Source organism: Pseudomonas sp. NyZ201 (assembly GCF_049860765.1).
GTDB classification, from domain to species: domain Bacteria; phylum Pseudomonadota; class Gammaproteobacteria; order Pseudomonadales; family Pseudomonadaceae; genus Aquipseudomonas; species Aquipseudomonas bharatica.
Genome location: NZ_CP187557.1, coordinates 1,736,609 through 1,794,279 on the forward strand (window position 1 = coordinate 1,736,609; position 57,671 = coordinate 1,794,279).

Here is a 57,671-nt window from a genome sequence, read left to right on the forward strand (position 1 = left end):
ACTGGGTACCGATGTACCGAGCAGTTGGCAGGGCATTCTGGCTGGCCGCAGTGGCATCGGTCTGATCGAGCATACTGACCTTTCTGCCTATTCCACCCGCTTCGGTGGCTCGGTGAAGGGCTTCGATGTCGAGCAGTACCTGTCGCTCAAGGAAGCTCGCAAACTCGACCTGTTCATCCAGTACGGCCTGGCGGCCGGTTTTCAGGCGGTGCGCAATGCCGGCCTGGAAGTCACCGATGCCAACCGTGAGCGCATTGGCGTGGCCATGGGCTCGGGTATCGGCGGCCTGACCAATATCGAAGACACCAGTCGTACCCTGCACGAGCAAGGTCCGCGGCGCATTTCGCCATTCTTCGTGCCTGGCTCGATCATCAACATGATTTCCGGTTTCCTGTCCATCCATCTGGGTGTGCAGGGGCCAAACTATGCCATCGCCACCGCCTGCACCACCGGTACGCACTGTATCGGCATGGCCGCGCGCAACATCGCTTTCGGTGAAGCCGACGTGATGATCGCCGGCGGTGCCGAGATGGCCGCTTGCGGCCTCGGCATGGGCGGCTTCGGCGCCTCCCGTGCGCTGTCCACGCGCAACGACGACCCGACCCGCGCCAGCCGTCCCTGGGACAAGGGCCGCGACGGTTTCGTCCTGTCCGACGGTTCCGGTGCCCTGGTGCTCGAAGAGCTGGAGCACGCCAAGGCCCGTGGTGCGACCATCCATGCCGAACTGGTCGGTTTCGGCATGAGCGGCGATGCCTACCACATGACCTCGCCACCCGAGGATGGTGCCGGTGCCGCCCGCTGCATGGCCAATGCGCTGCGTGACGCACAGGTCGATCCGACACAGGTCAACTACATCAATGCCCACGGTACCTCGACGCCTGCCGGCGACCTGGCGGAAGTGGCAGCGATCAAGTCGGTATTCGGCGAGCACGCCTACAACCTGGCGGTCAGTTCCACCAAGTCCATGACCGGGCACCTGCTGGGCGCGGCCGGAGCGGTAGAGGCGATCTTCAGCGTCCTGGCGATCAACAGCCAGGTGGCGCCGCCAACCATCAACCTCGACGAACCGGATGTCGGCTGCGACCTCGACTTCGTGCCTCATGAAGCGCGCAACATGCCAATCGACGTGGTGCTGTCCAACTCGTTCGGTTTTGGCGGTACCAACGGCTCGCTGGTGTTCCGTCGGTTCGTCGGCTGATGCAGGCCTGGGTCGATGGGCAGGGCGCCGATACCCTGGCGCTGCAAAGCCGCGGCCTGGCCTATGGCGATGGTTTGTTCGAGACCATCGCCGTCAAGGCGGGGAAAGCCTCGCTGCTCGATTATCACCTCGATCGCCTGGCCTTGGGTTGCCAGCGCCTGGCCATCGAGGCCGATCTCCAACTGATTCGTGACGAGTGCTGCCGCTACGCCGTGCTGCTCGGCGACGGCGTGCTCAAGCTGATCCTGACCCGGGGCGATAGCCAGCGCGGTTACGCCGCTGTCGCCGGGGCCATGCCGCGGCGGATTCTCCAGGGCAATCCCGTACCGGTTTATCCCTCTGAACATGCTGACCAGGGCGTAAGCCTCTTCCCTTGTCGCACCCGCCTTGCCGAGCAGCCGCTATTGGCTGGTCTCAAACACCTCAATCGCCTGGAACAGGTACTGGCGCGCGCCGAATGGCAGGGTGCCGAGTACGCTGAAGGATTGATGCTGGATATGTCCGGTCGTGTCATCGAAGGGGTATACAGCAACCTGTTCCTGGTGCATGGCGGGCAGTTGCTTACCGCTGACCTGAGTCGCTGTGGCGTGGCAGGCGTCATGCGCGCGGCGCTGCTCGACGCCGCCGGCCGCGAAGGTATCGGCGTGCAGATCCGCGACCTGGCGCTGGACGACCTCGAGCAGGCGGATGAATTGTTTCTCTGCAACAGTGTCTACGGTGTCTGGCCGGTGCGCTCGTTCGCATCGCTGAACTGGTCGCCGGGGCCTCTCACCCGTAAACTGCAGGCCATCGCCCGCACGCTGCTGGATGCCTGATTTTGAGACGTAAATTGTTGTTGCTGCTGGAGATCATCCTGATCCTGGGCGGCCTGGTGCTCGGCTATTCCGCCTGGAAGGTCAGTTCGTCGGTGGACCAGCCGTTGCACCTTGGTGGCGAGGAACTGCTGGATGTTCCCACCGGCACCAACCCCAATCGCATGTTCTATCGCATGGAAGGCCAGGGCCTGATCAAGGACGCCTTCTGGCTGCGTCTTTACTGGCGTTTCAATATGGCCGGTACCGCGCTGCATACCGGTGAGTACCGCATGACGCCGGGCATGACCGTCCGCGATCTGCTCGACGCCTGGCGCCGTGGCGACGTGGTCCAGTACAACCTGACCCTGGTCGAGGGCTGGACCTTCCGCCAGGTGCGCGCAGCCCTGGCCAGGCATGAAAAGATCAAGCACACCCTGGACGGCATGAGCGATGCCGAGGTGATGGACCAACTGGGGCATCCGACGGTTTTCCCCGAGGGCCGCTTCTTCCCCGATACCTATAAGTTCGTGCGCGGCACCTCCGATGTCGAGTTGCTGCAACAGGCCTATGCCCGCCTGGAAGAGGTGCTGGCCAGGGAGTGGGCCGATCGTCCCGCCGAACTGCCTTACCGTGATCCTTACCAGGCGCTGATCATGGCCTCGCTGGTCGAAAAGGAAACCGGAGTACCCCATGAGCGTGGCCTGATCGCCGGGGTGTTCGTCCGGCGCATGCAGATCGGCATGCAGTTGCAGACCGACCCTACCGTCATCTACGGCATGGGCGAGCGCTACAACGGCAAGATCACCCGCGCCGACCTGCGTGAGCCCACGCCCTATAACACCTACGTGATCAGCGGCCTGCCGCCGACGCCCATCGCCATGGTCGGTCGCGAGGCGATCCATGCCGCACTCAATCCTGCGCCCGGCACCAGCCTGTATTTCGTCGCCCGCGGTGATGGCAGCCATGTCTTCTCCGACGATCTCGACGCCCACAACTCGGCGGTACGCGAATATCAGTTGAAGCGTCGCGCCGACTATCGTTCCAGCCCGGCGCCGCTCAACGGTGATGACAAGGCCCGGAAGGACGAGCCCGTACCGCAGGAGGCACCCGCGGTGCCGCCCGCCGTTGGTCCGGTCGAGACGCCGGCCGCCGGGGACGCTATCCAGCAATGACCATTTTCGAGGACGCCGAGTGAGCGGTTTGTTTATTACCCTGGAAGGCCCGGAAGGCGCCGGCAAGAGCACCAACCGCGACTATCTGGCCCGGCATCTGCGTGACTGCGGCCTGGATGTGCTGCTGACCCGCGAACCGGGCGGCACTCCCCTGGCCGAGCGGATCCGCGAGCTGTTGCTCGCGCCCAGTGATGAAAAGATGCATGCCGATACCGAGCTGTTGCTGGTCTTCGCCGCCCGGGCCCAGCATCTGGCCGAAGTGATCCGCCCGGCCCTGGCTCGTGGTGCCGTGGTGCTTTGTGACCGTTTCACCGATGCCACCTATGCCTACCAGGGAGGCGGTCGTGGCCTGGACGTGGAGCGTATCGCCACGCTCGAACGGTTCGTCCAGGAAGGGTTGCAGCCTGACCTGACGCTGCTGTTCGACCTTCCGGTTGAAGTCGGCCTTTCCCGGGCCGCCGCCCGGGGTCGCCTGGACCGGTTCGAGCAGGAAGGCCAGGGCTTCTTCGAAGCCGTGCGCCAGGCCTACCTCGACCGGGCCAAGGCCGACCCGCAACGTTACTGCCTGATCGATGCGGCGCAGCCGCTGCCAGCGGTGCAGCAGGCGCTGGATGGCCTGGTCGGGCAGATCGTGGACCGTTGCCGTGGCTGAAGCGTATCCGTGGCAGCTGGCGCTCTGGCAGCAATTGGCCGGCCGCGCCCGGCATGCCCATGCCTATCTGCTGCATGGTCCCCAGGGAATCGGCAAGCGTGCCCTGGCCGAGAACCTGATGGCGCTGCTGTTGTGCCAGCGTCCTGCGGAACTCCGGGCCTGTGGACAATGCAAGTCCTGCATGCTGCTGGCGGCGGGCAGCCACCCTGACAACTATGTGCTGGAGCCGGAAGAGGCGGACAAACCGATCAAGGTGGACCAGGTTCGTGACCTGGTCGGCTTCGTCACCCAGACCGCCCAGTTGGGAGGGCGCAAGGTGGTATTGATCGAGCCGGTGGAGGCGATGAACGTAAATGCCGCCAACGCCTTGCTCAAAAGCCTTGAAGAGCCTTCCGGCGATACCGTTCTGTTGTTGGTCAGCCACCAGCCAAGCCGCTTGCTGCCGACGATCAAGAGTCGCTGCCAGCAGATTGCCTGCCCGCAACCGAAGGAGGCCGAAAGCCTGGCCTGGCTGGCCTCGGCCCTGCCTGGGTGCGAGGAGCAGGAACGCATCGAGTTGTTGAGCCTGGCCGCGGGGTCGCCGCTGATGGCAGTCGATCTGCAAGGCCAGGGTGTGCGGGAGCACCGTGCCCAGGTGGTCGACGGGGTGAAGAAACTGCTCAAGCAGCAGCAATCGCCCAGCCAGCTTGCCGAATCCTGGAAGGATGTCTCCCTGTTGCACCTGTTCGACTGGTTCTGCGACTGGTCGAACCTGATCCTGCGCTACCAGCTGACCCAGGATGAGGAGGGCCTTGGCCTGGCCGATATGCGCAAGGTCGTGCAGTACCTCGCGCAGAAAAGCCCGCAGGGCAGGGTACTGGAGATCCAGGACTGGATTCTCGAACAGCGCCAGAAAGTCCTCGGCAAGGCCAATCTCAACCGCGTGCTGTTGCTGGAGGCCCTGCTGGCTTCCTGGGCAATGTTGCCGGGGCAGCGCTGAATTTCCTCAATTTCCTTTTCCAATCGTGACTTCGCCATGCTCGTAGACTCCCATTGCCACCTAGACCGTCTTGATCTCGCTGCCCATGATGGCTCCCTGGATGCTGCGCTCGACGCGGCGCGTGCCCGTGGAGTCGGGCATTTCCTGTGCATCGGGGTCAGCGCCGACAATGCCGCCCAGGTCAAGGCCCTGGCCGAGCGTTACGCCGATGTGGACTGTTCGGTGGGCGTCCATCCGCTGGACCTGGCGCCGGGGGCCGAGCCGGCGCTGGACTGGCTGCTGCAGGAGCTGAACCATCCGAACGTGGTGGCCATCGGTGAGACCGGCCTTGACTATCACTACGAGCCGGAAGCGGCGCAGCTGCAACAAGCGTCGTTCCGCCTGCACCTGGAGGCTGCCGGCGTCACCGGCAAGCCGGTGGTCATCCACACCCGTGCCGCACGGGCCGACACCCTGGCCCTGTTGCGCGAGGCCGACCTGTCCCAGGCCGGTGTGCTGCATTGTTTCACCGAGGATTGGGACATGGCCCGGGCGGCGCTGGATCTTGGTTACTACATTTCCCTGTCCGGCATCGTCACCTTCCGCAATGCCGACGCGCTGCGGGATGTCGCGCGCCAGGTGCCGGCCGACCGCCTGCTGGTGGAAACCGACTCGCCCTACCTCGCGCCCATTCCCCATCGTGGCAAGCCGAACCTGCCGGAATACGTACGTGACGTTGCCGAGTTCATTGCCCTGGTGCGGGGCGAGCGCTACGAGCAACTGGCGGAGCAGACCACCGCCAACTTCCGCCGGCTGTTCCCGCTGGCGCGCGTGTCCGCGGCCTGAGCCCGGCGAACGGGCAAAAAAAACCCGGGTTCTGGGGGGGGGAATCCGGGTCAAGACCATTAGGAGTAAAACAAAGGCGAACACTCCCTGATCACCTTTATCGGCGAGACACTTGGGGGATATGCCCCGCCAACAATTCAAGTATTAATCAGGATTGATGGGCTTCCAGCCCAGGCTGCTCGTTTTTTAAACAGATTTGGAATACGCCCGCCGCTGCTGAGAGCGCATCGCTCCTGGCAAAGGTTCTCGAAGCCATGAACATGCTTGGATGATCCGTGCATTTTCCCGCAAGTTAGGCATAATACTTGGCTTCGATTTTGATCCAGTCCTCCTTATGCAGAAAGAACCTCGCAAGGTCCGTGAATTTCGTCGCCGTGAGCAAGAGATTCTCGATACCGCACTCAAGCTGTTTCTCGAACAGGGTGAAGATAGCGTCACCGTCGAGATGATCGCTGATGCTGTGGGTATCGGCAAAGGCACGATCTACAAGCACTTCAAGTCCAAGGCGGAGATCTACCTGCGCCTGATGCTCGACTACGAGCGGGATTTGAACCAACTGCTGCACTCCGCCGATGTCGACCGCGACAAGGAAGCCCTGTCGCGCGCCTACTTCGAATTCCGCATGCGCGATCCTCAGCGCTACCGCCTGTTCGACCGCCTTGAGGAAAAGGTGGTCAAGGGGCACCAGGTGCCGGAAATGGTCGAGGAACTGCACAAGATCCGCGCCTCGAACTTCGACCGCCTGACCCTGCTGATCAAGGGCCGGATCAGTGAGGGCAAGCTCGAGGATGTACCGCCGTATTTCCACTACTGCGCCGCCTGGGCGTTGGTACACGGCGCCGTGGCGCTGTACCACTCGCCGTTCTGGAGCAACGTGCTGGAAGACCAGGAGGGCTTCTTCCAGTTCCTGATGGATATCGGCGTGCGCATGGGCAACAAGCGCAAGCGCGACCCGGAACCAGCGGCGAACTGATACCTGCCTGCGACACCGTCGCTGTCGGTGATGACGGGGCAGGAATATACTTTGGAGGCGACGCTTGCAAAAACCTGATTTTTGAGTCAGGTTTTGCAGGCCCGAATCATTCCATCCCGGAGTTCTCCATGATCGTCGACCGTCAAGGCAGGCGTTTTCGCAATTTGCGTGTCAGCCTTACCGCCGCTTGCAACTACGCGTGCACCTACTGCGTGCCCGATGGCAAGCGTCTGGTCGCCGCCCAGGACGAACTTTCCGCCGAAGCCCTGGCTCGCGGCGTGGCCTGGCTGATCGAAGCAGCCGGCATCGAGCGCCTGCGGGTAACCGGTGGCGAACCGCTGGTCAGTCCCAAGCTGGAAACTTTCCTCAGGACCGTGGCCGGCTTCGGCCTGGACGACATCAGCCTGACCACCAACGGCCAGTTATTGGCGCGCAAGCTGCCGCTGCTGAGCGAGGTGGGGATCCGTCGGCTCAACGTGTCCCTCGACACGCTCGACGCCAAGGCATTTCGTAGCATCTCCCGCGGGGGCGACCTGCCCAGCGTGCTCGATGGCATGGCGCAAGCGGCGGCAGCGGGGATGAAGATCAAGGTCAACATGGTGCCGCTGCGCGGGCAGAACCTCGACCAGGTGCTGCCGCTCCTGGAGTATTGCCTGGAGCACGGCTATGAACTGCGTTTCATCGAGTTGATGCGCATGGGCCACCTGGCACGTGACAACAATGCCTTCCTGCAGCAGTTCGTCGGCCTGGAGACCCTGCTTCAAGTGATTGGCGAGCGCTACGAGTACGCCCAGGCCGAAGCGCCGATCGATGCCACTGCCTTGCGCTATCGGATTCCGGGGCAGGGCTGTTTCGGTGTGATCGCCAACGAGAGCGTGCCGTTCTGCCGTACCTGTTCGCGCCTTCGCCTTTCTTCCACCGGCTGGTTGCACGGTTGCCTGTCGTCAAGCAACCGCCACTACATCGGCGACCTGCTCGACCGGCCTCGCCACCAGGCTTTGCCGGCGTTGCAGGGCCTGCTGGTCAAGGCGCTTGGCGACAAACAGAGCGTGGCCTTTTCCGGTGGGGCCACTGTGATGAAGATCATCGGCGGTTGAACCCCTCCAGGGACGGCAAGCTGGAACAGAACCTGCATCCACGGGCTGTCCGCCGGTTTTCCGTCGCCGGCCTCTGGAGGAAAGATGCGTAGCCTGGTTCTGCTGCTGGCGTTCGTCGCGCTGGGTGGCTGCATGAATGTCAGCGACATGGGTGAAGCCACCCGCTATCACATGAGCGATGCCGGTCTGCTGGACCACAGCAATACCCAGCGTTCGATGTCGCTGCGCCTGCAACCCGACTCGTTCATTTTCATCGCCCAGGGCGTTTTCGTGCCGCCGGGCCGGGCCTATCCGCGTCCCAACGTGGTGGCGGAAGAGGCGTTCAAGGGCTTCGTCGAATACTTCCCGTTGGTGCGCCGCGCACAAGGGCCGATCGGCCTGGAAGATGCGCTGGGCGAAGCGCGCTCCGTCGGCGCCCATTACTTGCTCTATACCCGTTTCGCCAAGGCGGACAACCGTATCGGCAACGGTGATGAATGGTATGACGAGCAAGCCGTGGACCGCCTGGGTATCGACACCGGCACCATCCAGTTGATGCTGATCGAAACCAGCACCCGCTACCTCATCGACACGGCGCGCATCCACACCCGCGGCGGATTGCTGACATTCCATGACAACAAGCCGGAAGATTTGCTTGCCCAGCCTCTGGAGGACTACGCTCGTGCTCTTCTGGGACTGAGTAACTGAGGGGCTTGGGCATGGCGGATACGGGCAAGGCGGGCAACCTGCTGGCGCAGATTCCAAAGGCGGAAAAAGGCTTGCCGCCCGTGCACCTGTGGAACCCGGACTTCTGCGGCGATATCGACATGCGTATCGCCCGTGATGGCACCTGGTTCTACCAGGGCACGCCGATCGGCCGCAAACCCATGGTGCGGCTGTTCTCCACCATCATCCGTCGTGACGGTGACGATTACTTCCTGGTCACGCCGGTGGAGAAGGTCGGGATCAAGGTCGATGATGCGCCGTTCGTGGCGGTCGGCGTGGACGTGCAGGGCAGCGGTGAAACGCAGGTGCTGCGCTTTACCAGCAATGTGGAGGACCAGGTCGAGGCCGGTCCGGATCATCCGCTGCGTTTCGTCATCGATCCGGTGACCCAGGAACCTTCGCCCTACGTGCATATACGGGCCAACCTTGAAGCCTTGATTCACCGCAATGTGTTCTATGAACTGGTGGAGCTGGCGGAGTCCCGCGAGATCGACGGTGAGGCCTGGCTCGGGGTATGGAGCGGCGGCGAGTTCTATCCGATCGGGCGGCAGTGACCGGTCGTTGCGGATTTTTCTGCCACAAATGAAAAACCTCCAGTGCTTGCGCATCTGGAGGTTTTCAGTATTTGGCTCCGCGACCTGGACTCGAACCAGGGACCCAATGATTAACAGTCATTTGCTCTACCGACTGAGCTATCGCGGAATCTGGGGCGTATCTTACTGATTCCCAAGGGGAAGTCAAGCTTCCCCCGGGAAATTGTCGATTACAGCACCTCGACGATGGCTTTGGTCACCACGTGGATGTTGCTCTGGTTCAGGGTGGCCACGCAGATGCGGCCGGTGTCCAGGGCGTAGATGCCGTAGTCGTTCTTCAGACGGGCCACTTGCTCAACGCTCAGGCCCGAGTAGGAGAACATACCGCGCTGGCGACCGACGAAGCTGAAATCGCGCTTGGCACCGTATTCGGCCAGCAGCTCGACCATCTGCTTGCGCATGCCGTGGATGCGGCCGCGCATTTCGCCCAGCTCGGTTTCCCACATCTGACGCAGCTCGGCGCTGTTCAGTACGGCAGCGACGATGCTGGCGCCGTGGGTTGGCGGGTTGGAGTAGGTGGTGCGGATCACGCGCTTGACCTGCGACAGCACGCGCGCACTTTCTTCCTTGGCGCTGGTGACGATCGACAGGGCGCCGACACGCTCGCCGTACAGCGAGAACGACTTGGAGAACGAGCTGGAGACGAAGAACTCCAGGCCCGACTCGGCGAACAGGCGGACCGCGAAGGCGTCTTCGGCGATGCCATCGCCGAAGCCTTGGTAGGCCATGTCCAGGAATGGCACGTGACCCTTGGCCTTGATCACTTCCAGGACGTTGTTCCAGTCCTGCAGGCTCAGGTCGACGCCGGTCGGGTTATGGCAGCAGGCGTGCAGGACGATGATCGAACCCGCTGGCAGGTTGTTCAGGTCCTCCAGCATGCCGGCGCGGTTGACGTCGTTGCTCGGGGCGTCGTAGTAGCGGTAGTTCTGCACCGGGAAACCGGCGGTTTCGAACAGGGCGCGGTGATTTTCCCAGCTCGGGTCGCTGATGGCGACGACGGCGTTCGGCGACAGTTGCTTGAGGAAGTCGGCCCCGATCTTCAGGGCGCCGGTACCACCGACGGCCTGGACGGTGACTACGCGGCCTTCGGCCAGCAGCGGCGACTCGGCACCGAACAGCAGTTTCTGCACGGCCTGGTCGTAGGCGGCGATACCGTCGATCGGCAGGTAGCCGCGGGAAGCGTGCTGGGCGGCACGTTGGGTTTCGGCTTCGATGACCGCACGCAGCAGTGGGATGCGTCCTTCTTCGTTGCAGTAAACGCCTACGCCGAGGTTGACTTTCTCGGTGCGGGTGTCGGCGTTGAATGCTTCGTTGAGGCCCAGAATGGGATCGCGTGGTGCCAGCTCGACAGCGGAAAACAGGCTCATTATTACCTTGGCTCTGAATGGAGGGTGAGTAGGGTCTGCACGCTCCAGCCGAATGCACTAGAGCGGTGCACAAACGGGGAGTCAGTATAGTGATACCGCTCGGTCACTGCGACAGTCGGGCGCAGCTTTTCCCGCTGTTTGGAGGAATATTTTTCGACCGTTAGTCGAATCCCCCGGTCAACCGTGGACGGCCAGGGTTGAAACTGGCACACAGCGGCATTAATTGGGTATAACTACTGGCTAAAAATACAGTTGCCTGTATCCGCATTCGCGCAGAGGTCCGTCATGTCCGAGTTTCAACTGGTCACCCGTTTCCAGCCGGCCGGCGATCAGCCGGAAGCCATCCGCCTGATGGTCGAGGGCATCGAGGCCGGGTTGGCGCACCAGACCCTGCTCGGTGTGACCGGCTCGGGCAAGACCTTCAGCATCGCCAACGTCATCGCCCAGGTGCAGCGGCCGACCCTGGTCCTGGCACCGAACAAGACCCTGGCCGCGCAGTTGTACGGCGAGTTCAAGGCGTTCTTTCCCAACAACGCCGTCGAGTACTTCGTTTCCTATTACGACTACTACCAGCCGGAAGCCTACGTGCCGTCGTCGGATACCTTCATCGAGAAGGATGCCTCGATCAACGACCATATCGAACAGATGCGCCTGTCGGCGACCAAGGCGCTGCTTGAACGGCGCGATGCCATCATCGTCACCACGGTTTCCTGCATCTACGGCCTCGGCAGCCCCGAGACCTACCTGAAAATGGTCCTGCATATCGACCGCGGCGACAAGCTCGACCAGCGCGCCTTGCTGCGCCGCCTTGCCGACCTGCAGTACACCCGCAACGAGATGGACTTCGCCCGTGCCACCTTCCGCGTGCGTGGCGACGTGATCGACGTGTTTCCCGCCGAATCGGACCTGGAAGCCATCCGCATCGAGCTGTTCGACGACGAAGTGGAGAACCTCTCGGCCTTCGACCCGTTGACCGGCGAGGTGATCCGCAAGCTGCCGCGCTTCACCTTCTACCCCAAGAGTCACTACGTCACGCCGCGGGAGACGCTGCTGGACGCGGTGGATGGCATCAAGGAGGAGCTCAAGGACCGTCTGGAGTACCTGCACAAGGCCAACAAGCTGGTGGAAGCCCAGCGTCTTGAGCAGCGCACCCGTTTCGACCTGGAGATGATCCTCGAGCTGGGTTACTGCAATGGTATCGAAAACTACTCGCGCTACCTGTCCGGCCGGCCGGCCGGGGCACCGCCGCCCACCTTGTACGACTACCTGCCGCCGGATGCGCTGCTGGTGATTGACGAGTCCCACGTCAGCGTTCCGCAGGTCGGGGCGATGTACAAGGGTGACCGTTCGCGCAAGGAAACCCTGGTGGAATACGGCTTCCGCCTGCCGTCGGCGTTGGACAACCGGCCGATGCGCTTCGACGAGTGGGAAAGCGTCAGCCCGCAGACCATTTTCGTTTCCGCGACCCCGGGGCCTTATGAGGCCGAGCATGCCGGCCGTGTGGTCGAGCAGGTGGTGCGACCGACCGGCCTGGTCGACCCGCAGGTGGAGATCCGCCCGGCGCTGACCCAGGTCGACGACCTGCTTTCGGAAATCCGCAAGCGCGTAGCGGTGGAGGAGCGCGTGCTGGTTACCACCCTGACCAAGCGCATGGCCGAGGACCTGACAGACTACCTCGCCGATCACGACGTGCGGGTGCGCTACCTGCACTCGGATATCGACACGGTCGAGCGGGTCGAGATCATCCGCGACCTGCGCCTGGGCACGTTCGATGTACTGGTGGGGATCAACCTGTTGCGCGAGGGCCTGGACATGCCCGAGGTCTCGCTGGTGGCGATCCTCGATGCGGACAAGGAGGGCTTCCTGCGTTCGGAGCGTTCGCTGATCCAGACCATCGGCCGCGCCGCGCGCAACCTCAATGGCCGGGCGATTCTCTATGCCGACCAGATCACCGGGTCGATGCAGCGGGCAATCGACGAAACCGAGCGGCGCCGGGAGAAACAGATCGCCTTCAACCAGGCGCACGGCATCGTGCCCAAGGGCGTGGTCAAGGACATCACCGACATCCTCGAAGGCGCCAACGTGCCGGGCTCGCGCAGCAAGAAGCGCAAAGGGATGGCCAAGGCGGCAGAGGAGAGCGCCAAGTACGAAGCCGAGCTGCGTTCGCCGGCGGAGATCACCAAGCGCATCAAGCAACTGGAAGAGAAGATGTTCCAGCTGGCGCGGGATCTGGAGTTCGAAGCGGCGGCGCAGATGCGCGACGATATCGCCAAATTGCGTGAGAAGCTGATTACTGCCTGATGTTTCTTGGTTGCTCTCTCGGGCCTCATCGCCGGCAACGCCGGCTCCCACAAGGTCCGGCGGTGTTCGCAAATCCTGTGGGAGCCGGCGTTGCCGGCGATGAGGCCCGAGAGGTCAATGAGCCTCTCCAGCCTTGATCCCTTGCGGCAACGTCCGGGTCATCAACACCGCAACCATGCTGATCGCCAACCCGATCCCGACAAAATGGAAGGCATCGTTGTACGCCATGATCAGCGCCTGCTGATGGGTTATCTCGCTCAACCGCCCCAGTGCAGCGCCATCGCTCCCCAGTTTCTCCGCCAGTTGCCCTAACCGTTCCGCCACCTGGGGATTGGTTGGTACTATCGATTCGCGCAGGTAATCGAAGTACACCTTGGTCCGTGCATCCAGCAGCGTCGCCAGCAAGGCGATGCCGATCGCGCCGCCCAGGTTGCGCAGGATGTTGAACAGGCTCGATGCCGACCCGGCATCCTGCGGCTGGATGTAGGCGGTGGCGATCAACGAGATGGTGACCATGATCATCGGCTGGCCGAGGGCGCGGATGATCTGGATGTGGTTGAACTGGGCACCGGCGAAATCCGGGTTGAGCACCCCGGAACTGAAGCTGGCCAGCCCGAACAGACCGAAACCCAATGCGCACAGGACCCTGGGCGGAATCACCTTCATCAACCGGGGCACCAGCGGAATCAGGAACAGCTGCGGAATGCCCATCCACATGATCACCTCGCCGATCTGCAAGGCGTTGTAGTTCTGGACCTGCGCCAGGTAGAGCGGCAGCAGGTAGATCGAACCATACAGCCCCACGCCCATGCCCAGGCTGGCGATGCTCGACAAGCCGAAGTTGCGGTTGCCGAGGATGCGCAGGTTGATCAGCGGGTTGGGTCTTGAAAACTGGATGATGACAAAGGTGATCAGGCTGATCAGGGCGATGCTGCCCAGCCCTACGATGAGGCTCGATTCCAGCCAGTCCTTGCGGTGACCTTCCTCCAGGAAAACCTGCAGGCAGCCGAGGCCGACACCCAGGGTGACGATGCCGGCGTAATCGGTACTCTTGAGCAGCTCCCAGTGGGCTTGCTTTTTCTCCAGGCCGTACATCAGCCCGGCGATCATCAACAATCCCGGTGGGATGTTGATGTAGAAGATGTACTCCCAGCCCCAGTTTTCCGTCAGCCATCCACCCAGGGCCGGGCCGATGGACGGGGCGAAGGTGGCCGTCATGGCGAACATCGCCATACCCTTGGCGCGGTGGTGTTCCGGCAGCTTGATCAGGGTCAGGGTGAACGCCAGGGGAATCAGCGCGCCACCGGTGAAGCCCTGCAGGGCGCGGAACAGGATCATGCTTTCCAGGTTCCAGGCCATCGAGCAGAGCAGCGAAGACACCAGGAAGCCCAGGGACACCCATAGCGCCAGGCGCCGCGCCGAGAGCAACTGCACCAGCCAGGCGGTGAGCGGGATCATGATGATCTCGGCTACCAGGTAGGAGGTGGAAATCCACGAGCCTTCCTCCAGGGTCGCCGACAGCGCGCCCTGGATGTCCTTCAGCGAGGCGTTGGTGATCTGGATGTCGAGCACGGCCATGAAGGCGCCGAGCATCGCGCTCATCACCGCGATCCAGTCGCGCCGGCTGGGTTCGCCGACGGGACGGATCAGTTGGTCACCGGCCATCGTCGTGCAGGTCGACGGTGGCGGTGACCGACATGCCCGGGCGGATCCGGCCATGCAGCGGATTATCGGCGGCGAAGGTGAGTTTCACCGGAATACGCTGTACGACCTTGGTGAAGTTGCCTGTGGCGTTGTCGGGTGGCAACAGGCTGAACTGGGCGCCCGAAGCGGCGAACAGGCTATCGACGCGGCCTTCGATCGGGGTGTCGGGGTAGCTGTCGAACACCAGTTCGGCACGCTGGCCGGGTTGCATCCTGCCGATCTGGGTTTCCTTGAAGTTGGCCTGCACCCAGATGTCCTCGTCGGGGACGATGGATAGCAGGTACGCGCCGTTCTGTACGTACTGGCCGTCGCGGGCGGCGCGCTGGCCGATCATGCCGCTGATCGGCGCATGGATTTCGCTGCGGGCCAGGTTCAGTTCGGCCTGGGCCAGGTCGGTGCGGGCCGTGGCGATCTGCGCATCGAGACGCTTGAGTTCGGCTTCCAGGGCGCTGACCTGCTGGCGTTGGCCCTGCAGGTCGGCCTGGGCCTTGCTGACCTGGGAGCGGGCGACATTGCTTTCCGCAGACAGGGTGGTGACCCGCTCCTCGGAAACGAAGCCCGGCTTGCGCAGCGCCTGGGCGCGGTTCAGGTCCAGTTGCGTGCGGCCGAGGGTAGCCTGGCTGGCGGAAACCTGGGCCTGGCCAGCGGCGATCAGGCTGGATTGCTGGGTCAACCGGCTCTCGGCCTGCAGGCGCTCGGCCTGGCGCGTGTCGAGGGTGGCGCGGGCGCGTTCGACAGCGAAGCGGAAGTCATCGGCTTCCAGGCGGATCAGCAGGTCGCCTTTTTTCACATGCTGGTTGTCCTGCACCAGCACGCTATCGATCCGCGCGCTCAACTGACTGGAGACACGGGTGATTTCGCCCTGGACATAGGCATTGTCGGTGCTTTCGTAAAAGCGCCCCTTCAGATACCAATGGGCGAAGAAGGCGAGGGCGACCAACAGGACCAGAAAAAGAAAAATCAGCAGGCGACGCTTGAGTTGGGCAGGCATGAGGACGATCGTTCCAAGAATGTAAGCAAATTTAACAAAGATCGGATCCAGCGGTGCAAGTGACGATCACGCCCATTACTGGAGCCCGGCGCCTGCTCCCTGTTAACATTCCGGCTTTGTTTCACCTCCTGTTCGAGACTCTCATGACCACCGTTCGCACGCGCATCGCGCCTTCGCCTACCGGCGATCCCCATGTCGGCACCGCCTACATCGCCCTGTTCAACTACTGCTTTGCCAAGCAGCACGGCGGCGAGTTCATCCTGCGTATCGAAGATACCGACCAGTTGCGTTCGACCCGCGAATCCGAACAACAGATCTTCGATGCCCTGCGCTGGCTCGGTATCGAATGGGCCGAAGGCCCGGATGTCGGCGGCCCGCATGGCCCGTACCGGCAGAGCGAGCGGGGTGAAATCTATAAGCAGTACGCCCAGCAGCTGGTCGATATGGGGCACGCCTTCCCGTGCTTCTGCACGGCCGAAGAGCTGGACCAGATGCGCGCCGAGCAGATGGCCCGCGGTGAAACACCGCGCTATGACGGTCGCGCCCTGCTGCTGTCGCCCGAGGAGGTGCAGCGCCGCCTGGCCGCGGGCGAGCCGCACGTGATCCGCATGAAGGTGCCGAGCGAAGGCGTCTGCGTGGTCCCGGACATGCTGCGTGGCGATGTCGAGATCCCGTGGGACCGCATGGACATGCAGGTGCTGATGAAGACCGACGGCCTGCCAACCTACTTCCTGGCCAACGTGGTCGACGACCACCTGATGGGCATTACCCACGTGCTGCGTGGTGAAGAGTGGCTGCCATCGGCGCCGAAGCTGATCAAGCTGTACGAGTATTTCGGCTGGGAACAACCCAAGCTGTGCTACATGCCGCTGCTGCGCAATCCCGACAAGAGCAAGCTGTCCAAGCGCAAGAACCCGACCTCGGTGACCTTCTACGAGCGCATGGGCTTCATGCCGGAAGCCATGCTCAACTACCTGGGCCGCATGGGCTGGTCGATGCCGGACGAGCGCGAGAAGTTCTCCCTGGCCGAAATGGTCGAGCACTTCGACCTGTCCCGTGTTTCGCTGGGCGGTCCGATCTTCGATATCGAGAAGCTGTCCTGGCTCAACGGCCAGTGGCTGCGTGACCTGCCGGTGGAAGAGTTCGCCGCACGGGTGCAGAAGTGGGCGTTCAACAGCGACTACATGATGAAAATCGCGCCGCACGTGCAGGGCCGGGTCGAGACCTTCAGCCAGATTGCGCCGCTGGGCGGCTTCTTCTTCGAAGGTGCGCTGAAGCTGGATGCGAAGCTGTTCGAGCACAAGAAACTGTCCCCGGACCAGGTACGCCAGGTGATCCAGTTGATCCTGTGGAAACTGGAAAGCCTGCGGCAGTGGGAAAAGGACCGCATTACCGCCTGCATCCAGGCAGTGGTCGAGGCGCTGGAGCTGAAGCTGCGCGATGCCATGCCGTTGATGTTCGCTGCGATCAGCGGCCAGGCCAGTTCGGTCTCGGTACTCGATGCCATGGAGATCCTCGGCCCGGACCTGACCCGCTATCGCTTGCGTCAGGCGCTCGATCTGCTGGGCGGTGTTTCGAAGAAAGAAAACAAGGAATGGGAGAAACTGTTGGGCACCATCGCCTGATCGCATTCGCTCGTTCTTTCGTGGGGCGAGCCCTCTGCCGTGGGCTTTTGGCCAGGGCAGGGGGCTCGCCCCACGGTCGTTTCGACCGCTGCCGAAGGCGGCGATACCCAGCAAACACGGGGCTTTTCTCGCCCAAGGCAGGTAAGTGGTTGTTATCTGGGAAAAAATTTTTGAATTTTGTTGAAAATAAGTTTGACAGCTCTGTCATCCGCTCTTAATATGCGCCCCGTCCACAGCGATGAACGAAAACGAAACGCGAAGCACCCAGCCAAGCGAATCAAGTTCAAAGCGACATTGTGGGGCTATAGCTCAGCTGGGAGAGCGCCTGCATGGCATGCAGGAGGTCAGCGGTTCGATCCCGCTTAGCTCCACCAAATTCCGCTTGGCAGCCGAGGCTGGCAAGCAAGACCGGGTCCAGCAACCGGGTCTTGAAGGTAAGAAGGTTCGTCCCCTTCGTCTAGTGGCCTAGGACACCGCCCTTTCACGGCGGTAACAGGGGTTCGAGTCCCCTAGGGGACGCCAGTTTTGCACAAGCGACATCGAAAGAGGTCGCTGGGCCGAGAGGCTAGAAATCCGGGGCTATAGCTCAGCTGGGAGAGCGCCTGCATGGCATGCAGGAGGTCAGCGGTTCGATCCCGCTTAGCTCCACCAATTCCGCCAGGATTCGTGAAAACGGATCTGCACGAAGGTTACAAGTCCCCTTCGTCTAGTGGCCTAGGACACCGCCCTTTCACGGCGGTAACAGGGGTTCGAGTCCCCTAGGGGACGCCATTTTATCCGCTCTGCGGAATTTCAAGGCTCATTCGATTATTGAATGAGCCTTTTGTTTTTTCCCTCGAAAAAGTTTTTTATCAGGACGCGACAAGCGGCCTGAGAAAAACCTTGCCAGAAAATATTATGAGCATAATATTAGGCCCATAATATTTTCTGGTGCCGATCATGAGCGACAAGAAAGCCAAGACCCGTGAACGTATCCTCGACGCTGCCCGCAGCGCATTGATCCAGCAGGGCCCCGCCGATGCCAGCGTTAACCAGGTGATGAGCGCTGCCGGCCTGACCGTCGGTGGCTTCTACGCCCACTTCGACAGCAAGGAGGCCTTGATGCTGGAGGCCTTCAGCCAGTTGCTCGGTGAACGCCGTGCCTTGCTGTCCCAGGTCGATCCGGCGCTGGATGGCCAGGCTCGCCGTGCCCTGGTCGCTGCGTTCTACCTGTCGCGCAAGCACCGTGACTCCAAGGTCGATGCCTGCCCGTTGCCCACCTCCCTGAGCGAGATGACCCGGTTGCCCGAGGATTTCCGCCAGGTGCTGGCCGAGCATATCGAGCTGATGACCGCCCAGTTGGTGGACACCCCCGAAGATGCCGACAAATTCCTTGCCGACCTCGCCCTGATGGTCGGCGGCCTGGCATTGGCCCGGGCCCTGGGCACCGATGAACTGTCCGATCGTATTTTGCGCGCCGCCAAATCGGCGGTGATCTGAACTACCCCACTGGAGCGAAGCGATGAATACCCTGAGCTGGATTCGCGGCGTCAACGGCACCCTGGGGCGACTGGTCCCCGGACATATAGCCAGCAAGATGCACCGTGCCTTCATGACCCCGTACACCAGGCCGCCCCGTGACTGGGAACTGCCGGTGCTGGCCCGGGCCGAGCGCATCACCCTGCGCTTTGGCCTTTCCGCCCTGCGCTGGGGGCAAGGGCCCACGGTCCTGCTGATGCACGGTTGGGAAGGGCGCCCGACCCAGTTCGCTCGCTTGATCGAGGCGCTGGTGGAGGCCGGTTACACGGCAGTCGCACTGGATGGGCCGGCTCACGGTCGCTCGCCCGGTGATGTTGCCCATGTCGGGCTGTTCGCGCGGGCCGTGCTGGAGGCCGCGGCGGAGTTGCCGCCCTTGAAGGCGGTGATCGGCCATTCCATGGGCGGCGCCAGTGTATTGCTTGCCCTGCAATGGGGGCTGCGTGCCGAAGCCGTGGTCAGTATCGCCGCACCTTCGCGGTTGCTCGGCGTGGTGCGTGGTTTCGCCCGCCGCCTGAACCTGCCGCCGAAGGCGCGTTCGGCCTTCATCCGCAAGGTCGAGCGGGATGTTGGCGTCGCCATCGAGCGCCTGGATGTCAGTGGCTATCAACTGGATCAGCCGGGGCTGATCGTGCATGCCAAGGATGATGCTTTAGTGCCTGCAGGCGAGGCGCAACGCATCCACGACGCCTGGTTCGACAGCCGTCTGCTGATGCTGGAGGAGGGCGGCCATCAACGGGTTCTCGCCGATCCACAGGTGGTCGCCGGGGTCCTCGACCTGCTGCAGCGCACAGCAATGCCATTGCGCCAATCGGCCTGATCATCCGTTACACTCATGCCCGTTCATTACAAACGGGAGCGGGCATGAGCTGGGATCTGGCAACGCCATTCGTCATCGACCTGCGAGTCGGTGCCGAGGATATCGATGGATTGGGGCACGCCAATAACGCGGTGTATGTCACCTGGCTGGAGCGCTGCGCCTGGCGCCACTCCCAGCGCCTGGGGCTGGACCTGGCCGAATATCGTCGCCTGGACCGCGCCATGGCCGTGGTCCGTCACGAAATCGACTACCTCGCCAGTGCCTACGAAGACGACGAACTGCAACTGGCAACCTGGATCATCGACTGGGACCAGCGCCTGAAGATGACCCGGCATTTCCAGCTGGTCCGCCCGCGCGACGGCATTACCTTGCTGCGCGCCCGGACCACCTTCGTCTGTATCGAGTTGTCCACAGGCAAGCCCAAGCGCATGCCGCAGGAATTCCTCGAAGGTTATGGGCAGGCCTTGCTGGAAAAGCAGGCGTGATACGGCAGGCCCTCGATAGCGACGAGGTCGCTGTCCGGCGGGTCGTCGAGGCGGCCTACCTGCCGTATGTCGAGCGCATCGGCGTGCGTCCGGGGCCGTTGGATGATGATTATGGCGATCTGATTCGGCGGGGGCAGGTCTGGCTGCTGGAAGACTGCGCGGTGCTGGTGCTGTGCCCCGAGCCGGCGGCGATGCTGCTGTCCAACGTGGCCGTGGACCCGGCGTGCCAGGGGCGGGGCCTTGGCCGGCAACTGGTCGACTTCGCCGAAGCCCGTGCCCGCGAAGCCGGATTCTCCCTGATTCGCCTGTACACCAACGCCGCCATGACCGGCAATGTGGCGCTCTACCAGCGCCTCGGCTACCGCGAAACCCATCGCGGCACCGAGCATGGCTTCAACCGGGTGTTCATGGAGAAGGTCCTGGTTTGAGCATTTCCCGGACTTTCTGAATGAAGGACCGCCTTTTCCGAGGCGGCTCCGGCAAGCGAAATCCCGGTCCGGGAGGCGGGTCAGGTTCGAAGTTGAGAAGGTCGTAGTTGTGTTTTCTGATCTGCATGTCCTGTTCCTCGGCCGTTGGTGCGCGGGTGGTGGCTGTGGGCAAGGAACGTGGACATGTGATCGATCTCCTTTGGATTTGACATACGCGGACCCTGTGGGAGCGGGTTCACCCGCGATTACGGTAGTGAATCCACCGACGTAATCGCGGGTGAACCCGCTCCCACAAGGTCCGCGATACTTTCAAGAAAGTTTGCGCGCCCGTCACGCCAGTTCCTTCCGATATGGCCGTAAGAAACATCCCCGTTTACCATGCACGCACTTTTTTCCGAGGCTTCCCCCATGCAAATTGCCCTGGCCCCGATGGAGGGGCTGGTCGATGACATCATGCGCGACGTGCTGACCCGCGTCGGCGGTATCGACTGGTGCGTGACCGAGTTCATCCGGGTCTGCGACCGGGTGCTGCCCGAGGCTACGTTCCACAAGATGGCCTCGGAGCTGGCCCAGGGGTCGCGCACGCCTGCCGGTGTGCCGATGCGCGTGCAGTTGCTGGGCTCCGACCCGGTCTGCCTGGCCGACAACGCCGCCCTGGCCTGCGAATTGGGCGCACCGGTGATCGACCTGAATTTCGGCTGCCCGGCCAAGACCGTGAACAAGTCCCGTGGGGGCGCGGTGCTGCTGAAGGAGCCCGAGCTGCTGTTCCGCATCGTCAGCGAAGTGCGCAAGGCCGTGCCGGCCCATATCCCGGTGACCTCGAAAATGCGCCTGGGCTTCGAAACCCCGGATGGCGCGCTTGATTGTGGCCGGGCCCTGGCCGAAGGCGGTTCGGCCCATCTTGTGGTGCATGCGCGGACCAAGGTCGAGGGCTACAAGCCGCCCGCCCATTGGGAATGGGTGGCCAAGGTGCAGGACGTGGTCAAGGTGCCGGTCTTCGCCAACGGCGAGGTCTGGACCCTCGATGACTGGCAGCGCTGCCGCGAGGTCAGCGGGGTGAAGGACATCATGCTCGGGCGTGGCCTGGTTTCCCGTCCGGACCTGGCTCGGCAGATCGCCGCGGTGCGCGATGGCGTCGACGTCGTGCCGATGGACTGGGCCGAGCTGATGCCGCTGATCCAGGACTTCTGGCGCCGGGTCCGGGTCGAGCTGACGCCGCGTTCGGCGCCGGGCCGGCTGAAGCAGTGGGTGGCGATGCTGACCCGCAGCTACCCGCAGGCCAACGTGCTGTTTACCGAGCTTCGCCGGGAAACCGATTGCGAGCGGATCGGCCAGTTGCTGGGCGTCGAGCCGCTCGTCGCCGCTGCATAGAAAATTTTATCGGTGTTGCTTGAAATCGTTGCGGTGGTCCACATCTAGGGAGTACGCGATGCCGAAGTCGGGTCGCGTAAAAAATCCAACTCGCTGATGTTTAGGAGATGTAACCATGACTACCGCTTTCTCTCTTGCTCCACTGTTCCGCCATTCCGTTGGTTTCGACCGTTTCAATGACCTGTTCGAATCCGCGGCGCGTAACGAGTCGGGTAGCAGCTACCCACCCTACAACGTTGAAAAACATGGCGATGACCACTATCGGATCGTTGTTGCCGCCGCCGGCTTCCAGGAGGCAGACCTCGATCTGCAAGTGGAAAAAGGCGTGCTGACCGTCTCTGGCGGCAAACGCGACAACAGCGATGCAAGCGTCACCTACCTGCACCAGGGTATTGCCCAGCGTGCCTTCAAGCTGTCCTTCCGCCTCGCCGACCATATCGAGGTCAAATCGGCGGCCCTGGCCAACGGCCTGCTCAGCGTCGATCTGCTGCGCGTGGTCCCGGAAGAAGCGAAGGCCAAGCGCATCCCGATCAACGGGGAGCAGCCTGCGCTGAATTGAGTGCGGGGTAGGTGAAGAGAAGGGCGCCTCATGCAGGCGCCCTTTTTGTTGCTCTTTCGGGCCTCATCGCGGGTGAACCCGCTCCCACACGGACTCTGTGGGAGCGGGTTCACCCGCGATGAGGCCCTAATAGTCAGCGGGAGTCTCCAGCAGTATCGCCCGGAAATCCCCCAGCGGCAGCGGCCGGCTGTGCAGGTACCCCTGGTACAGGAAGCACCCCTGCCTTTCCAGGAATTCCAGCTGCTCGGAAAGCTCCACGCCTTCCGCAATCACCGTCAGATCCAGGCTGCGCGCCATCGCCACAATCGCCCGGACGATCTCCGCATCGTTGGAATCCAGCGGTGCATCGCGGACGAACGACTGGTCGATCTTCAGGGTATCCACCGGCAAGCGCTTGAGGTAGGTCAGCGATGAATAGCCGGTGCCGAAGTCATCCATGGCGAATCCCACCCCCAGGGCCTTCAGTTCGCGCATCTTGCTGATGGTGTCCTCGAGGTTCTGGATCACGATCCCTTCGGTAATCTCCAGCTTGAGCATGCGGTAGGGCAGGCGATAGTCATCCAGGCTGCGCCGCACGCGCTGGACGAAGTCGTTCTGGCGGAACTGACGGGGGCTGATGTTCACGCACAGGCTGAAATCCTCGGCATCGATCAATCGGTCCTGGAGCATATGCGAGCAGGCATCGCAGGCCTCATCGAGAATCCAGTTGCCTACCTCGAGGATCAGCCCGCTTTCCTCCAGCACCTGGATGAACTGCGCCGGCGGCTGCTGGCCAAGCAGCGGGTGGTGCCAGCGCAGCAGCACCTCGGCGCCGACGATGCGGTTGTCGCGGGCGTCCACCTGGGGCTGGAAGTGCAGGGCCAGTTCGCCGCGGGTCAAAGCCAGGCGCAGGTCGCTTTCCATGCGCAGGCGCTCGCTTGCAGCCTTTTGCATGGTGGTGTGGAACAGCTGGGTGGTGTTGCGGCCTGAATCCTTGGCCCGGTACAGGGCAATGTCGGCGCGCTTGAGCAGGTCGGCCGGGGTGGAGCCGTGGTCGGGAATCAATGCCACGCCGATGCTCGGGGTCACCTGCAGGCGCTGGCCGTCCAGGGACATGGGCTCGGCGAGCAACTGGCGCAGGGTATCGGCCAGTTCCTGGACCTGCGCAGTCACTTCCTCGCGGCTGCCCTGCAGGCCGCTGAGCAGCACCACGAACTCGTCGCCGCCCAGGCGCGCCACGGTGTCTTCCAGGCGCACGCTGGCTTCCAGGCGTGCGGTGATGATTTTCAGCACCGTATCGCCCACCGGATGCCCCAGCGAGTCGTTGATGTGCTTGAAGTGGTCAAGATCCAGGAACAGCAGGGCGCCGCGCAGGTTGTGGCGCTTGAGCAGGGCGATCTGCTGGCTCAGGCGATCCATCAGCAGGGCGCGGTTGGGCAGGTTGGTCAGCGGATCGTGGTAGGCCAGGTGGCGAATCTGCGCCTGGGCGTTCTTCAACTGGCTGACATCCCGGGCGGTCAGCAGCAGACAGGCGGTCTCGTTGAGGGTAATCGGCTCCACCGAAACCTCCAGCGTCAGCAGCTCGCCGCTCTTGCTGCGCCCGAGCATTTCCCGGTGATGCACACGCTCGCGCTGTTGCAGCTCGGTCACCAGCATGTCGTGCTGCTTGTCGTCGGCCCAGAAACCGATCTGGCTGGCGGTGCGCCCGAGCACCTCGCCGGCACTGTAGCCGGTCAGGCGGCAGAATCCGTCGTTGACCTCCAGGTAGCGCCCGGTCTGCAGTTCGCTGATGCTGATGGCGTCGGGGCTGGAGTGGAAGGCCTTGGCGAATTTTTCCTCGCTGGCCTTGAGCGCCGCCTCGGCGCGCTGCTGCTGGGTGATATCGCGCAGGGTGGTGACGCTGCAGGTCTGGTTGTCGACCTTGATCAGGCGGCTGGAAATCACGCAGGTCAGGGCGTGGCCATTCTTGTGGTTGACCACCACGGCCACATTGTTCAGGGCCTGGTCGCGAATGACCTGTTCGATACGCTTGGCCCGTTCCGAGGACTCCGACCACAGGCCGATTTCCTCGGCGCTATGGCCCAGTACCTGTTCGGCGCTCCAGCCGAAGGTCTGGGTAAAGGCCGGATTGATCTCGATGAACTGGCCGTTGTCCTGGCGGGTGACGCAGATCGGGTCGGGACTGACCTGGAACAGGCTGGCAAATTTCTCTTCGGAGGCCATCAGGCGCTGTTCGCGTTCCACCTGGTCGGTGATATCGAGCAGGGTTCCGGCCATGCGCAGCGGGTTGCCCTGCTCGTCGCGATACAGCCGGGCGCGGCTTTCCAGGTAGCGCGAGTTGCCGTTCTCCAGCTGGATCCGGTAGGTGATCTGGTAATTGCCCGCCGGGCCCTCGCGCAGGCTGCGGTAGGCCTGGCGCATGCTGGCGCGCTCGTCTTCCGGAACCCCCTCGAAGAATGCCTCGAAGGATTCATGGAAGGGCACCGGGTCAAGGCCGTGCAACTGAGCGGCGCGGGCCGAGCCGTAGAGCATGCCGCTGGGAATATGCCAGTCCCAGGTGCCCAGTTGTGCCGAATCCAGGGCCAGGTCGAGGCGCTCCTGGCTGTCCTTGAGCGCCGCTTCGCGCTCGCGCTGGGCGGTAATCTCGCGGATCACCCCGACCATCTGCGGCCGGCCGTCCTTGTCGTGGGTCAGGCTGCCGCTGATTTCCAGCCAGTGCAGGGTGCCGTCGGGCCAGCGGATGCGGTGGCGCATCGCCTGCTCCTGCGGTTCGCCGGCCACCACCGCATAGAAGGCCTGCACGGTGCGTTCGCGATCTTCCGGCGGCAGCAGGTCCAGGTAGTCGAGGTCCTTGGGCAGCGGCTGGCGCGGGTCGTAGCCGAACAGCGCCTGGGTACCGCGGGACCAGCTGATGCGCCCGGTCTCGACGTCCCAGAACCAGGCGCCGAGACGGGCGCCGTTAAGCGCCGCCAGCAGTTGCGGGGCGTTTTCCCAGGTCTGTTCCGACTCCTGGGGATCGGCGGCGAGGATACGCGGAAGGCGGGGAAGACGAGGTGTAGTGGGCATCGATTACCAGACCTTTGGCGAATACGCTTCCTTGGTACTGGCCTGCCCGTTGCGGCGGGCGGCCTCAGGGGTTTCTCGCATGGCTGTCGAGCAGTGCCATAAAGGCTCTGGCTGCATTCGATAACGTTCGTTCCGTATGAAGAATGTAGCCTAGCTGGCGAGAGAGCTGTATGCCGGGCAAGCTGATGGAAGCCACCTGTTCGTCGAGCATGGTCCGCGGCAGCACGCTCCAGGCCAGGCCGATGGACACCATCATCTTGATGGTTTCCAGATAGTTGGTGCTCATGGCGATGTTCGGCGTCAGGCCCCGGGCCTCGAACAGGCGCTGGACGATATGGTGGGTAAAGGTGTTGCCGCCAGGGAAAACCGCCGGGTGATGGGCGATATCTTCCAGACCGGCGGCAGCCTTGCGGGCCAGCGGATGCTCGGGGGCGACCACGAAATCCAGCGGGTCGTCCCAGACCGGTACCGCACGGACCAGGCCGTGGGGTTCCGGCGCCAGGGTGATGACCGCGATTTCCGCGCGGCCATGAAGGATTTCCTCGTAGGCCACTTCCGAATCGAGGAACTGGATATCCAGGGCTACGGCCGGGTACTGCCGGGTGAAGGCCCGCAGCAGCGGGGGCAGGCGGTGCAGGCCGATGTGATGGCTGGTCGCCAGGGTCAGGCGTCCGCTGACCTCGCCGGTCAGGTTGGTCAGGGCCCGGCGGGTATCGTCCAGCACGTTGATGATCTGGTAGGCCCGGGGCAGCAGGGCGCGGCCGGCCTCGGTCAGGCTGACTTCGCGGCCGAGGCGGTCGAACAGGCGAACGTCCAGTTGCTGTTCGAGGCCGGCGATGCGCTTGCTGATCGCCGGCTGGGTCAGGTGCAGGCGTTCGCCGGCCCCGGAAAAGCTGCCGGTTTCGGCAATCGCGATAAAGGCGTTGAGGTTGGCCAGGTCCATCTTTTCGGATTCCCTTTGGTTATCCAAAGCATAAAAATTATGAATTTGAGTTATCCAATCTAACCCCATACCATCAGCCGTACAAGCCAAGGGGTTATTGGCATAGAAAGACTGATGAGGAACGCCTGATGGCCGGCAAAACGCTTTACGACAAGCTCTGGGATTCGCATTTGGTCAAGCAGCGCGACGATGGCTCGGCGCTGATCTACATCGACCGTCACATCATCCACGAAGTGACCTCGCCGCAAGCCTTCGAAGGCCTGCGCCTGGCGAATCGCAAACCTTGGCGCATCGATGCCAACATCGCCACTCCCGACCACAACGTGCCGACCACGCCCGAGCGCAAGGGCGGTATCGACGCCATCGTCGACCAGGTGTCGCGCCTGCAGGTGCAGACCCTCGACGAGAACTGCGACGAGTACGGCATCACCGAATTCAAGATGAACGACGTGCGCCAGGGCATCGTCCACGTCATCAGCCCGGAGCAGGGCGCAACCCTGCCGGGCATGGCCGTGGTCTGCGGTGACTCGCACACCTCGACCCACGGCGCCTTCGGTGCCCTGGCCCATGGCATCGGCACCTCCGAGGTCGAGCACGTGCTCGCCACCCAGTGCCTGGTCGCCAAGAAGATGAAGAACATGCTGGTGCGCGTCGAAGGCGTATTGCCGGTGGGCGTTACCGCCAAGGACATCGTCCTCGCCGTGATCGGCAAGATCGGCACTGCGGGCGGCAACGGCCATGCCATCGAGTTCGCCGGCAGCGCCATCCGCGACCTGTCCATCGAAGGCCGCATGACCATCTGCAACATGTCCATCGAGGCCGGCGCCCGTGTCGGCCTGGTGGCCACCGATGCGAAGACCGTCGAATACGTGAAGGGCCGCCCGTACGCGCCGAAGGGCGAGCAATGGGAACAGGCCGTCGAAGCCTGGAAAGACCTGGTGTCCGACGAAGACGCGGTGTTCGACACCGTGGTCGAGCTGGACGCTGCGCAGATCAAGCCGCAGGTCAGCTGGGGCACCTCCCCGGAAATGGTCCTGGCGGTCGATCAGCGCGTGCCGGATCCGGCTGCCGAGGCCGACCTGGTCAAGCGTGGCTCCATCGAGCGCGCCTTGAAATACATGGGCCTGAGCGCCAACCAGGCGATCACCGATATCCAGCTGGACCGCGTGTTCATCGGTTCCTGCACCAACTCGCGGATCGAAGACCTGCGCGCCGCGGCGGAAATCGCCAAGGGCCGCAAGGTGGCCGCGACCATCAAGCAGGCCATCGTGGTACCGGGCTCTGGCCTGGTGAAGGAGCAGGCCGAGAAGGAAGGCCTGGACAGGATCTTCCTCGAAGCCGGCTTCGAATGGCGTGAACCGGGCTGCTCCATGTGCCTGGCGATGAACCCGGACCGCCTGGAGAGCGGCGAGCACTGCGCGTCCACCTCCAACCGGAACTTCGAAGGTCGTCAGGGTGCCGGTGGTCGTACTCACCTGGTCAGCCCGGCCATGGCCGCCGCCGCCGCCGTTACCGGCCGTTTCATCGATGTACGCGAGTTGATCCAAGGGAGCGCAGCATGAAAGCCTTTACCCAGCACACCGGCCTCGTTGCCCCACTGGACCGTGCCAACGTCGACACCGACCAGATCATTCCCAAGCAGTTTTTGAAATCGATCAAGCGCACCGGTTTCGGTCCGAACCTGTTCGATGAATGGCGCTACCTGGATGTCGGCCAGCCGTACCAGGACAACAGCAAGCGTCCGAAAAATCCGGACTTCGTGCTCAACCACGACCGCTACCAGGGCGCCAGCGTGCTGCTGGCCCGTGAGAACTTCGGCTGCGGTTCGAGCCGCGAGCACGCCCCGTGGGCACTGGAAGAGTACGGCTTCCGCAGCATCATCGCGCCGAGCTATGCCGACATCTTCTTCAATAACAGCTTCAAGAACGGCCTGCTGCCGATCATCCTCAGCGACGCGGAAGTCGATGAACTGTTCAAGCAGGTCGAAGCCGCCCCGGGCTACCAGCTGACCATCGACCTGCAGGCGCAGACCGTGACCCGTCCCGACGGCAAGGTGCTGAACTTCGAGATCGACGCGTTCCGCAAGCACTGCCTGCTCAACGGCCTCGACGACATCGGCCTGACCCTGCAAGACAGCGATGCCATCGCCGCCTTCGAAGCCCGTCACCGCGCCAGCCAGCCATGGTTGTTCCGCGACGCCAAATAAAGGATTGACACGAACCCTTGTGGGAGCGGGTTTACCCGCGATTGCTGTAGTGAATTCACCACCGTAATCGCGGGTGAACCCGCTCCCACAGGTCCGGACAAGCCGAAAGATTTTTGGAGAGGCAGATGACCAGCAGCCACAAGGACGTTGTCCAGCGCCAGTTCGGCGACCAGGCCAGCGCCTACCTCAGCAGTGCCGTGCACGCCCAGGGCACTGAATTCGCGTTGCTCCAGGCCGAGCTGGCCGGGCACGAACATGCCCGGGTCCTCGACCTGGGTTGCGGCGCCGGGCATGTCAGCTTTCACGTGGCGCCCCTGGTCGCCGAGGTGGTGGCCTACGACCTGTCGCAGCAGATGCTCGACGTGGTTGCCGCCAGCGCTGCCGACCGCGGCCTGGACAACATCGTCACCGAACGCGGTGCCGCCGAGCGCCTGCCGTTCGCCGACGCCTCGTTCGACTTCGTCTTCAGCCGCTACTCCGCGCATCACTGGAGCGACCTCGGCCTGGCCCTGCGCGAAGTGCGCCGGGTACTCAAGCCAGGTGGCGTGGCCGCCTTCGTCGATGTCATGTCGCCGGGCAGCCCGTTGCTGGATACCTACCTGCAGACCGTCGAAGTCCTCCGTGACACCAGCCACGTCCGCGACTATTCCGCTGCCGAATGGCTGCGCCAGGTCAGCGAGGCCGGCCTGCGCGTGCGCAGCCATGCCCGCCAGAGCCTGCGCCTGGAATGGACCTCCTGGGTCGAGCGCATGCGCACGCCGGACGCCATGCGCGCCGCCATCCTGCAATTGCAGCAAGCGATGGGCGAAGAAGTACGGCAGTATTACCGGATCGAAGCCGATGGTTCCTTCAGTACCGATGTCCTGGTGCTCTGGGCCGAACGCTGAAATCCAGCAGATATTTACCGGCGCGCCACCTCGGCGCGCCGCTTGATTCGAGATAGAGGAAAGCATGAGCAAGCAGATTCTGATTCTCCCGGGTGACGGTATCGGTCCTGAAATCACCGCCGAGGCCGTCAAGGTGCTGGAGCTGGCCAACGACAGGTTCCAGCTCGGCTTCGCCCTGGAGCATGACGTGATCGGCGGCGCCGCCATCGACAAGCACGGCGTACCGCTGGCCGACGAGACCCTGGAGCGTGCACGCAAGGCCGACGCCGTGCTGCTGGGCGCCGTGGGCGGGCCGAAGTGGGACAAGATCGAGCGCGACATCCGTCCGGAGCGCGGCCTGCTGAAGATCCGTTCGCAACTGGGCCTGTTCGCCAACCTGCGCCCGGCGATCCTCTACCCGCAACTGGCCGACGCCTCGTCGCTCAAGCGTGAAATCGTCTCCGGCCTGGACATCCTGATCGTCCGCGAGCTGACCGGCGGTATCTACTTCGGCGCCCCGCGCGGCACCCGCGAGCTGGAAAACGGCGAGCGCCAGTCCTACGACACCCTGCCGTACAGCGAAAGCGAGATCCGCCGCATCGCCCGTGTCGGCTTCGACATGGCCCGCGTGCGCGGCAAGAAACTGTGCTCGGTGGACAAGGCCAACGTCCTGGCCTCCAGCCAGCTGTGGCGCGAAGTGGTCGAGGAAGTGGCCAAGGACTATCCGGACGTCGAACTCAGCCACATGTACGTCGACAACGCCGCCATGCAGCTGGTCCGCGCACCGAAGCAGTTCGACGTGATGGTCACCGACAACATGTTCGGCGACATCCTGTCGGATGAGGCTTCCATGCTCACCGGTTCCATCGGCATGCTGCCATCGGCCTCGCTGGATGCCCACAACAAGGGCATGTACGAGCCATGCCACGGCTCCGCGCCGGACATCGCCGGCCAGGGCATCGCCAACCCGCTGGCGACCATCCTCTCGGTATCGATGATGCTGCGCTACAGCTTCAACCAGCACGGCGCCGCCGATGCCATCGAGAAAGCGGTGAGCCTGGTCCTCGACCAGGGCCTGCGTACCGGCGACATCTGGTCCGAAGGTTGCACCAAGGTCGGTACGCAGCAAATGGGCGACGCAGTAGTCGCAGCGCTGCGGAATCTGTAATCTCTCTGGCCCGCTGCCGAAACCACAACAGGGCAGCGGCCCACTTTTAGCGAAGGTGTAGTTGCGATGAAACGTGTAGGTCTGATCGGTTGGCGCGGAATGGTCGGTTCCGTGCTCATGCAGCGGATGCTCGAGGAGCAGGATTTCGATCTCATCGAGCCGGTGTTCTTCACCACCTCCAACGTCGGTGGCCAGGGCCCTGCAGTGGGCAAGGACATTGCTCCGCTGAAGGATGCCTACAGCATCGACGAACTCAAGACCCTGGACGTGATCCTGACCTGCCAGGGCGGCGACTACACCAACGAAGTCTTCCCCAAGCTGCGCGAAGCCGGCTGGCAGGGCTACTGGATCGACGCCGCCTCGTCCCTGCGCATGCAGGATGACGCGGTCATCGTCCTCGACCCGGTCAACCGCAAGGTCATCGACCAGCAGCTCGATGCCGGTACCAAGAACTACATCGGCGGCAACTGCACCGTCAGCCTGATGCTGATGGGCCTGGGTGGCCTGTTCGAAGCCGGCCTGGTCGAGTGGATGAGCGCCATGACCTACCAGGCGGCCTCCGGCGCCGGTGCACAGAACATGCGCGAGCTGATCCGCCAGATGGGCGCGACCAACGCCGCCGTGGCCGATGACCTGGCCAACCCGGCCAGCGCCATCCTCGACATCGACCGCAAGGTCGCCGAAACCATGCGCAGCGATGCCTACCCGACCGAAAACTTCGGCGTACCGCTGGCCGGCAGCCTGATCCCGTGGATCGACAAGGAACTGCCGAACGGCCAGAGCCGCGAAGAGTGGAAGGCCCAGGCCGAGACCAACAAGATCCTCGGCCGCTTCAAGAGCCCGATCCCGGTGGACGGCATCTGCGTGCGTATCGGCGCCATGCGCTGCCACAGCCAGGCGCTGACCATCAAGCTGAACAAGGACGTGCCGCTGGCCGACATCGAAGGCCTGATCAGCCAGCACAACCCTTGGGTGAAACTGGTGCCGAACCAGCGCGAGATCAGCATCAAGGAGCTGACCCCGACCAACGTCACCGGCACCCTGAACATCCCGGTGGGTCGCCTGCGCAAGCTGAACATGGGCTCCCAGTACCTGGGCGCGTTCACCGTTGGCGACCAGTTGCTGTGGGGCGCCGCCGAGCCGCTGCGCCGCATGCTGCGGATCCTGCTGGAGCGTTGATCGCCTTGCGGTAACCGGAAAACCCGTGCTGGTGACAGCGCGGGTTTTTTGTTTTCGTACAAATCAAAGTAAAGTGCCGCTCCCGAATTCCCGGACCCTGTGGGAGCGGGTTCACCCGCGATTGCGATGGTGCATTCACCGACGCCATCGCGGGTAAACCCGCTCCCACAGGTTCGCGGCGTCCCATCAACCGGCACCGAGGCCCTCAAGGCCAGAGGAAATTCCAGATGACCCAACCCATCGACATCGCCGTGATCGGCGCCACCGGCACCGTCGGCGAAACCCTGGTGCAGATCCTCGAGGAACGCGATTTCCCGGTCGGCACCCTGTACCTGCTGGCCAGCAACGAATCCGCCGGCAGCGCCGTGAGCTTCCGCGGCAAGAACCTGCGCACCCGGGAAGTCGATGAGTTCGACTTCACCAAGGTCCGCCTGGCCTTCTTCGCCGCCGGCCCGGCCGTGACCCTGAGCTTCGCACCCCGCGCCCAGGCCGCTGGCTGCACGGTGATCGACCTGTCCGGCGCCTTGCCTGCCGAGCAGGCCCCCGCCGTGGTTCCCGAAGCCAACCCCCAGGTGCTGGACACCCTGAAAGCCCCGGCAACCCTGCACAGTCCAAGCGCCTCGGCCGTTGCCCTGGCCGTCGTGCTCGCGCCGCTGAAAAAACTCGTCGACCTGCAGCGCGTCACCGTGACCGCCTGCCTCGCCGTGTCCGCCCAGGGGCGCGAAGCCGTCAGCGAGCTGGCCCGGCAGACTGCCGAACTGCTCAATGCCCGGCCGCTGGAGCCGCGTTTCTTCGACCGGCAGATAGCCTTCAACCTGCTTGCCCAGGTCGGCCCGAGCGACGAACAGGGGCATGGTGTGCTGGAGCGTCGGCTGGTGCGTGAGTTGCGTGAACTGCTCGACCTGCCTTTACTCAAGATTTCAGTTACCTGCGTTCAAGTCCCGGTGTTTTTTGGCGATAGCTACACTGTGAGCCTGAACGCTAGCGAAGCGGTGGACCTGGCGGCGGTGAACCAGGTGCTGGACACTGCGCCAGGTGTCGAGCTGGTGCAGGACGAAGGGGATTACCCGACGCCGGTCGGCGATGCCGTGGGCCAGGACGTGGTGTATGTCGGACGGGTGCGTGGCGGAATCGACGAGCCGCAGCAACTGGACCTCTGGCTGACCACCGACAACGTGCGCAAGGGTGCCGCTTTGAATGCCGTGCAACTGGCTGAATTGTTGATAAAAGGCCTTGTGTAAAAGATACTTGGCGACACTTTGCATAGTGACCATTAACGTTCGCACGCAAGTTGCCTGCGGTATTCGCTAGCGGTTCGGTAATAAGCCTCACGGCGGTTCTTCAGTTCTTCTCGGTTCCCGGGGACGCTTCAAAACAAAGGATGAGGTCATGCTTCGAATTCGCAAACTGGTATTAGCAATAGCCGCAGCGTCGGCGCTGTCTTCCGGTATGGCGCATGCCCTCGGGCTTGGCGAACTGACCCTCAAGTCAGCGCAGAACCAGCCCCTCGATGCCGAGATCGAACTGCTCGACGTGCGTGACCTGAGCGCCGCCGACGTGCAGCCGAGCCTGGCTCCGGCGGAAGAATTCGCCAAGGCCGGCGTCGAGCGCCCGGCGTTCCTCAACGACCTGACCTTCACCCCGGTGCTCAACCCGGCAGGCAAGAGCGTGCTGAAAATCACCTCCAGCCAGCCGCTGCCAGAGCCGATGGTCAAGTTCCTGGTCCAGGTGATGTGGCCGCAAGGCCGTCTGCTGCGCGACTACAGCGTGTTGCTCGACCCTTCCCGGTTCTCCCCGCAGGCCGCCCAGGCCGCTGCCGGCGTGACGCCGGCGGTCAGCGCTCCGGCCAACTACACCACGGTGCGCCGCGACACCCTCTGGGAGATCGCCGCGCGCTCGCGCCAGGGCGGCTCGGTGCAGCAGGCCATGCTGGCGATCCAGGCGTTGAATCCGGACGCCTTCATCAACGGCAACATCAACCAGTTGAAGACCGGCCAGGTCCTGCGCATGCCGGACCAGCAGCAGATCCAGGCCATTCCCCAGGCCCAGGCCTTGAAAGAGGTCAACGAACAGAACATTGCATGGCGCGAAGGCCGCCGCCTTGGTCCCCAGGCCCGCCAGCTCGACGCCACCCGCCGCAACGCCGCCCAGCCCGCGCCGTCGCGCATTACCCAGCAGGACAACCTGAAACTGGTTGCCGCCGGAAACGACAAGGCGCTGAGCGACAAGCTCGCGACGACCCAGGAAAACCTCGATGCCAGCCGTCGTGAAAGCGATGAGCTGAAAAGTCGCGTCTCCGATCTGCAAAGCCAACTGGACAAGCTGCAACGGCTGATCGACCTGAAGAACGACCAGCTCGCCCGCCTCGAAGCCCAGGGCAGCGCCCCGGCCGCCCCGGTGGCCGCAGCGCCGGTGATCGACGCGCAGCTGCAGGCCAATCCGGCCCCGGCCGCCGAGCCGGTGGTGACTCCGCCTCCGGCAGCGGTCGATACCGCCCCCGAGCAGGACACCGCGCCTGCCGATGCCCAGGCGGCGGGGCAGGGCAGCACGGCGCTCGACGGCATTCTTGGCAACCCGCTGCTGCTGGCGCTGATCGCCGGCTCGGCGCTGCTGGTACTGCTGCTCTTGCTGCTGTTGCTGGCACGCAAGCGCAAGGCCCGGCAGGAAGCGGAAAAACACATGCGCATGGCCCGTGCACTGGCCGAGGAAAACGAACTGGGTCTTGACCGCGAGCTGCCACAAAGCAGTTTCGACGGCCTCGATGTGGTGCCGCCGACCGTCACCCTGGCACCGGCCGTGGTCGCGGCCTCCGCCGCTGCCGCCACCGCCGCCGAGCAGGTCAGCGAGCCGCGGGTCGCCGAGCCCGAGCCGCAGCCGAAAGCCGATCCGTTCATGGCCGAGATCGACGATTGCATCGCCCACGGCCGCCTGATGCAGGCTTCCAACCTGCTGGAACCGGCGGTGGAGAAATTCCCGCAGCGCAGCGACCTGCGCCTCAAGCTGATGGAAGTCTATGCCCATCAGGGCGACCGTACCGGCTTCGTCATGCAGGAGCGCCAGCTGCAGGCCAATCCGCAGAACCTGGCGGCGGTCGAATCGCTCAAGAGCCGTTTCCCCAACATGCTCGCCGTGGCTGCGGTCGCTGCCGCAGCGGCTGGCGGTGCTGCCGTGGCCAGTGGCCTGGACGAAAAGTTCGTCGAAGAACTGATGTCGGAAGAGCCGCAGCCCGAGTCGGATGACCTGCCTGCCGATGATGATCTCGACAGCGCCTTCGACCTGAGCCTCGACGATCTGGACGGCCTGGACCTGGAAACCCCGGCCGACCAGGCTGCGGTACAGGCCAGCGAGCAGGTACAGGAGCCGGTACAGGAGCAACCGTCGGCCGAGCCGCCGTCGCTGGACGACCTGGATTTCGACACCCTGCTGCAGGACAACCCGGAAGCACCCCGCGCCGAGGCTCCACAGCCGGAGTCGGATGCCGACGCATTCGCCGACCTGGACTTCGACAGCCTGCTGGAAGAGCAGACGGCCGCCCAGGCTGCTGCAAGCGCGCCGCAAGCCGACCCGGAGCCGGAGCCGCCGGTGGTAGACGACCTGGACTTCGACAGCCTGCTGCAGGAGCACACCGCAGCCCAGGCCGTCGAACCGCAGCCGGAAGCCGAGCCGGCAGCAGAACCCGAGCCGGAGCAACCTGTCGCCAGCGATGACGATGTGGATTTCGACGCCCTGTTCCAGGACTACGCCGCTACCGAACCGCAAGCGCCGGCGCAGCCTGAAGCGGAATCCGGACTGACTGCCAGCGCCGACGATATCGACTTCGATGCCCTGCTCGACGAGCACACCAAGGCGCAGTCCGACACCAGCGCCGACCTGGCCGACTTCGACCTCAGCGTTCCGGATGAAACCCCGACCGTCGCTACCGAAAATCGCCCACCGCTGGATATCGAAGCGGAACTGGCGGCCTTCGACAACGACCTGGGCCTTGAGGCCGACCTGCCGCCGCTGGAGCTGCCGGACGACTTCGACCTGTCCCTGCCGGGCGAGGACGATACTGCGTCGAAGAACTTCGCTGCCGAGCTGGATAACGTCAACGCCGAACTGGACAAGCTCTCCGCCAGCCTGGAAACGCCGTCGCTGGAGCCGCATTTCACCGCCGAGGACGCCGCCAGCCTGCCGGACGAAGGCGACTTCGATTACCTGGCCGGCACCGACGAGGTCGCCACCAAGCTCGACCTGGCCCGGGCCTACATCGACATGGGTGACCATGACGGCGCCCGCGACATCCTCGACGAGGTCAACAAGGAAGGCGACCAGGCCCAGCGCCGCGAAGCCGCCGAGTTGCGCTCGAAGCTGGCCTGATCCGCCAGGCAGTACCACCAACGGCAGCCCTCGTGGCTGCCGTTGTCGTTATAATCCGCGCCATTGCGTAACCGACAGGCTGTTATTCCCTTGGAAATCATCGATACCGCGGCGTCCGAATCGGCCGCCGAAGGCTTTTACCGAATCGCCCTGGGCGTTGAATACAAAGGCACCCGCTATCGCGGCTGGCAGCGCCAGGGCGATGGCGTGCTCAGCGTGCAGCAGACCCTCGAGGAAGCCCTGTCGAAAGTGGCCGCCGAGCCGATCACCGTGCAATGCGCCGGGCGTACCGATGCCGGTGTGCATGCCAGCGGCCAGGTCGTGCACTTCGATACCCGTGCCATCCGCGACCCCAAGGCCTGGACCATGGGCGCCAACAGCCATTTGCCCCACGACATCAGCGTGTCCTGGGCCGAGCGGATGCCGGCGCATTTCCATGCGCGCTTCAAGGCGTTCGCCCGGCGCTATCGCTATGTGATCTACAACGACCAGATCCGCCCGGCACACCTTGGCGACCAGGTCACCTGGAACCACCGTCCGCTGGACGTCGAGCGCATGGCCGAGGCGGCGCGCTGCCTGCTGGGTACCCATGACTTCAGTGCCTTCCGCGCCGGCCAGTGCCAGGCCAAGTCGCCGATCAAGACCATCCACCACCTGCGGGTCACCCGCCACGGCAAGATGATCGTCCTGGATATCCGTGCCAGCGCGTTCCTCCACCATATGGTGCGCAATATCGCCGGGGTACTGATGACCATCGGTGCCGGCGAGCGCCCGGTGGAGTGGGCGGCGCAGATCCTTGCCAGCCTCGACCGCCGGCAGGCCGCGGCCACCGCCCATCCGTTCGGCCTCTACCTGGTGCAGGTGGAATACCCGGAGGAGTTCGTCCTGCCCGAGCGTTTCATCGGCCCGCATTTCCTCACCGGTTTCGAGTTTCCAACGGCTGACGACCCGACGGTCATTTGCTAACATCCGGGACTTTCGCCCTCTGGAGATTCGCTGCCCATGTCTGCCGTTCGCAGCAAGATCTGCGGTATTACCCGCGTGGAAGACGCGCTGGCCGCAGCCCAGGCGGGGGCCGACGCCATCGGCCTGGTGTTCTACGCCAAGAGCCCGCGGGCGGTGAGCGTGCAGCAGGCGCGGGAGATCATCGACGCGCTGCCGCCGTTCGTCACCACCGTCGGCCTGTTCGTCAATGCCAGCCGTTGCGAGCTCAACGAGATTCTCGAAGCGGTGCCGCTGGACCTGCTGCAGTTCCATGGCGACGAAACCCCGGAAGCGTGCGACGGCTACCACCGCCCGTGGATCAAGGCCCTGCGCGTGCGTGCCGGGGATGACCTGGAAGCCGAATGCAAGCGCTACGCCCGGGCCAGCGGCATCCTGCTCGACACCTATGTGGCCGGCGTGCCCGGCGGCACCGGCGAAGCCTTCGACTGGACGCTGGTGCCCGGGCACCTGAGCAAGCCGATCATCCTCGCCGGCGGCCTGAATCCGCACAACGTCGGCGCGGCGATCGCCCAGGTGCGGCCGTATGCGGTGGATGTCAGCGGAGGCGTTGAGCAGGCCAAGGGCATCAAGGACGCGGCGCGCATCGACGCCTTCCTCGATGCGGTACGCCGCGCGTGATGCGTGCCGATGTGACGACGGCCGGCAAGGCATCGTCCATAACTTTCGCAGCCCAGTGCTGCCAGGCCAGGCCCTTGGGCCGGCCATACGAATCGACGAGCGGTCGCATGCCGTCCGGGCCAGCGCTTTCGGCGCGCCCACGGCTGCGGCCGGTGTTTCCGAAGCATTTTTGAAGCTCAAGGGCATACGCGCGATCCGGCACTCAATGCCTGCCGGTCGCCGCTACTGGAGAAATAAAGCATGAGCAACTGGTTAGTAGACAAACTGATTCCATCGATCATGCGTTCCGAGGTGAAGAAGAGTTCGGTTCCCGAAGGCCTGTGGCACAAATGCCCGTCCTGCGAAGCCGTGCTTTACCGTCCGGAACTGGAAAAGACCCTGGACGTCTGCCCCAAGTGCAACCATCACATGCGCATCGGCGCGCGTACCCGCCTGAACATCTTCCTCGACCCTGAAGGCCGCAACGAGCTGGGCGCCGAGCTCGAGCCGGTGGACCGCCTGAAATTCCGCGATGGCAAGAAGTACAAGGACCGCCTGGCCGCCGCGCAGAAGCAGATCGGCGAGAAAGATGCGCTGATCTCCATGAGCGGCACCCTGATGGGCATGCCGATCGTGGTCAGCGCCTTCGAATTCTCCTTCATGGGCGGCTCGATGGGCGCCGTGGTCGGCGAGCGTTTCGTCCGCGCTGCCAATTACGCCCTGGAAAACCGCTGCCCGATGGTCTGCTTCTCGGCCTCCGGCGGTGCACGCATGCAGGAAGCGCTGATCTCCCTGATGCAGATGGCCAAGACCTCCGCCGCCCTGGCGCGCCTGCGCGAAGAAGGCATCCCCTTCATCTCGGTACTGACCGACCCGGTCTACGGCGGCGTTTCCGCCAGCCTGGCGATGCTCGGCGACGTCATCGTCGGTGAGCCGAAGGCCCTGATCGGCTTCGCCGGCCCGCGGGTAATCGAGCAGACCGTGCGCGAGAAACTGCCGGAAGGCTTCCAGCGCAGCGAGTTCCTCCTGGAACACGGCGCCATCGACCTGATCATCCACCGCGCCGAACTGCGTCCGCGCCTGGCGAAGATCCTCGCGCAGATGACCGGCCAGCCGTCGCCGAAGTACGTACCTTCGGCGGTTGACGCGGTAGTCGTGCCACCGGCGCCTGCCACCGTATGACCCAACGTACCCTTGGCGAATGGCTCGCCTACCTTGAGCAGTTGCACCCTTCGGCCATCGACATGGGCCTGGAGCGCTCCCGCGAGGTAGCGACCCGGCTCGGGCTGGGCAAGCCGGCGCCTCGGGTGGTGACTGTCACCGGCACCAACGGCAAGGGTTCGACCTGCGCCTTCATCGCCGCGCTGCTCAAGGCGCAGGGGCTGAAGGTGGGCGTCTACAGCTCGCCGCACCTGCTGCGCTACAACGAGCGGGTGCAGCTCGACGGCGTCGAGGCCAGCGATGAGCAACTGTGCCAGGCCTTCGCCGCCGTCGAAGCGGCCCGCGGTGAAATTTCCCTGACCTATTTCGAAATGGGCACCCTGGCGGCCTTCTGGCTGTTCAGTCGCTCGGCGCTGGACGCCGTGGTCCTCGAAGTGGGCCTGGGCGGGCGCCTGGACGCGGTCAACCTGGTGGATGCGGACCTTGCCGTGGTCACCAGCATCGGTGTCGACCATGCCGACTGGCTGGGCAACACCCGTGAGTCCGTGGCCTTCGAGAAGGCCGGGATCTTCCGCCAGGACCGCCCGGCGCTGTGCGGCGACCTGAACCCGCCGCAACCGCTGCTGGACAAGGCCCGTGAGCTGAACTGCCCGTTCTTCCTGCGCGGGCGTGATTTCGACCTCGCCTACAGCGAACAGTGCTGGCAATGGCGTGGTGTCGATGCTCGCGGTAGCGACGTCGAGTTGCCCGACCTGCCGCTGCTGGACCTGCCGATGGAAAACGCCGCGCTCGCCCTGCAGGCCTATCTGCTGCTGGACCTGCCGTGGGATGCCGCGGTGGTGGCCAAGGCCTTGCAGGAGGCGCGCATCGTCGGGCGCCTGGATCGCCGCCAGTTCCACTGGAACGGCAAACCCCTGAATATCCTGCTCGACGTGGGCCACAACCCGCATGCTGCCGAATACCTGGCCGAGCGCCTGGCGGCGCGTCCGGTCGCGGGCAAGCGCCTGGCGGTGTTCGGCCTGCTATCCGACAAGGACCTCGGTGGCGTGATCCAGCCGTTGCTGGCGCATGTTCGTCATTGGGCCGTGGCTACACTGGCTACAGCGCGCAGCCGTCCGGCCGCCGAGTTGCAAGCGGCACTGGAGAACCTTGGTGCAGCGGTGCAGTCCTATTCCAGCGTCGCACAGGCCCTGGAGGGGCAGTGCGCGCAGGCGACGGCGGATGACGAGATCCTGCTGTTCGGATCATTTTTCTGTGTCGGCGAAGCCCTGGAGTGGCTGGGCCGGCAGGCCATGGAGGACTGAGCCAATGGCGGGGCTGGACAAGGTCATGAAACAACGCATGGTCGGGGCACTGGTGCTGGTGGCCCTGGCAGTCATCTTCCTGCCGATGCTGTTCACCAAGCAGGACGAGCTGCGCCAGGTCAAGGTCGAGGCCCCCGCGGCTCCCGCCGTGCCGGCGTTGCCACAGGTGCAGGTCGAACCGGTACAGGTGCCCGAGCCCCAGGTGATTCCCGACGAGAGCCTCGCCGACCAGCCGCAGACGGCGCCGGCTACGCCGATCGCCCCGGTCCAGCAGGCGCCGGTCCAGCAGCCGGCTGTCCAGCAGGAAGCAGCGAAGCCGAGCACACCGGTACCGACCCCGCAGCCTGCGGCCAAGCCTGCTCCTGTTCCTGCTCCGGCAGTCGTGGCGGCCCCGACTGCGGCCAAACCGGCCGCGCAAACCCCGGCGCCAACCCAGGCCAGCGCCAGCAAGGTCGACCCGAATGGCCTGCCGGTCAGCTGGTCGGTGCAACTGGCCAGCCTGTCCAACCGCGCCAGCGCCGACACCCTGCAGAAAACCCTGCGCAGCCAGGGCTATAACGCCTATATCCGTTCTGCCGAGGGCATGAACCGGGTGTTCGTCGGCCCGGTCATCGAGCGTGCCGAAGCCGAGCGCCTGCGCGATGTCATCAGCCGCCAGCAGAAGCTCAAGGGCTTCGTTGTCCGTTTCCAGCCCGAACGTGGCTGAAATCTGCCGTCCAGCGCCCGCGCCGGACGGCAAATCACTGCTTACCCATAGTCCTGCGCTCTGGTAAAATGCGCCGCCTCAACCGTTCGCAGGCAACACCGTGGCATTTACCTGGGTCGACTGGGCGATTCTCGCGATCATCGCCATTTCTTCGCTGATCAGTCTCAAGCGCGGCTTCGTCAAGGAAGCTTTGTCCCTGCTCACCTGGATCGTCGCCGGTGCGGTGGCGTGGATGTTCGGCGGCTCCGCCGCGCAGTACCTCGAGAGCTATATCCAGACGCCGTCCGCCCGGGTCATCGGTGGTTGCGCCATCGTTTTCGTCGCCACCCTGCTGGTGGGGGCGATGATCAATTTTCTGCTCGGCGAGCTGATTCGGGTCACCGGGCTGTCCGGGACCGATCGCTTCCTCGGCATGGCCTTCGGTGCCGCCCGTGGGGCATTGCTCGTCGTGGTGGCCGTCGGGCTGTTGAGCCTGGGGCCGGTACAACAGGATCCATGGTGGCAGGAGTCGCGGCTCTTGCCACAATTTCTATTGGTGGCTGACTGGTCGAAGAACCTCATCCTGGGGTTGACCAGCCAGTGGCTAGCCAGCGGAATCAGCGCTCCCGCTGATCTGCCGTTCAAGGAACAGCTCCTGGGGCCAAAAGCTCCGTGAGCACCGTTCAGTCCAGTTTCATTAAGTAGGGGTTGCGTCGCATGTGTGGCATCGTCGGTATCGTCGGTAAGTCGAACGTCAATCAGGCGCTGTATGACGCGCTTACGGTCCTCCAGCACCGCGGCCAGGACGCTGCCGGTATCGTGACCAGCCATGATGGCCGGTTATTCCTGCGCAAGGACAACGGCCTGGTCCGTGACGTCTTCCAGCAGCGCCATATGCAGCGCCTGGTCGGCCACATGGGCATCGGCCACGTGCGCTACCCAACCGCGGGCAGCTCGACCTCGGCCGAGGCCCAGCCGTTCTACGTCAACTCGCCGTATGGCATCACCCTGGCGCACAACGGCAACCTGACCAACGTCGAGCAGCTGGCCAAGGAGATCTACGAGTCCGACCTGCGCCACGTCAACACCAACTCCGACTCGGAAGTCCTGCTCAACGTCTTCGCCCATGAACTGGCGGTGCGCGGCAAGCTGCAACCCACCGAGGAAGACGTGTTCGCCGCGGTCACCGACGTGCACAACCGCTGCGTCGGCGGCTACGCGGTGGTGGCCATGATCACCGGCTACGGCATCGTCGGCTTCCGTGACCCCAACGGTATCCGCCCGATCGTCTTCGGCCAGCGTCACACCGACGAAGGCGTCGAGTACATGATTGCCTCGGAAAGCGTCTCGCTGGACGTGCTCGGCTTCACCCTGATCCGCGACCTGGCCCCGGGCGAGGCGGTGTACATCACCGAGGAAGGCAAGCTGCACACCCGTCAGTGCGCGACCAACCCGAAACTCTCGCCGTGCATCTTCGAACACGTCTACCTGGCCCGCCCCGACTCCATCATCGATGGCGTCTCGGTGTACAAGGCGCGCCTGCGCATGGGCGAGAAGCTGGCCGAGAAGATCCAGCGCGAGCGTCCCGACCACGACATCGACGTGGTCATCCCGATCCCGGACACCAGCCGCACCGCGGCCCTGGAGCTGGCCAACCACCTGGGCGTGAAGTTCCGCGAAGGTTTCGTCAAGAACCGCTACATCGGCCGCACCTTCATCATGCCGGGCCAGGCCGCGCGGAAAAAATCCGTACGCCAGAAGCTCAACGCCATCGAGCTGGAGTTCCGCGGCAAGAACGTGATGCTGGTGGACGACTCCATCGTGCGCGGCACCACCTGCAAGCAGATCATCCAGATGGCCCGCGAAGCCGGCGCCAAGAACGTCTACTTCTGCTCCGCGGCCCCGGCCGTGCGCTTCCCCAACGTCTACGGCATCGACATGCCGAGCGCCCACGAGCTGATCGCTCACAACCGCAGCACCCAGGATGTCGCCGACCTGATCGGCGCCGACTGGCTGGTCTACCAGGACCTGCCTGACCTGATCGAAGCGGTTGGCGGCGGCAAGATCAAGATCGAGCACTTCGACTGCGCGGTATTCGACGGCCAGTACGTCACCGGCGACGTCGACGCAGCCTACCTGGAACGCATCGAGCGGGCCCGCAACGACCTCGCGAAAGCCAAGAACCAGGCGGTCAGCGCGATCATCGACCTTCACAACAACTGATATAGGAGCAACGGCATGACACAGGAATGGGATGCCGGGCGCCTGGACAGCGACCTCGACGGGGTCGCTTTCGATACGCTGGCGGTACGCGCCGGCCAGCATCGCACGCCGGAAGGTGAGCACAGCGATCCGCTGTTCTTCACCTCCAGCTACGTGTTCCGTACCGCGGCCGATGCCGCGGCGCGGTTCGCCGGCGAGGTTCCAGGCAACGTCTATTCGCGTTACACCAACCCTACCGTACGGGCTTTCGAGGAGCGCATCGCCGCCCTGGAAGGCGCCGAGCAGGCGGTCGCCACCTCCACTGGCATGGCGGCGATCCTCGCCACGGTGATGTCGTTCTGCAGCGCCGGCGACCATGTGCTGGTTTCGCAGAGCGTGTTCGGCTCGACCATCAGCCTGTTCGAGAAATACTTCAAGCGCTTCGGCATCCAGGTGGACTACGTGCCGCTGGCCGACCTGGGCGCGTGGGAACAGGCGTTCAAGGCCAACACCAAGCTGCTCTTTGTCGAGTCGCCATCGAATCCGCTCGCCGAACTGGTCGATATCGCCGCGCTGGCGGAAATCGCCCACGCCAAGGGCGCCCAGCTGGTTGTGGATAACTGCTTCAGCACCCCGGCGCTGCAGCAGCCGCTGGAACTGGGTGCGGACATCGTCATGCACTCGGCGACCAAGTTCATCGACGGCCAGGGCCGTTGCATGGGCGGCGTGGTCGCCGGTCGCAGCGAACAGATGAAGGAAGTGGTCGGTTTCATCCGTACCGCTGGCCCTTCGCTGAGCCCGTTCAACGCCTGGATCTTCCTCAAGGGCCTCGAAACCCTGAACCTGCGCATGCGCGCCCACTGCGCCAATGCCCAGGCACTGGCCGAATGGCTGGAGCAGCAGGACGGTATCGAGAAAGTGCACTACGCCGGCCTGCCAAGCCATCCGCAGCACGAACTGGCCAAGCGCCAGATGAAGGGCTTCGGTGCGGTGGTGAGCTTCGAGGTCAAGGGCGGCAAGGAGGGCGCCTGGCGCTTCATCGACGCCACCCGGCTGATCTCGATCACCGCCAACCTGGGTGACGCCAAGACCACCATCACCCACCCGGGCACCACCTCCCACGGCCGTCTGTCGCCGCAGGAACGTGAAGCGGCCGGTATCCGCGACAGCCTGATCCGTGTCGCGGTGGGCCTGGAAGACGTGGCCGACCTCAAGGCCGACCTTGCCCGTGGCCTGGCGGCGCTGTGATCGACTGGTCGGTTGCCGAGCGTAGCCATAACGGTCGCGTGGCGCTGGTCACCGGCGCCGCCCGCGGCATCGGCCTGGGCATCGCTGCCTGGCTGATCGCCGAGGGCTGGCAGGTAGTTCTCACCGACCTTGACCGCGTGCGCGGGGCCAAGGTCGCCAAGGTGCTGGGCGACAACGCCTGGTTCGTCGGCATGGATGTGTCCGACGAAGTCCAGGTGACCCTCGCCGTGGCTGAAGTCCTCGGCCAGTTCGGCCGCCTCGATGCACTGGTGTGCAACGCGGCGATCGCCGATCCGCACAACACCACCCTCGAAAGCCTCAGCCTCGCCCACTGGAACCGCGTCATGGCGGTCAACCTGAGCGGGCCGATGCTGTTGGCCAAGCATTGCGCGCCTTACCTGCGTGCGCACTGCGGGGCCATCGTCAACCTGACCTCGACCCGTGCCCGCCAGTCCGAGCCGGATACCGAGGCCTATGCGGCGAGCAAGGGTGGCCTGCTGGCGCTGACCCATGCCCTGGCCATGAGCCTGGGCCCGGAGATCCGCGTCAACGCCGTCAGCCCCGGCTGGATCGATGCCCGTGATCCTTCCGCACGGCGTGCCGAGCCCCTCAGCGACGCCGACCATGCCCAGCATCCGGCGGGCAGGGTGGGGACGGTGGAGGACGTGGCGGCGGCAGTGGCCTGGCTGCTGTCGAAGAATGCCGGGTTCGTGACCGGGCAGGAGTTCATCGTCGACGGTGGCATGACGCGGAAGATGATTTACCAGTGACAGCCGCTTGAGGAATCGCAGGTTTGTGCTAGCGCCTGAGGTTGGGGCGGTGGAGGAGGGAATGAGCTTTTTTGTCCTTTTTGAAAAAAACTTCAATGGGGCTATTGACTTAGGTTCGTTACCTGCGTAAATTTCGCGGCCTCAGCGAAGCAAACGTAACAAAGCAGAAACACAGCGAAAGCGGTGATAAAGCAGAAAGTTAAGTTTGATGAGTTTGGGTGATTAGCTCAGCCGGGAGAGCATCTGCCTTACAAGCAGAGGGTCGGCGGTTCGATCCCGTCATCACCCACCACTTCCTGGGAAGTTCCTGACCCGGATCGCTTCGAAAGAAACGGTCTACCAGAGAGGAACAGGACGCAAGTCCACATCGCGCAGCGGTAGTTCAGTCGGTTAGAATACCGGCCTGTCACGCCGGGGGTCGCGGGTTCGAGTCCCGTCCGCTGCGCCATTTTTCTCCAGATCGGTTCATGACCGGTTTGAGGTCCGAAGGTACCGAAGCCTTCAGGCCAGATCCCAGTTTCAAGCAGGCGAAAGCCTGTGCGATACGCAGCGGTAGTTCAGTCGGTTAGAATACCGGCCTGTCACGCCGGGGGTCGCGGGTTCGAGTCCCGTCCGCTGCGCCATATCCGCCTCGAGGCCCTTGAACTCCTCGAAGCAAAACGAAGAAAGCGACCTCAGGGTCGCTTTCTTCGTTTCTGGCGTTCTGTTCTAAACCGCGCTCTCAAATACACCGCGATCCCTGTGGGAGCGGGTTCACCCGCGATTACCATAGTGAATCCACCATCGCCATCGCGGGTAAACCCGCTCCCACAGGATCCACGTCGTTTCCGGCATCTCGTTCGGCAGATGCGACTAATTATTTCCACATGCCATCCGTTCTTCTGGGAGACAAGCCCGGCCGCTGTCATGGCCGGGGCGTGCACCTACAGGAAAACGAAAAATGGGCATCGAACGCGACGCATCCGGCCTGACCCTGTTCTGCCTGCCTTATTCCGGCGCCAGCGCCACCTGCTATAGCCCATGGAAGCACAAGCTGCCTGCCTGGCTGAGCATTCGCCCGCTGGAGCTGCCCGGCCGCGGCATGCGCATGGACGAACCGCTGCACACCGATATGGCCGCCCTGGCCAGGCTGCTGGCCGACGAAATTGCCGTCGAGCTGGACCGCCCCTACGCATTGTTCGGCCATAGCCTTGGCGGCCTGCTGGCCTTCGAGCTGGCCCATGTGCTGCGCGAGCGCGGCCTGCCGCAACCCTTGTGCCTGTTCGCTTCGGCCACCGCCGGCCCGTCCCGTCGCGATGTCAGCGAGTACGCCCGCGAAAAGACCGACGCCGAACTGATCGACCGTTTGCGCGAACTCGGCGGCACCAGCGAAGGCGTATTGGCCAACCAGGAACTGCTGGAACTGATCCTGCCGATCCTGCGTGCCGACTTCCTGCTCTGCGGCAGCTTCAACCATGGCCAGCGCGAGCCGCTGGACCTGCCGATCCATGTATTCGGCGGCAAGCGCGACACGGTCAAGGTCGAGGAACTGCTGGACTGGCAGGAGGACACCTGCACCGGCTTTTCCCTCGATATGTTCGAAGGCCATCACTTCTACCTGATCGACGAACAGGCCCAATTGCTCCGGCAGATCCGCCGCTACGCCGAAGAGCACCTGTCCCGCTGGCGCAATCGTGCCGGGCGCCAGCCCGCCCAAGCCGCCGGCTGAGCCAACGCGACAGCACGCGTCGGCTCGGCCGGCGCGTTTTCTTTTCGTCACCCGCCCCCTTTTTTGCCAAGCCCGAATTCAAGCAGGAACACTCCATGGACGCGTTCGAACTCCCCGTCACCCTGGCCCAGTCCCTCCAACGTCGTGCCGCACAGACGCCGGACCGACTGGCCCTGCGCTTTCTGTCCGACGAACAGGACCAGGGCAGCGTGCTGACCTACCGTGACCTCGACCAGCGTGCCCGCACCATCGCCGCCGCCCTGCAAGGCCAGGCGCAAGCGGGCGACCGCGCCATCCTGCTGTTCCCCAGCGGCCCGGACTACGTCGCCGCCTTCTACGGCTGCCTGTATGCCGGCATCATCGCCGTTCCGGCCTATCCACCGGAGTCCAACCGCCGCCACCATCAGGAGCGCCTGCTGTCGATCATCGCCGACGCCGAGCCGGCCCTGGTGCTGACCGCCGCCGCGCTGCGCGACAGCCTGCTGGAAGTCGAAGCGCTGGCTGCCGAAGGCGCCCCGGCGCTGCTCTGCGTCGATACCCTGGAACACACCGACACCTGGGTCGCACCGGAACTGACCGGCGACCATATCGCCTTCCTGCAATACACCTCCGGCTCCACCGCGTTGCCCAAGGGCGTGCAGGTCAGCCACGGCAACCTGGTCGCCAACGAACAGCTCATCCGTCACGGTTTCGGCATCGATATCAACCCGGACGACGTGATCGTCAGCTGGCTGCCGCTGTACCACGACATGGGCCTGATCGGCGGCCTGCTGCAGCCGATCTTCAGCGGCGTGCCCTGCGTGCTGATGTCCCCGGCCTATTTCCTGACCCGCCCGCTGCGCTGGCTCGAGGCGATCAGCGAGTACAAAGGCACCATCAGCGGCGGCCCGGACTTCGCCTACCAGTTGTGCGCCGCCCGGGTCAGCGAGACGGCCCTGGCCCGGCTCGACCTCAGCGGCTGGCGCGTCGCCTATTCCGGCTCCGAGCCGATCCGCCTTGATAGCCTGGAGGCCTTCGCCGAGAAGTTCGCCGCCTGCGGCTTCGACGCCAGCAGCTTCTTCGCGTCCTATGGCCTGGCCGAAGCGACCCTGTTCGTCGCCGGTGGCAAGCGCGGCCAGGGCATCCCGCACCTGCGCCTCGACGAGCAGGAGCTGGCGCGCAATATCGCCAGGGCGGGGCAGGGCAGCCCGGTGATGAGCTGCGGTACCAGCCAGCCGGAACACGCCGTGCTGATCGCCGATCCGCAAAGCCTGGACAGGCTTGGCGAGAACCAGGTCGGTGAAGTCTGGGCCAGCGGCCCGAGCATCGCCCATGGCTATTGGCGCAACCCGCAAGCCACGGCGAAAACCTTCGTCCAGCACGACGGCCAGACCTGGCTGCGTACCGGCGATCTCGGCTTCCTGCGCGACGGCGAGCTGTATATCACGGGGCGTCTCAAGGACATGCTGATCGTCCGCGGCCAGAATATTTATCCACAGGACATCGAGCAGACCATCGAGCGCGAGGTCGAGGTGGTGCGCAAGGGCCGGGTCGCTGCCTTCGCCGTCAACCAGGACGGTATCGAAGGTATCGGCATCGCTGCGGAAATCGGCCGCAGCGTGCAGAAGAACGTGCCCGCCGAAGACCTGATCCGTACCCTGCGCGAAACCGTCGCCGACGCTTATCAACAGGCCCCGGCCGTCGTCGTGCTGCTCAACCCGGGCGCACTGCCGAAGACGTCCAGCGGCAAGCTGCAACGCTCGGCCTGCCGCACCCGCCTGGCCGACGGCAGCCTCGACAGCTACGCGGTGTTCCCGCAAATCGGTGCCAAGGCCAGCGACACCGCCCTGGCCCGGTCCAACCTCGGTGAGCTGGTCGCGCGCACCTGGCGCGAACACCTGCAAGTGGACGACATCGCTGCCGACGACCATTTCTTCCTGCTCGGCGGCAACTCCATCCTCGCCACCCAGGTGGTCGCCAGCCTGCGTGACGCCCTGGACATCGAGCTGAACCTGCGCCTGCTGTTCGAAGCGCCGACCCTGCAAGGCTTCGTCGCCGCCATCGAAGGCGCCCGGTCGGGTGCGCAAGCCCAGGACGGCATCGTCCGTCTTGCCGGTGACGAAGGCCTGCCTCAGTCTCTCGCCCAGAACCGCCTGTGGTTCACCTGGCAACTGGATCCCCAGAGCAGCGCCTACAACATCCCGGCCGGCCTCATCCTGCGCGGCGAGCTGGACGAAACCGCTCTGCGCAGTGCCTTCCAGCGCCTTGTCGAACGCCACGAATCCCTGCGCACGCGCTTCTACGAAGTGGACGGCGTGTCCCTGCAACGCATCGACCCTGCCGGCCAGTTCGACCTCCAGCGCATCGACCTCGGCGATCTCGACGAAGACGAGCGTCGCAGTCGTGCCCAGGCCATCCGCGAGGAACAGGCTCGCCTGCCGTTCGACCTGGAAAACGGCCCGCTGCTGCGGGTGCAATTGCTCTGCCTGGACGAACAGGAACACCAGTTGCTGGTGACCCTGCACCACATCATTGCCGACGGCTGGTCGCTGAACGTGCTCATCGACGAGTTCTCGCGGCTTTACGCCGCCGCGGTGCAGGAGCAGCCGCTGACCCTGGCGCCACTGCCGGTGCGCTACGCCGACTACGGCCAGTGGCAGCTCGAATGGCTGGCCCGGGGCGAGGCCGAGCGCCAGCTGGCCTACTGGAAAGAGCAGTTGGGCGACGACCACCCGAGCCTGAGCCTCGCCACCGATCACCCACGCTCCACCCGCCAGCAGCACAGTGCCTCGCGCTACAGCCTGCGCCTGAGCGCCGAGCAGAGCAAAGCCCTGAAAGCTGCGGCCCAGGGCAGCCAGTCCACACCGTTCATGCTGTTGCTGAGCGCTTTTCAGACCCTGTTGCACCGCTACAGCGGCCAGACCGATATCCGTATCGGCGTGCCCGGCGCCAACCGTCCGCGCCGGGAAACCCAGGGCCTGATCGGCTTCTTCATCAATACCCTGGTGCTGCGCGCCGAACTGGATGCGCGCCTGCCCTTCGCCGAGCTGCTCAAGCGCACCCGCCAGGCGGCACTGGAGGCCCAGGCCAACCAGGACCTGCCGTTCGATCAACTGGTCGAAGCCTTCCCGCAGGCCCGCGAGCAGGGCCTGTTCCAGGTCATGTTCAACCACCAGCAACGCGACCTCGGCGCCCTGCGTCGCCTGCCCGGCCTGCTCGCCGACGAACTGCCGTGGCACAGCCGCGAGGCCAAGTTCGACCTGCAACTGCACAGCGAGGAAGACCGCAGCGGGCGCATCAACCTGTCCTTCGACTACGCCGACGAGCTGTTCGAGCGCGCCACCATCCAGCGCCTGGCCGGGCACTATGTGCGCCTGCTGGCCCAGGTTTGCGCCTCCACCGATATTGCCCTCGGTGACCTGTACCTGCTCGACGAAGCCGAACAGGCCCGCCAGGCCAGCTGGAGCGTCGCCCCGTGCACCCCGGCCAGCCGCTGGTTGCCGGAGCTGCTCAATGAACAGGCCCAGCGCAGCCCCGAGCGCACCGCGCTGGTGTGGGAGGGCGGCAGCCTGGATTTCGCCGGCCTGCATGCCCAGGCCAACCGCCTGGCCAACTACCTGCGCGACAAGGGCGTCGGACCGGACGTGAAGGTGGCGATCGCCGTCGAGCGCTCGCCGCAACTGCTGATCGGCCTGCTCGCCATCATCAAGGCCGGCGGTGCCTACGTGCCGCTGGATCCGGACTACCCGAGCGAGCGCCTGGCCTGGATGCTGAGCGACAGCGGCGTTTCGCTGCTGCTGACCCAAAGTCATCTGCTTGGCGATCTGCCAAGTGCCGAAGGCGTCAGCGCCATCGCCCTCGACACCCTCAAGCTGGACAACTGGCCGAGCCATGCGCCGGGCCTGCACCTGCACGGCGATAACCTCGCCTATGTGATCTACACCTCCGGCTCCACCGGCCTGCCGAAAGGCGTCGGCAACACCCACGCGGCCCTGGCCGAGCGCCTGCAATGGATGCAGGCCAGCTACCAGTTGAACGACAGCGACGTGCTGATGCAGAAGGCGCCGATCAGCTTCGACGTGTCGGTATGGGAATGCTTCTGGCCGCTGATCACCGGCTGCCGGCTGGTGCTTGCCGGACCCGGCGAGCACCGCGATCCGCACCGTATCGCCCAGCTCGTCCAGCACTACGGCGTGACCACGCTGCACTTCGTTCCGCCGCTGCTCCAGCTGTTTATCGACGAGCCGCTGACGGCCAATTGCACCAGCCTGCGCCGGGTATTTTCCGGGGGCGAGGCGCTGCCGGCCGAGCTGCGCAACCGCGTGCTGGCGCAACTGCCCGATGTGCAACTGCATAACCGCTACGGCCCGACCGAAACCGCGATCAACGTCACCCACTGGCATTGCCAGGCCAGCGATGGCGCTCGCTCACCGATTGGCCGGCCGCTGGGCAACGTCATCTGCCGGGTGCTCGACAGCGAACTGAATGCCCAGCCCGATGGCGTGGCGGGTGAGCTGTGCATCGGAGGCCTGGGTCTGGCTCGCGGTTATCTGGGCCGCGCCGCGCTGACAGCCGAACGCTTCGTGCCGGATGCCGCCGGCGAGCCGGGCGCGCGCCTGTACCGCACCGGCGACCGCGTGCGTTGGGCCGCCGATGGTGCGCTGGAGTACTTCGGCCGTCTCGATCATCAGGTCAAGCTGCGTGGCTTCCGCGTCGAGCCGCAGGAAATCGAGGCCCGCCTGCTGGCGCTGGACGGTGTCGGCCAGGCGGCCGTGGTGGTGCGCCAGACCCTTGCCGGTCCGCAACTGGTCGGCTATTTCACCGCCGAGAAAACCGGGGAGGACGAGGCCGCGCAGAGCGCCCGCCTGAAGGCCGAACTGGCCCTGGAGCTGCCGGAGTACATGGTTCCGGCACAACTGGTGCGCATGGACGCGATGCCCCTGGGCCCGAGCGGCAAGCTGGACCGCCGCGCACTGCCCGAGCCGCACTGGCAGTCCCGCGAACATATCGAGCCGCAGACCGAACTGGAGCACCGCATCGCCGCCATCTGGCGCGAAGTGCTGGGAGTACCGCAAGTCGGCCTGGCCGATGACTTCTTCGAACTGGGCGGGCACTCGCTGCTGGCGACCCAGATCATTTCCCGCGTGCGCCAGGCCTGCGACGTCGAACTGCCGCTGCGGGTGCTGTTCGACCACCGCGAGCTGGGCGCCTTCGCCGAGCAGATCGCTGCGCTGCAGGCCGCTGGCGCACGCAACAGCCAGCAGGCCATCGCCAGGGTCGATCGCAGCCAGCCGGTGCCGCTGTCCTACTCGCAGCAGCGCATGTGGTTCCTCTGGCAGATGGAGCCGGACAGCCCCGCCTATAACGTCGGCGGCATGGCACGACTCAGTGGCGCCTTCGATATCGGCTGCTTCGAAGCGGCCCTGCAGGCGCTGATCCTGCGCCACGAAACCCTGCGCACCACCTTCCCCAGCGTCAATGGCGTGGCCTGCCAGAAGGTTTCCGAAGAGACCGGCGTGGCCATGCAGTGGCTGGATATTTCCGCGCTGCCCGCCGCCGAGCGCCAGGTACGCCTGCAAGCCTTCGCCGACAGCGAAGCGCACAAGCCCTTCGACCTGGAAACCGGCCCGCTGCTGCGTGCCTGCCTGGTCAAGGCCGGCGAGCAGGAGCACTACTTCGTGCTGACCCTGCACCATATCGTCACCGAAGGCTGGGCGATGGATATCTTCGCCCGCGAGCTGGGCCTGCTCTACGAGGCCTTCCTCGACGGCAAGCCGTCGCCGCTGGAACCGCTGGCGGTGCAGTACCTCGACTACAGCGTGTGGCAGCGCCAGTGGCTGGAATCCGGCGAGCGCCAGCGCCAGCTGGACTACTGGACGGCCCAACTGGGCAAGGAACACCCGCTGCTGGAACTGCCCGGCGACCGTCCGCGGCCGGCCGTGCAAAGCCACCAGGGCGAACTGTTCCGCTTCGATCTCAGCGATGACCTGGCCGGCCGCGTGCGCGCCTTCAACGCGAAGAATGGCCTGACCCTGTTCATGACCATGACCGCCGCCCTGGCCATGCTGCTCTACCGCTACAGCGGCCAGACCGACCTGCGCATCGGTGCCCCGGTGGCCAACCGCATCCGTCCGGAAAGCGAAGGGCTGATCGGCGCCTTCCTCAACACCCAGGTGCTGCGCGTGCAGCTCGACGGGCAGATGCGCGTCGGTGAGCTGATCGAACAGGTGCGCCAGACCGTGATCGACGGCCAGTCCCACCAGGACCTGCCGTTCGATCACCTGGTGGAAACCCTGCAGCCGCCGCGCAGCGCGGCCTGGAACCCGCTGTTCCAGGTGATGTGCAACGTGCAGCGCTGGGAGTTCCAGCAAAGCCGCGAGTTGGCCGGGATGACCGTCGAGTACCTGGTCAACGACGCCCGTGCCACCAAGTTCGACCTCAACCTCGAAGTCACCGAGCTCGACCACCGCCTGGGCTGCTGCCTGACCTACAGCACCGACCTGTTCGACGAGCCGCGCATTGCCCGTATGGCCGCGCACTGGCGCAATCTGCTGGAAGCGCTGCTGGCCGATCCGCAACAGCGCCTGGCCGAGCTGCCGTTGCTGGCTGACGACGAGCGCCAGCAGCTGCTCGACAGCCTCGGCGTGGAGCCTGGCGAGCAGCGTCTCGACCAGTGCATCCACAGCCTGTTCAGCGAGCGGGTCAAGACCGCTCCGGATGCGGGTGCGCTGACCTTCCGCGGCCAGACCCTCAGCTACGCCGAGCTGGATGCCCGGGCCAACCGCCTGGCCTGGATGCTCCGCGAGCAAGGCGTCGGCCCGCAGGTGCGGGTTGGCCTCGCGCTGGAGCGTTCGCTGGAAATTGTCATCGGCCTGCTGGCGATCCTCAAGGCCGGCGGCGCCTATGTGCCGCTGGACCCGGAATACCCGCTGGAACGCCTGCACTACATGATCCGCGACAGCGGCGTGCGCCTGCTGCTCAGCGACACCAGGTTGCTCGAAGCCCTCGGCGAACTGCCGGAAGGCGTGGCGCGTTGGAGCCTGGAGGACGACCTGGCGAAACTGGCCGCTTACCCGGACAGCGAACCGCCGTTCATCAGCCTGCCGCAGCACCAGGCCTACCTGATCTACACCTCCGGCTCCACCGGCCTGCCGAAGGGCGTGGTGGTCAGCCATGGTGAAATCGCCATGCACTGCCAGGCGGTGATCAAGCGCTTCGACATGCGCCCGAGCGACTGCGAGCTGCATTTCTACTCGATCAACTTCGACGCCGCCACCGAGCGTCTGCTGGTACCGCTGCTGAGCGGTGCACGGGTGGTGCTGCGTGCCCAGGGCCAATGGGATGCCGAGGAAATCTGTGCGTTGATTCGCGAGCAGGGTGTGAACATCCTCGGCTTTACCCCCAGCTATGGCAGCCAGTTGGCCCAGTGGCTGGCGACCCGGCAACAGCGTTTGCCGGTACGCATGTGCATCACCGGCGGCGAAGCCCTGACCGGCGAACACCTGCAACGCATTCGCGCGGCCTTTGCCCCGGAGCTGTTCTTCAATGCCTACGGCCCCACCGAAACCGTGGTCATGCCCCTGGCCTGCCTGGCGCCGGCCGAGCTGGAGGAGGGCCAGGCCAGCGTGCCGATCGGCAGCGTGGTCGGGGCGCGGGTCGCCTATATCCTCGATACCGACCTGGCCCTGGTACCGCAGGGCGCCACGGGTGAGCTGTATGTCGGCGGCGCGGGGCTGGCGGTGGGTTATCACGAGCGTGCCGGCCTCACCGCCGAGCGCTTCGTCGCCGATCCGTTCGCCACTGACGGCGGCCGTCTGTACCGTACCGGCGACCTGGTGCGTCAGCGTGCCGACGGTCTGGTGGAATACATCGGCCGGGTCGACCACCAGGTGAAGATCCGTGGCTTCCGTATCGAACTGGGCGAGATCGAAAGCCGCCTGCTGGAGCATGCCGCCATCCGCGAAGCTGTGGTGCTGGCGCTGGATACGCCGGCGGGCAAGCAACTGGCCGGTTACCTGGTCAGCGATGTGGCCAATCAGGATGAAGCACAGCAGGCCCGCCTGCGTGACGAACTGAAGGCTGCGCTCAAGGCGCAACTGCCGGACTACATGGTCCCGACCCACCTGGTCCTGCTCGACGCCATGCCGCTGACCGCCAACGGCAAGCTCGACCGCCGCGCCTTGCCGATGCCGGATCCGGAGCTGAACCGCCAGCACTACATGGCGCCTACCAGCGAGCTGGAACAGCGCCTGGCGCGGATCTGGGGCGAGGTGCTGAACGTCGCCCGGGTCGGCCTCAACGACAACTTCTTCGAGCTGGGTGGCGATTCGATCCTGTCGATCCAGGTGGTCAGCCGTGGCCGTGCCGCTGGTATCCATTTCACCCCGCGCGACCTGTTCCAGCACCAGACCGTGCAGGCCCTGGCCGCCGTCGCCACCACCCGCGAAGTGGTCAGCGCCGAGCAAGGGCAACTGACCGGTGCTTCGGCGCTCACGCCGATCCAGCACTGGTTCTTCGAAACCCCGATCGCCAACCGCCAGCACTGGAACCAGGCCGTCCTGCTGGAGCCGACCCAGGTGCTCGATGCCGTGCAACTGGAACAGGCATTGAAGGTCCTGCAACAGCAGCACGACGCCCTGCGCCTCGGCTTCCGCGAGCAGGATGGCGCCTGGCAGGCGGCCTTCCGCGACGGCGAGGACAGCCTGCTGCGGGTCGCCCAGGTCAGCGACATGGCCCAATGCACCGTGCTCTACGACGAAGCCCAGCGCAGCCTCGACCTGCAGCAGGGCCCGTTGCTGCGTGCTCTGCTGGTCAGTGGCCCACAAGGCGAACAGCGCCTGCTGCTGGCGATCCATCACCTGGTGGTGGATGGCGTGTCCTGGCGCGTGCTGCTGGAAGACCTGCAAAACGCTTATCGCCAACAGCCGCTGCCGGCCAAGACCAGCGCCCTGCGCGACTGGGCCGAGCGCCTGGCCGCCCATGCCGCCAGCGATTCGCTGCGCGAGGAACGTGACTGGTGGCAGGCCCACCTGGGCAGCGAGGCCATGCCGCTGCCGGGCACCGACAAGGCCGGTGGCCAGGAAAACCGCCATGCCGCCAGCGTCAGCGTACGCCTGGATGCCCAGCGCACCCGCCAGTTGCTGCAACAGGCACCGAGCGCCTACCGCACCCAGGTCAACGACCTGCTGCTGACCGCCCTGGCCCGTGTGCTCTGCCAGTGGACCGAGCAACCCTCGGCGCTGGTCCAGCTGGAAGGCCATGGCCGCGAAAGCCTGTTCGACGGAATCGACCTGACCCGCAGCGTCGGCTGGTTCACCAGCGCCTATCCGCTGCGCCTGACTCCGGCGGCCGAGCTGTCCGGCTCGATCAAGGCGATCAAGGAACAACTGCGCGAAGTACCGCACAAGGGCCTTGGCTACGGCGTGCTGCGCTACCTCGGCGACGCCGACAGCCGTGCCGCGATGCAGGCACTGCCGGTGGCACCGGTGACCTTCAACTACCTCGGCCAGTTCGACCAGAGTTTCGCCAGCGATGCGCTGTTCCGCCCGCTGGAAGAGTCCGCCGGCACCGCCCATGACCCGCAGGCGCCGCTGCCCAACGAGCTGAGCATCGATGCCCAGGTCTATGGCGGCGAACTGGTCCTGCGCTGGACCTTCAGCACCGAGCGTCACCAGCAGGCGACCATCGAAGCCATCGCCAAGGCTTACCTGGCCCAGTTGCAGGCGCTGGTCGAGCACTGCCTGGACGAAGGCAGCGGCGGCCTGACCCCGTCCGACTTCCCCCTGGCCCGCCTGACCCAGGCCGAGCTGGACGCGCTGCCGGTGCCGGCGGCGCGGATCGAGGATGTCTACCCGCTGACCCCGATGCAGGAGGGCATGCTCCTGCATACCCTGCTGGAACCCGGCACCGGCCTGTACTACATGCAGGACCGCTACCGCATCGACAGCGCCCTCGACCCCGAGCGCTTCACCCGCGCCTGGCAGGCCGTGGTGGCCCGCCATGAAGCGCTGCGCGCGTCGTTCTGCTGGGATATCGGCGAAGGCATGCTCCAGGTTATCCACAAGCCGGGCGATACCCCGGTGGACTACCTCGACTGGCGCGGCATTCCTGCCGAACAGCAGGAAGCGCAACTGCAAGCCCTGCACAAGCGCGAGCGCGAGGCCGGCTTCGATCTGCTGCACCAGGCGCCGTTCCACCTGCGCCTGGTCCGCGTCGGCGAGGCCAGCTACTGGTTCATGATGAGCAACCACCACATCCTTATCGATGCCTGGTGCCGTTCGCTGCTGATGAACGACTTCTTCGACCTGTACATGGCCCTTGGCGAAGGCCGCGAGGCGCAACTGCCGCCGGCCCCGCGCTACCGCGACTATATCGGCTGGCTGCAACAGCGCGGCCTGGAGCAGGCCCGTGACTGGTGGCGGGCCAACCTGCGCGGTTTCGAGCGGCCGACGCCGATCCCCAGCGACCGTCCGTACCTGCGCGAACATGCCGGCGAAAGCGGCGGCATGGTCGTCGGCGATGTCTACACCCGCCTCGACGAAAGCGAAGGCGCCCGCCTGCGCGAGCTGGCGCAGCAGCACCAGCTCACCGTCAATACCTTCGCCCAGGCCGCCTGGGCCCTGACCCTGCGCCGCCTGAGCGGCGAGCGCGACGTGCTGTTCGGTGTCACCGTGGCCGGGCGCCCGGTGGATATGCCGCAGATGCAGCGCACCGTCGGCCTGTTCATCAACACCATCGCCCTGCGTGTCGGTTTGCCTGGCGATGGCGAGCGGCAGAGCGTGCGCCAGTGGCTGAACGGCCTGCTCGATAGCAACATGCAATTGCGCGAGTACGAATACCTGCCGCTGGTGAATATCCAGGAGCTCAGCGAGCTGCCCAAGGGCCTGCCGCTGTTCGACAGCCTGTTCGTGTTCGAGAACGCCCCGGTGGAAGTCTCGGTGCTGGACCGTGCACAAAGCCTGAACGCCACCTCGGACTCCGGTCGCACCCACACCAACTATCCCTTGACTGCCGTGTGCTACCCGGGCGATGACCTTGGCCTGCACCTGTCCTACGACCAGCGCTACTTCGACCAGAGCACCGTCGAAGGCAT

Annotated in this window: 40 protein-coding genes, 8 tRNA genes and 1 pseudogene (2 of these 49 running past the window's edge); 43 read left to right on the forward strand and 6 right to left on the reverse strand. The window is 64.6% G+C overall.

Features of this window, described 5'->3' with window-relative positions; all coding sequences use genetic code 11:
- The 10 genes from fabF to ACPFMA_RS08105 all read left to right on the forward strand — a co-directional run.
- A protein-coding gene (gene fabF, locus ACPFMA_RS08060) for a beta-ketoacyl-ACP synthase II (protein ID WP_009406827.1) crosses the window boundary here: on the forward strand, positions 1-1,198 show its 3' portion. Its footprint begins 47 nt before the window's first position; only the last 1,198 of its 1,245 coding nucleotides appear in the window; its start codon lies off the left edge, out of view; the stop codon is at positions 1,196-1,198.
- Positions 1,198-2,013 (forward strand): aminodeoxychorismate lyase, encoded by an 816-nt coding sequence (pabC, locus tag ACPFMA_RS08065; RefSeq protein WP_420057509.1) that lies wholly within the window; start codon positions 1,198-1,200, stop codon positions 2,011-2,013. The genes fabF and pabC overlap by 1 nt, the downstream gene beginning before the upstream one ends.
- Positions 2,014-2,015: 2 nt before the next feature.
- Positions 2,016-3,164, forward strand: a complete 1,149-nt coding sequence (gene mltG, locus ACPFMA_RS08070) for an endolytic transglycosylase MltG (protein ID WP_420057511.1) — start codon at positions 2,016-2,018, stop codon at positions 3,162-3,164.
- A 19-nt stretch (positions 3,165-3,183) separates the two neighbouring features.
- Entirely contained in the window at positions 3,184-3,816 is a 633-nt protein-coding gene (gene tmk, locus ACPFMA_RS08075; protein WP_064304872.1) for a dTMP kinase, read from the forward strand.
- Entirely contained in the window at positions 3,809-4,795 is a 987-nt protein-coding gene (locus tag ACPFMA_RS08080; protein ID WP_064304871.1) for a DNA polymerase III subunit delta', read from the forward strand. The genes tmk and ACPFMA_RS08080 overlap by 8 nt, the downstream gene beginning before the upstream one ends.
- A 36-nt stretch (positions 4,796-4,831) precedes the next feature.
- Entirely contained in the window at positions 4,832-5,620 is a 789-nt protein-coding gene (locus ACPFMA_RS08085; RefSeq protein WP_064304870.1) for a TatD family hydrolase, read from the forward strand.
- Between the two features lie 334 nt (positions 5,621-5,954).
- Entirely contained in the window at positions 5,955-6,593 is a 639-nt protein-coding gene (locus ACPFMA_RS08090; RefSeq protein WP_009406816.1) for a TetR/AcrR family transcriptional regulator, read from the forward strand.
- A 128-nt stretch (positions 6,594-6,721) separates the two neighbouring features.
- Complete coding sequence (locus tag ACPFMA_RS08095; RefSeq protein ID WP_009406814.1) at positions 6,722-7,690, forward strand: GTP 3',8-cyclase MoaA; 969 nt, start codon at positions 6,722-6,724, stop codon at positions 7,688-7,690.
- Between the two features lie 84 nt (positions 7,691-7,774).
- A complete protein-coding gene (locus ACPFMA_RS08100) occupies positions 7,775-8,377 on the forward strand; it encodes a DUF4823 domain-containing protein (protein WP_064304868.1) in 603 nt (200 codons plus the stop codon).
- Between the two features lie 11 nt (positions 8,378-8,388).
- The gene (locus ACPFMA_RS08105; RefSeq protein ID WP_420057513.1) at positions 8,389-8,949 is read left to right on the forward strand and encodes a DUF1285 domain-containing protein; all 561 of its coding nucleotides are present in this window, start codon (positions 8,389-8,391) and stop codon (positions 8,947-8,949) included.
- 72 nt (positions 8,950-9,021) lie between these two features.
- Here ACPFMA_RS08105 and ACPFMA_RS08110 read toward each other — a convergent pair.
- Positions 9,022-9,097: transfer RNA gene (locus tag ACPFMA_RS08110), tRNA-Asn, on the reverse strand.
- A gap of 61 nt (positions 9,098-9,158) precedes the next feature.
- Positions 9,159-10,355, reverse strand: a complete 1,197-nt coding sequence (locus ACPFMA_RS08115; RefSeq protein WP_425929941.1) for an amino acid aminotransferase — start codon at positions 10,353-10,355, stop codon at positions 9,159-9,161.
- Positions 10,356-10,640: 285 nt separating this feature from the next.
- Between ACPFMA_RS08115 and uvrB the strand changes: the two genes are divergently transcribed.
- Entirely contained in the window at positions 10,641-12,656 is a 2,016-nt protein-coding gene (uvrB, locus tag ACPFMA_RS08120) for an excinuclease ABC subunit UvrB (protein WP_064304866.1), read from the forward strand.
- Positions 12,657-12,770: 114 nt separating this feature from the next.
- Here uvrB and ACPFMA_RS08125 read toward each other — a convergent pair whose 3' ends face one another.
- Complete coding sequence (locus ACPFMA_RS08125) at positions 12,771-14,261, reverse strand: MDR family MFS transporter (protein WP_425930581.1); 1,491 nt, start codon at positions 14,259-14,261, stop codon at positions 12,771-12,773.
- 49 nt (positions 14,262-14,310) lie between these two features.
- Entirely contained in the window at positions 14,311-15,351 is a 1,041-nt protein-coding gene (locus ACPFMA_RS08130; protein WP_064304864.1) for an HlyD family secretion protein, read from the reverse strand.
- Positions 15,352-15,494: 143 nt separating this feature from the next.
- On the opposite strand from ACPFMA_RS08130, the gene gltX reads away from it, so the two are divergent.
- From gltX to ACPFMA_RS08185, 11 genes are all read left to right on the forward strand, one after another.
- Positions 15,495-16,976, forward strand: a complete 1,482-nt coding sequence (gene gltX / locus ACPFMA_RS08135; protein ID WP_064304863.1) for a glutamate--tRNA ligase — start codon at positions 15,495-15,497, stop codon at positions 16,974-16,976.
- 298 nt (positions 16,977-17,274) lie between these two features.
- Positions 17,275-17,350 (forward strand) — tRNA-Ala (locus ACPFMA_RS08140).
- A 72-nt stretch (positions 17,351-17,422) separates the two neighbouring features.
- Positions 17,423-17,498, forward strand: a tRNA-Glu gene (locus tag ACPFMA_RS08145).
- Between the two features lie 53 nt (positions 17,499-17,551).
- Positions 17,552-17,627: transfer RNA gene (locus ACPFMA_RS08150), tRNA-Ala, on the forward strand.
- 44 nt (positions 17,628-17,671) lie between these two features.
- A tRNA-Glu gene (locus ACPFMA_RS08155) sits at positions 17,672-17,747 on the forward strand.
- A gap of 168 nt (positions 17,748-17,915) precedes the next feature.
- The gene (locus ACPFMA_RS08160; RefSeq protein WP_009403081.1) at positions 17,916-18,455 is read left to right on the forward strand and encodes a TetR/AcrR family transcriptional regulator; all 540 of its coding nucleotides are present in this window, start codon (positions 17,916-17,918) and stop codon (positions 18,453-18,455) included.
- A gap of 22 nt (positions 18,456-18,477) precedes the next feature.
- Positions 18,478-19,311: an alpha/beta fold hydrolase gene (locus ACPFMA_RS08165; RefSeq protein ID WP_420057514.1), complete on the forward strand. Its 834-nt coding sequence runs from the start codon at positions 18,478-18,480 to the stop codon at positions 19,309-19,311.
- A gap of 44 nt (positions 19,312-19,355) precedes the next feature.
- Positions 19,356-19,796, forward strand: a complete 441-nt coding sequence (locus ACPFMA_RS08170; RefSeq protein WP_009403083.1) for an acyl-CoA thioesterase — start codon at positions 19,356-19,358, stop codon at positions 19,794-19,796.
- A complete protein-coding gene (locus ACPFMA_RS08175; protein WP_425929942.1) occupies positions 19,793-20,224 on the forward strand; it encodes a GNAT family N-acetyltransferase in 432 nt (143 codons plus the stop codon). The genes ACPFMA_RS08170 and ACPFMA_RS08175 overlap by 4 nt, the downstream gene beginning before the upstream one ends.
- Before the next feature lie 408 nt (positions 20,225-20,632).
- Positions 20,633-21,595 carry a tRNA dihydrouridine synthase gene (locus ACPFMA_RS08180; RefSeq protein ID WP_420057515.1) on the forward strand — a complete coding sequence of 321 codons (963 nt, stop codon included), beginning with the start codon at positions 20,633-20,635 and terminating at the stop codon, positions 21,593-21,595.
- 115 nt (positions 21,596-21,710) lie between these two features.
- On the forward strand, positions 21,711-22,154 hold the full coding sequence (locus ACPFMA_RS08185; protein ID WP_009403086.1) for an Hsp20 family protein: 444 nt from the start codon (positions 21,711-21,713) through the stop codon (positions 22,152-22,154).
- Between the two features lie 126 nt (positions 22,155-22,280).
- On the opposite strand, the gene ACPFMA_RS08190 is transcribed toward ACPFMA_RS08185, so the two are convergent.
- On the reverse strand, positions 22,281-25,199 hold the full coding sequence (locus tag ACPFMA_RS08190; protein ID WP_425929943.1) for an EAL domain-containing protein: 2,919 nt from the start codon (positions 25,197-25,199) through the stop codon (positions 22,281-22,283).
- 64 nt (positions 25,200-25,263) lie between these two features.
- The gene (locus tag ACPFMA_RS08195; protein WP_009403088.1) at positions 25,264-26,142 is read right to left on the reverse strand and encodes a LysR family transcriptional regulator; all 879 of its coding nucleotides are present in this window, start codon (positions 26,140-26,142) and stop codon (positions 25,264-25,266) included.
- 128 nt (positions 26,143-26,270) lie between these two features.
- Here ACPFMA_RS08195 and leuC point away from each other — a divergent pair, with 128 nt between their 5' ends.
- The 21 genes and pseudogenes from leuC to ACPFMA_RS08300 form a co-directional block, all read left to right on the forward strand.
- Positions 26,271-27,704, forward strand: coding sequence for a 3-isopropylmalate dehydratase large subunit (gene leuC / locus ACPFMA_RS08200; protein ID WP_425929944.1), 1,434 nt, complete (start codon positions 26,271-26,273; stop codon positions 27,702-27,704).
- Positions 27,701-28,348: a 3-isopropylmalate dehydratase small subunit gene (gene leuD / locus ACPFMA_RS08205; protein WP_009403090.1), complete on the forward strand. Its 648-nt coding sequence runs from the start codon at positions 27,701-27,703 to the stop codon at positions 28,346-28,348. The genes leuC and leuD overlap by 4 nt, the downstream gene beginning before the upstream one ends.
- 125 nt (positions 28,349-28,473) lie before the next feature.
- A complete protein-coding gene (locus tag ACPFMA_RS08210; protein WP_425929945.1) occupies positions 28,474-29,235 on the forward strand; it encodes a class I SAM-dependent methyltransferase in 762 nt (253 codons plus the stop codon).
- 64 nt (positions 29,236-29,299) lie between these two features.
- Complete coding sequence (gene leuB / locus ACPFMA_RS08215) at positions 29,300-30,382, forward strand: 3-isopropylmalate dehydrogenase (protein ID WP_420057519.1); 1,083 nt, start codon at positions 29,300-29,302, stop codon at positions 30,380-30,382.
- Between the two features lie 66 nt (positions 30,383-30,448).
- On the forward strand, positions 30,449-31,561 hold the full coding sequence (gene asd / locus ACPFMA_RS08220) for an aspartate-semialdehyde dehydrogenase (RefSeq protein ID WP_009403093.1): 1,113 nt from the start codon (positions 30,449-30,451) through the stop codon (positions 31,559-31,561).
- A 227-nt stretch (positions 31,562-31,788) separates the two neighbouring features.
- Complete coding sequence (locus ACPFMA_RS08225) at positions 31,789-32,802, forward strand: aspartate-semialdehyde dehydrogenase (RefSeq protein ID WP_420057520.1); 1,014 nt, start codon at positions 31,789-31,791, stop codon at positions 32,800-32,802.
- Positions 32,803-32,950: 148 nt separating this feature from the next.
- Positions 32,951-35,920, forward strand: a complete 2,970-nt coding sequence (locus ACPFMA_RS08230; RefSeq protein ID WP_425929946.1) for a FimV/HubP family polar landmark protein — start codon at positions 32,951-32,953, stop codon at positions 35,918-35,920.
- An 84-nt stretch (positions 35,921-36,004) separates the two neighbouring features.
- Positions 36,005-36,886, forward strand: coding sequence for a tRNA pseudouridine(38-40) synthase TruA (gene truA / locus ACPFMA_RS08235; RefSeq protein WP_425930582.1), 882 nt, complete (start codon positions 36,005-36,007; stop codon positions 36,884-36,886).
- Between the two features lie 36 nt (positions 36,887-36,922).
- On the forward strand, positions 36,923-37,543 hold the full coding sequence (locus ACPFMA_RS08240) for a phosphoribosylanthranilate isomerase (RefSeq protein ID WP_425929947.1): 621 nt from the start codon (positions 36,923-36,925) through the stop codon (positions 37,541-37,543).
- A gap of 240 nt (positions 37,544-37,783) precedes the next feature.
- Positions 37,784-38,704, forward strand: coding sequence for an acetyl-CoA carboxylase, carboxyltransferase subunit beta (accD, locus tag ACPFMA_RS08245; protein ID WP_009403098.1), 921 nt, complete (start codon positions 37,784-37,786; stop codon positions 38,702-38,704).
- Entirely contained in the window at positions 38,701-39,987 is a 1,287-nt protein-coding gene (gene folC, locus ACPFMA_RS08250) for a bifunctional tetrahydrofolate synthase/dihydrofolate synthase (protein WP_425929948.1), read from the forward strand. Before accD ends, folC begins: the two co-directional genes overlap by 4 nt.
- Positions 39,988-39,991: 4 nt before the next feature.
- Complete coding sequence (locus tag ACPFMA_RS08255; RefSeq protein ID WP_425929949.1) at positions 39,992-40,693, forward strand: SPOR domain-containing protein; 702 nt, start codon at positions 39,992-39,994, stop codon at positions 40,691-40,693.
- Between the two features lie 100 nt (positions 40,694-40,793).
- Positions 40,794-41,348 carry a CvpA family protein gene (locus ACPFMA_RS08260; RefSeq protein ID WP_009403101.1) on the forward strand — a complete coding sequence of 185 codons (555 nt, stop codon included), beginning with the start codon at positions 40,794-40,796 and terminating at the stop codon, positions 41,346-41,348.
- 41 nt (positions 41,349-41,389) lie between these two features.
- A complete protein-coding gene (gene purF, locus ACPFMA_RS08265; protein ID WP_009403102.1) occupies positions 41,390-42,895 on the forward strand; it encodes an amidophosphoribosyltransferase in 1,506 nt (501 codons plus the stop codon).
- Between the two features lie 15 nt (positions 42,896-42,910).
- Complete coding sequence (locus tag ACPFMA_RS08270) at positions 42,911-44,122, forward strand: O-succinylhomoserine sulfhydrylase (protein ID WP_009403103.1); 1,212 nt, start codon at positions 42,911-42,913, stop codon at positions 44,120-44,122.
- Positions 44,119-44,892 (forward strand): SDR family oxidoreductase, encoded by a 774-nt coding sequence (locus ACPFMA_RS08275; protein ID WP_009403104.1) that lies wholly within the window; start codon positions 44,119-44,121, stop codon positions 44,890-44,892. Before ACPFMA_RS08270 ends, ACPFMA_RS08275 begins: the two co-directional genes overlap by 4 nt.
- A 216-nt stretch (positions 44,893-45,108) precedes the next feature.
- Positions 45,109-45,184 (forward strand) — tRNA-Val (locus ACPFMA_RS08280).
- Between the two features lie 79 nt (positions 45,185-45,263).
- Positions 45,264-45,340 (forward strand) — tRNA-Asp (locus tag ACPFMA_RS08285).
- A 98-nt stretch (positions 45,341-45,438) separates the two neighbouring features.
- Positions 45,439-45,515 (forward strand) — tRNA-Asp (locus ACPFMA_RS08290).
- Positions 45,516-45,832: 317 nt separating this feature from the next.
- On the forward strand, positions 45,833-46,600 hold the full coding sequence (locus ACPFMA_RS08295) for a thioesterase II family protein (protein WP_064304852.1): 768 nt from the start codon (positions 45,833-45,835) through the stop codon (positions 46,598-46,600).
- A gap of 95 nt (positions 46,601-46,695) precedes the next feature.
- A pseudogene (locus tag ACPFMA_RS08300) lies at positions 46,696-57,671 on the forward strand (non-ribosomal peptide synthase/polyketide synthase) (its annotated part continues 7,717 nt past the right edge of the window); the annotation flags it as partial.

Excerpts from the sequence above, each read along its gene's own strand:
- pabC (WP_420057509.1), top strand. The coding sequence starts at position 1,198 with ATGCAGGCCTGGGTCGATGGGCAGGGCGCCGATACCCTGGCGCTGCAA.
- ACPFMA_RS08085 (WP_064304870.1), top strand. The coding sequence starts at position 4,832 with ATGCTCGTAGACTCCCATTGCCACCTAGACCGTCTTGATCTCGCTGCC.
- ACPFMA_RS08090 (WP_009406816.1), top strand. The coding sequence starts at position 5,955 with ATGCAGAAAGAACCTCGCAAGGTCCGTGAATTTCGTCGCCGTGAGCAA.
- ACPFMA_RS08095 (WP_009406814.1), top strand. The coding sequence starts at position 6,722 with ATGATCGTCGACCGTCAAGGCAGGCGTTTTCGCAATTTGCGTGTCAGC.
- ACPFMA_RS08100 (WP_064304868.1), top strand. The coding sequence starts at position 7,775 with ATGCGTAGCCTGGTTCTGCTGCTGGCGTTCGTCGCGCTGGGTGGCTGC.
- ACPFMA_RS08105 (WP_420057513.1), top strand. The coding sequence starts at position 8,389 with ATGGCGGATACGGGCAAGGCGGGCAACCTGCTGGCGCAGATTCCAAAG.
- ACPFMA_RS08115 (WP_425929941.1), bottom strand. The coding sequence starts at position 10,355 with ATGAGCCTGTTTTCCGCTGTCGAGCTGGCACCACGCGATCCCATTCTG.
- uvrB (WP_064304866.1), top strand. The coding sequence starts at position 10,641 with ATGTCCGAGTTTCAACTGGTCACCCGTTTCCAGCCGGCCGGCGATCAG.
- ACPFMA_RS08130 (WP_064304864.1), bottom strand. The coding sequence starts at position 15,351 with ATGCCTGCCCAACTCAAGCGTCGCCTGCTGATTTTTCTTTTTCTGGTC.
- gltX (WP_064304863.1), top strand. The coding sequence starts at position 15,495 with ATGACCACCGTTCGCACGCGCATCGCGCCTTCGCCTACCGGCGATCCC.
- ACPFMA_RS08160 (WP_009403081.1), top strand. The coding sequence starts at position 17,916 with ATGAGCGACAAGAAAGCCAAGACCCGTGAACGTATCCTCGACGCTGCC.
- ACPFMA_RS08165 (WP_420057514.1), top strand. The coding sequence starts at position 18,478 with ATGAATACCCTGAGCTGGATTCGCGGCGTCAACGGCACCCTGGGGCGA.
- ACPFMA_RS08170 (WP_009403083.1), top strand. The coding sequence starts at position 19,356 with ATGAGCTGGGATCTGGCAACGCCATTCGTCATCGACCTGCGAGTCGGT.
- ACPFMA_RS08180 (WP_420057515.1), top strand. The coding sequence starts at position 20,633 with ATGCAAATTGCCCTGGCCCCGATGGAGGGGCTGGTCGATGACATCATG.
- ACPFMA_RS08185 (WP_009403086.1), top strand. The coding sequence starts at position 21,711 with ATGACTACCGCTTTCTCTCTTGCTCCACTGTTCCGCCATTCCGTTGGT.
- ACPFMA_RS08190 (WP_425929943.1), bottom strand. The coding sequence starts at position 25,199 with ATGCCCACTACACCTCGTCTTCCCCGCCTTCCGCGTATCCTCGCCGCC.
- ACPFMA_RS08195 (WP_009403088.1), bottom strand. The coding sequence starts at position 26,142 with ATGGACCTGGCCAACCTCAACGCCTTTATCGCGATTGCCGAAACCGGC.
- leuC (WP_425929944.1), top strand. The coding sequence starts at position 26,271 with ATGGCCGGCAAAACGCTTTACGACAAGCTCTGGGATTCGCATTTGGTC.
- leuD (WP_009403090.1), top strand. The coding sequence starts at position 27,701 with ATGAAAGCCTTTACCCAGCACACCGGCCTCGTTGCCCCACTGGACCGT.
- ACPFMA_RS08210 (WP_425929945.1), top strand. The coding sequence starts at position 28,474 with ATGACCAGCAGCCACAAGGACGTTGTCCAGCGCCAGTTCGGCGACCAG.
- leuB (WP_420057519.1), top strand. The coding sequence starts at position 29,300 with ATGAGCAAGCAGATTCTGATTCTCCCGGGTGACGGTATCGGTCCTGAA.
- asd (WP_009403093.1), top strand. The coding sequence starts at position 30,449 with ATGAAACGTGTAGGTCTGATCGGTTGGCGCGGAATGGTCGGTTCCGTG.
- ACPFMA_RS08225 (WP_420057520.1), top strand. The coding sequence starts at position 31,789 with ATGACCCAACCCATCGACATCGCCGTGATCGGCGCCACCGGCACCGTC.
- ACPFMA_RS08230 (WP_425929946.1), top strand. The coding sequence starts at position 32,951 with ATGCTTCGAATTCGCAAACTGGTATTAGCAATAGCCGCAGCGTCGGCG.
- ACPFMA_RS08240 (WP_425929947.1), top strand. The coding sequence starts at position 36,923 with ATGTCTGCCGTTCGCAGCAAGATCTGCGGTATTACCCGCGTGGAAGAC.
- accD (WP_009403098.1), top strand. The coding sequence starts at position 37,784 with ATGAGCAACTGGTTAGTAGACAAACTGATTCCATCGATCATGCGTTCC.
- folC (WP_425929948.1), top strand. The coding sequence starts at position 38,701 with ATGACCCAACGTACCCTTGGCGAATGGCTCGCCTACCTTGAGCAGTTG.
- ACPFMA_RS08255 (WP_425929949.1), top strand. The coding sequence starts at position 39,992 with ATGGCGGGGCTGGACAAGGTCATGAAACAACGCATGGTCGGGGCACTG.
- purF (WP_009403102.1), top strand. The coding sequence starts at position 41,390 with ATGTGTGGCATCGTCGGTATCGTCGGTAAGTCGAACGTCAATCAGGCG.
- ACPFMA_RS08270 (WP_009403103.1), top strand. The coding sequence starts at position 42,911 with ATGACACAGGAATGGGATGCCGGGCGCCTGGACAGCGACCTCGACGGG.
- ACPFMA_RS08295 (WP_064304852.1), top strand. The coding sequence starts at position 45,833 with ATGGGCATCGAACGCGACGCATCCGGCCTGACCCTGTTCTGCCTGCCT.